Here is a 50,996-nt window from a genome sequence, read left to right as displayed (position 1 = left end):
GCGCGCTCGGCGCGCCCCGGGGGGGGGGGGCGGCGGGGGGGGGCGCGCCCCCCGCCCCCCCCCCCCCCCCCCCCCCCCCCCCCCCCCCCCCCCCCCCCCCCCCCCCCCCCCCCCCCCGCCGTGCGTTACGTATCCTGTGGCCTCGAACTGCTTCACGGGGGAAGGGGGTTCGGGCCGTGCCGTTGCACAGGGACGATCCGAGGTCGCTCGGCGGGTACAAGCTGGTCGACCGGCTGGGAGCCGGGGGCATGGGAGTCGTCTACCGGGCCAGATCGCGGTCGGGACGGGACGTCGCCGTCAAGGTGGTGCACGCCCAGTACGCGGAGGACGCCGTCTTCCGCACCCGGTTCCGGCAGGAGATCGAAGCCGTCCGCAAGGTGAGCGGCGCCTTCACCGCGCCGGTGATCGACGCCGACCCGGAGGCCGCGCGGCCCTGGATGGCCACGCAGTACGTGCCCGGGCGCTCCCTCGCCCAGCAGCTGCGCGACCGCGGCCCGCTGAAGGGCCCCGAACTGCGCCGCCTCGCGCTGGGCCTGGTGGAGGCGCTGCGGGACATCCACCGGGCCGGGGTGGTGCACCGGGACCTGAAACCGGCGAACGTCCTGATGGCCGAGGACGGCCCCCGCGTCATCGACTTCGGCATCTCCCGCGCGGCGGAGAACAACACCCTGACCGAGACCGGCCAGATGATCGGCACCCCGCCCTTCATGTCCCCGGAGCAGTTCACCGACGCCCGCTCCGTCGGCCCCGCCTCGGACGTCTTCTCGCTCGGCGCGCTACTGGTGTTCGCCACGACGGGCCGAGGCCCCTTCGACGCCGACAGCCCCTATCTGACGGCCTACCGGGTGGTCCACGACGAACCCGTGCTGGACGGTGTGGGGCAGCCGCTGCGGGAGATCCTGGAGCGCTGCCTGGCGAAGGAGGCCGCTGAGCGGCCCGGACTCGACGAGCTGGCACAGGACTTCGCGGCCGCTCTGCCCGAACCGGCCGCGGGCGAACTGCCGACCGTGACGCTGCGCCCGGACGCGTCGGACGAGCCGGATGCGACCGCCTCCCGCCTCGGGGCCGTGGCCGACCCGCCACCCGCCACTCGCCCCGGCCGTACCCGCCGCTCCCTGCTGGCCACGACCGGCACGGTCGGCGCGCTCGTCCTCGGCCTGACGGCCTACCTGCTCCTCGGACCGGGACTGTCGGACAGCCGGAGCGCGTCGACGTCCGAGTCCGCCCGGTGGGGCACGCTGCCCGAGGGCTGGCAACCCTGGCGGACGACGGTGTACGGGACCGCCGCGAGCGGTGTGAAGAAGGCGCTGGGCGGCGGACCCGGCGGGGCGTCCTACGGTGGGCTGTCCTGCGCCATGGGCGAGGGCTCCCTCTACTGCGGGGGAGGCGGCACCCTCCCGGTCCGCGTGGAAGGCCGGACGGGCAGGATCGCCTGGCGTTCGGACCCGCAGCTCTCGGGGGTGGAGCTGGAGACCTACGGCAGCCGGATTCTCGGCGTGCTCGACGGTGTGCTGCTGTACAGCCAAGCGGTCACGGACGACGAGCGTGGCGACGACACGGCCGGTGTCGTCGCCCTCGACGCCGACAACGGCAAGCGGCTGTGGTCGCGCACGGAGGAGTCGGACACCTTGGATGCGGCCGTGGTCGGCGATCTGCTCCTGACCCCGGACGGCAACCGAGTCACCGCCCGGTCGCCGCGCGACGGCACGGCACGCTGGAGTGCGACCCTCCCGTCCGGCTACGGCTGCGAGTTCCACGAGGTCGAGGGCCGCCCCTACGCCGCATGCACCGACACGGGGGAGAAGTCCACCGACAACGTGCTCGTCGCCATCGACCCGGCCGACGGCTCGACGCGGCGTGTGGGAATCCCGGACGTCGACGGTCACATCCTCGGCACCTTCGACGGCGACCTGGTCTTCGTGGAGTACGCCGACCGGGAATCCATGAGCGCCGCGGAGACGGAGTACACCACCGTCCTGCTGATCGACCCGGACACCGGGACCGTGCGGAAGAAGAAGCTTTCGGGCAGCCCGCGCGGTGAGGCGGCCCTGGTCCACGGCGTGCTGCTGTTCGCCTCCTCCAGCGGTCGGCTGGCCGCTGTCTCGCCCGAGACGGGCAAGCTGCTGTGGCGGACCTCGACGACCCTGCAGCAGCCCGGCGCTCCGGTCGCCGACGGACAGGGGCGCACGGTGTACGTGTCCAGCCCGAGCGGGCGCGCCGCCGCCCTCGACGCCCGCGAGGGCACCCTGCTGTGGGAGTCCTCCCCGCGGGCCGACCAGGTCGTAGGCGTCCCCTTCGCGTCGAAGGTCTTCCTCGACGAGGGCGCCCTGGTGGTGCTGGCCCCCGACGGCACGGTCTTCAGCCTCGACCCCGCTCACCCCGAGCGCAGGACAGTCTCGGGGTGAGGGAGGGGGAAAGCCGGGGCTACGGCAGCGCCAGCATCCGCTCCAGCGCCAGCTTCGCGAACGCCTCGGTCTCCTGGTCGACCTGGATGCGGTTGACGAGGTTGCCCTCGGCCAGGGACTCCAGGGTCCAGACCAGGTGGGGCAGGTCGATGCGGTTCATCGTGGAGCAGAAGCAGACGGTCTTGTCGAGGAAGACGATCTCCTTGCCCTCGGGAGCGAAACGGTTCGCCAGGCGGCGGACCAGGTTCAGCTCCGTGCCGATGGCCCACTTGGAGCCGGCCGGGGCCGCCTCCAGCGCCTTGATGATGTACTCCGTCGAACCGACGTAGTCCGCGGCGGCGACCACCTCGTGCTTGCACTCCGGGTGGACCAGGACGTTCACGCCCGGGATGCGCTCGCGCACGTCCCGCACGGAGTCCAGGCTGAAGCGGCCGTGCACCGAGCAGTGACCCCGCCACAGGATCATCTTCGCGTTGCGCAGCTCGTCCGCCGTGAGTCCGCCGTTCGGCTTGTGCGGGTTGTAGAGGACACAGTCCTCCAGGGACATGCCCATGTCCCGCACGGCGGTGTTGCGGCCGAGGTGCTGGTCGGGCAGGAACAGGACCTTCTCGCCCTGCTCGAAGGCCCACTCCAGGGCCCGCTTGGCGTTCGACGACGTGCAGATCGTGCCGCCGTGCTTGCCCGTGAACGCCTTGATGTCCGCGGACGAGTTCATGTACGACACGGGCACGACCTGCTCGGCTGTGCCGGCCTCGGTCAGCACGTCCCAGCACTCGGCGACCTGCTCGGCCGTCGCCATGTCGGCCATGGAGCAGCCGGCGGCCAGGTCGGGCAGGACGACCTTCTGGTCGTCGCCGGTCAGGATGTCGGCGGACTCCGCCATGAAGTGCACACCGCAGAAGACGATGTACTCGGCCTCCGGCCGTGCGGCCGCGTCCCGGGCCAGCTTGAAGGAGTCACCCGTCACGTCGGCGAACTGGATGACCTCGTCGCGCTGGTAGTGGTGGCCGAGCACGAAGACCTTGTCCCCGAGCTTCTCCTTGGCCGCGCGGGCGCGCTCGACCAGGTCCGGGTCGGACGGGGAGGGGAGGTCGCCGGGGCACTCCACACCCCGCTCGCTCTTCGGGTCGGCCTCACGGCCGAGAAGCAGCAGGGCGAGGGGCGTCGGCTGTACGTCGAGCTCCTGGGTGGGGGCGGTGGTCACGACACGCACCCTTTCTACTTTTCGTCGAATTGACGTTATCTATCATAACCGCTTCACGTCACGTTGACGATGCCCATAGCGTCGATGTGACATGAATCCCGACGGCACTTTTGACTCCCCCGCGCGTGTGCGAGCATGAAAGGGCAAAAAGGGGAAGACAAGTCCTCGGCCCGGAATGAATCCGCGGCCCCGACGGTTGCAACCGTCGGCAAGCAGTCCGTACAACCCGGGAGAGATGTAGATGTCCGTATCGGACGAGACCAGCACCGTCACCGACGACGGCATCATCCTGTCCGACGCCGCAGCGGCGAAGGTCAAGGCCCTGCTCGACCAGGAAGGCCGTGAGGATCTGGCGCTGCGCGTCGCCGTTCAGCCCGGCGGTTGCTCCGGCCTGCGTTACCAGCTCTTCTTCGACGAGCGTTCCCTCGACGGCGACGTGGTCAAGGACTTCGGTGGCGTCAAGGTCGTCACCGACCGGATGAGCGCCCCGTACCTGGGCGGCGCCTCCATCGACTTCGTGGACACCATCGAGAAGCAGGGCTTCACGATCGACAACCCGAACGCGACGGGCTCCTGCGCCTGCGGCGACTCCTTCAACTGAGCCCGACCGCTCCGGCCGGCCCCACGCGAAGGCGGCGGCCCCTTTCGAGGGGCCGCCGCCTTCGGTCGTGTTTCAGGGACTACCGCGCCGACGTCTCCGGCAGCCGCGCCCCGGGCTTCTCCAGCGGGACCGCCTTGCCGTCCGTCCCGACCACCTTCCGGTCGCCGAGCGGCGCGTCCAGCTGCACGGTCTGGTGGAAGACCTTGGCGATCATGATGCAGACCTTGTCCCGGTGCGGCGTCTCGGTCACGGTGACGGTCACCTCGTCCCCGCTCTCCTTCGCCGTCGTCTTGTAGTCCGAGCACACCCCGCCGGTGAAGCTCACGGTCAGCTCCCTGCCCTCGGCCGTGTAACCGTCCACCTGGACGTCACGCGGCGCCGCCGTCGCGTCGTCGCCGGGGCCGCTCGGCCGCGGGCTGGGCTGCCCGGACGGCTCACTCGTGATGGTCGAGGTCAGGTACTTCGGGTCGACCGCCGGATACGTCATCGTGGAGACGTCGTCCGTCCCCGGCGTGCGTACCTCGAACAGCCACGACGGCACCAGCGTCTGCTGCCCTCGCGCGGTGTGCGACGCCAGCCCGAACACCGCGTCCGTGACCGTGGCCGACTCCGATCCCGACTCCGTCGCCGGAGCGTCGGCCGACGACCCGCACGGGGCCTCCAGCCGGTCCTTCAGCGGTACGGGGCTGGCGCAGCCGCCGATGCCCATGCGGTGGTCGCCCCCCGGCGCCGTGTTCAGCAGGTCGAGCGTCTGCTGCGCGCCCAGCACCGGATACGTGTCCCCCTTCACCGGCGCGTCCAGCTGGCCGCTGCCGCCGACGACCTCACCCTGTACGCCGACGGTCAGCCCGGTCGTCCAGCCGTAGGTGGGCAGTTCGTCGACCAGGGGATCGGCGTTGACGACCCGCTGGGCGCCCATGACCTGGCTCGCGTCCACCTTCGCGTCGTCCTGGCCCAGCGCCTTGAGGATCGGCGCGGCCGCCTTCTTCGCGGCCTCCACGCTCACCGGGTCGGCGGCCGGGGACACGGGATCGTGCGTGCAGACGGCGGCGCCGCCCTTGCAGTTGTCCGTGCCCGGCGCGTACCGCGTGAACGTCCAGGCGCCCGGCGCCTGCCGGTCCACCTGCAGACTCGGTCCCTCGCCGGCCTTCCCCGGACCGACCTTCCAGACCTCACCCTCGGCCACCGGCGTCCCGTCGACACCGAGCGCCTCGGCGAGATCCGCCACCTGGTCCTTGGTGACCTCGCCCTTCGCCCAGTACACGGGCGCGGAGTCAGGGCCGTCCGGGAGCTTGCCGTCCGCCTTGTACGTCTGGCCGTACGGGTTGGGCTCACCCGGCGCGATGCCGTTGCTGCCACCGCTCGGGCTCGTCTCCGAGTAGCCGTCCAGCGCGAGCGTCGGCGGAGTGCCGTCCCCGCCGGGCGCCCCCGACTCCGTACGGCCTCCGGACCCACTGGACGCGTTCGCCGCGAGATACGCCCCACCGCCCCCGACGAGCAGCACAGCGGCGGCGACGGAGGCGATGATCGCGGGGGAGCGACGACGGGCGTGCAGGTCTGCGGGGTGTTCGCCGTGGGTGACGGAGGGCGCGTCGGACTCGCTCGGACCGACGGCGGGCTCGTCACCGGGCGCGGCGGCAGCGGCGGCGGCAACAGCTTTCTCGGCGCCGGGCGCGGCGGCGGTGGCCTCGGCAGCGGCGGCAGCGGCGACGTCTTCTTCGGCGCCGGGTGCGTCCTTGGCCTCTGCGGCGGCGGCCGCGTCCCCGACCTCTTCGGTGCCGGGTGCGTCCTCGGCCTCTGCGGCGGCGGGTGCGGCAGCCGCTTCCTCGGCTTCGGAGGCGTCCTGGGCCTCTTCGGCCTCGGGGGCGGCACCGGTCTGCTCAGGGGGGTCCTCGGCCGTGGGGGCGGCGTCGGATTCCTCTGCCCCGGAGGCGTCCTCGGTCTCGGCGGCCGCGTCGGTCTTCTCAGCCCCGGAAACCGCCTCGGCGCCTGCCTCGGTCTCCGCCCCGGCCTCGACCTTGCCCTCTCCCGAGCCGACAGCCCCCTTCTCCTCCCGGGCATCCTCCGGAACCAGGCCGGAGGCGCCCGTGGAGTCGTCGTTCTCGGGTCGCTCGGTGTTCACCGCATCGCTCCTTCGGCTGCACTGCTGTCGTATCCCGCATCCTCTTTACGGGGGACAGCGATGGGACGCAGCGGGGGAGCGCACGGTTCCCTCACCAAGCGCCCGTGCCCTCGAAGGGGTCGGTTCAGTCCCCGTAGTCCGCCATCGCGTCCAGCAGCCGTGCCGACGACGGCGGCACGGTCACACCATGGATGAGTGAGGGGGAGACCGGAGCGGACACGATCCGGTCGGGAGCCGTCCAGTGCGGCACCATCCGGGCGCAGTCACCGAGCAGCGACGCCAGGTCGACCTCGATGTCGGCCGGGGCGGGGGCATGGACCGTAAGGTTCATCATGACGGCACCGTATGCACACGGAAGCGTGCGAAGAAAGATCTACTATCGGGTAGTTTTGCCTGCTTCAGAGCCTGGCGCGGACCCGGTAGCGTGAACTGTCAATCCGTCTCCCCGCAGGAGAGTCCACGCCGTGCGCATCGCAGTCACCGGCTCCATCGCCACCGACCACCTCATGACCTTCCCCGGCCGCTTCGCCGACCAGTTCGTCGCGGACCAGCTGCACACGGTCTCGCTGTCGTTCCTGGTCGACCAGCTCGACGTACGCCGGGGTGGAGTGGGCGCGAACATCGCCTTCGGCATGGGCCAACTGGGCACACGGCCGATCCTGGTGGGAGCCGCGGGCTCCGACTTCGACGAGTACCGCGCCTGGCTGGACCGGCACGGCGTCGACACCGAGTCGGTCCGCATCTCCGAGACGCTGCACACCGCCCGCTTCGTCTGCACCACCGACTCCGACCACAACCAGATCGGCTCGTTCTACACGGGCGCGATGAGCGAGGCCCGCCTCATCGAGCTGAAGACCGTCGCGGACCGCGTCGGCGGTCTCGACCTGGTCCTCATCGGCGCGGACGACCCGGAGGCCATGCTCCGCCACACCGAGGAGTGCCGCTCCCGCTCCATCGCGTTCGCCGCCGACTTCTCCCAGCAGATCGCCCGGATGAACGGCGAGGAGATCCGCATACTGCTGGACGGGGCGACGTATCTCTTCTCCAACGAGTACGAGAAGGGCCTCATCGAGTCCAAGACGGGCTGGACGGACGAGGAGATCCTCGCCCGCGTCGGTCATCGGGTGACCACCCTCGGCTCGCGCGGCGTCCGCATCGAGCAGGTCGGCGAGGACCCGATCGAGGTCGGCGTCCCCGACGAGGAGCGCAAGGCCGACCCCACCGGCGTCGGCGACGCCTTCCGCGCCGGCTTCCTCTCCGGTCTGGCCTGGGGCGTCTCCCTGGAGCGCGCCGCCCAGGTCGGCTGCATGCTGGCCACTCTCGTCATCGAGACGGTCGGCACCCAGGAGTACCAGCTGCGCCGCGGCCACTTCATGGACCGCTTCACCAAGGCCTACGGCGACGACGCCGCCTCCGAGGTCCGCACGCACCTGGCCTAGTCGGTCAGGAGACCCGGCGGACCACGTAGGCCGAGCCCTGGTCCGCCGGTTCCTCACCCACGTACTCCTGTCCCCGCATCTCGCACCACGCGGGGATGTCGAGCCGGGCCGCCTCGTCGTCGGACAGGACCCGTACCGTGGCCCCCACCGGCACATCGCCGATGACCTTCGCCAGCTCGATCACCGGGATCGGGCAGCGCTTGCCCAGCGCGTCCACGACGAGCAAGTCCTCCCGCACGACCGTGGCCGACGTCGGCGCGCCGAGCTTCTCCCGCACCGTCGTCACCGTCTCCGGGAGGACCGAGAGGAACCGCTCGACGTCCTCCGCGGGCGTTCCCGGCGGCAGCGACACCCGTACGTTCCCCTCGCTCAGCACCCCCATCGCCCGCAGCACATGGCTCGGCGTCAGAGTGCTGCTCGTGCAGGACGACCCGGACGAGACGGAGAAGCCCGCCCGGTCCAACTCGTGCAGCAGGGTCTCCCCGTCGACGTAGAGACAGGAGAAAGTCACGACGCCGGGCAGTCGGCGCACCGGGTCGCCGACCACCTCGACGTCCGGGACGAGCTCCGGCACCCGTGCCCGGATCCGGTCCGTCAGCTCACGCAGCCGTACCGCCTCGGCGGCGGCCTCCGCACGCAGGGCCCGCAGCGAGGCCGCCGCGGCCACGATCGCCGGGATGTTCTCGAACCCGGCGGCCCGCCCCGACTCCCGCTCGTCCACCGGCCCTTGGGCCGCGAACCGGACACCCTTGCGCACGACGAGCAGCCCCACACCCGACGGACCGCCCCATTTGTGGGCGCTCCCCGTCAACACCGACCACTCACCCGCCACCGGCCCCCACCCCAGCGACTGCGCCGCGTCCACCAGCAACGGCACCCCCGCCTCCCGGCACACGGCGGCCACCTCCGCCACCGGCTGCTCCGTCCCCACCTCGTGGTTGGCCGACTGAAGGCACGCCAGAGCCGTGTCCGGCGCAAGCGCCTCCCGGTACGCCTCCACGGTCGCCGCCCCCGTCCGCAGCACCGGCACCCGCGTCACCGCTCCGCCGTCCGCCTCGAACACCTCCGCCGAATGCAGCACCGAAGAGTGTTCGACCGCTGACACGATCAGGTGGCGTCCCACGCGCCGCCGCCCCGCCAACACCCCAGCGATCCCGGAGTGCACAGCCCGCGTCCCCGAGGACGTGAACACCAGCTCGTCCGCCCGGCACCCCACCGCCTCGGCAGCGGCCTCCCGCGCGGCGTCAAGCAGCATCCGCGCCCGCCGCCCCTCCCGGTACAACCGCGCCGGATCGGCCCACCCCTCGTCGAGCGAAGCCTGAAGAGCCTGCCGGGCAACGGGATGAAGAGGAGCAGAAGAAGCAGCATCGAAGTAGGACACACAGCAACGCTAAGCGCCCTCAAGGGGCGCGGGGAACCGCGCGAGCAACCATGAACCACTGCAACTCGCCACACAGTCCGCACCTCCGAGCTATTGGGCGCCGCACCTCCGGGCTATTGGGCGCCCCTTCTCACCCCGTCAGAGTGACCGGCCACGCGTATGCCCCCCTCCCCGCGAACCCCCGGAGGGCGTCGGCTAGGGTTTGGTCCGCATAAACATCCAAACCCCTGCCCGACGCAGGGCGGCGACCGACCAGCGAGAAGGCAGGCCGCAGCCAATACGCGCGGGCGAGACTCTCGGGAAGGCGCTACGTGAGTCCCAACGGCTCCGACCGCTCGCCGCGGCGCCCGATGCGGCGGAAGCTGCTGCAGGCACTGACCGCGGGCCTGGTCCTGGCGACCGCTACCGGTTGCACATACGAGGACTTCCCCCGCCTTGGTATGCCCACCCCCACCACGGAAGAGGCTCCGCGGATCCTCTCCCTGTGGCAAGGATCCTGGGCTGCCGCGCTCGCCGTCGGCGTGCTGGTGTGGGGCTTGATCCTGTGGAGTGCGATCTTCCACCGGCGAAGCCGCACCAAGGTCGAGGTTCCTCCGCAGACTCGGTACAACATGCCGATCGAGGCCCTCTACACGGTCGTTCCGATCATCATCGTCTCGGTGCTGTTCTACTTCACGGCCCGCGACGAGTCGAAGCTCCTGAGCCTCGAAAAGAAGCCCGACGTCACGGTCAACGTGGTCGGCTTCCAGTGGAGCTGGTGCTTCAACTACATCGAGAACGTCGACGGTTCCACCGGTGACGCGAAGACCGACAAGAACCTGGCCGCGATTCCGGACCGGTACAAGAAGGACTTCCCGGCCGACGCGGGCGGTGTCTACACCTGCGGCACCCCCGGTGAGCGGAACCCGCAGACCCACAACCCCGGCCCGACCCTCTGGCTCCCCGAGGGCAAGACGGTCCGCTTCGTCCTCACCTCGCGTGACGTCATCCACTCCTTCTGGGTGGTGCCGTTCCTGATGAAGATGGACGTCATCCCGGGCCACACCAATGCCTTCCAGGTGACCCCGAACAAGCAGGGCACCTTCCTGGGCAAGTGCGCCGAGCTCTGCGGCGTCGACCACTCCCGGATGCTGTTCAACGTGAAGGTCGTCTCCCCCGAGCGCTACGAGCAGCACCTCAAGGACCTCGCCAAGAAGGGGCAGACCGGTTACGTTCCCGCGGGCATCGAGCAGACGAGCCACGAGAAGAACCGGGAGACGAACAACCTGTGAGCATCCTCAACGAACCCCAGGGTGCCGCGGCAGCAGGGTCCCACTACCAGGACGAGCTGCCGGTCCGGCGCCAACGCCGCGGTGAAGTCGTCGTCAAGTGGCTGACGACCACGGACCACAAGACGATCGGCACGCTCTACCTCGTCACGTCGTTCGCGTTCTTCGTGATCGGCGGCGTGATGGCGCTCTTCATGCGCGCCGAGCTGGCCCGTCCGGGTCTGCAGATCATGTCGAACGAGCAGTTCAACCAGGCGTTCACGATGCACGGCACGATCATGCTGCTGATGTTCGCGACGCCGCTGTTCGCCGGCTTCACCAACTGGATCATGCCGCTGCAGATCGGCGCGCCCGACGTCGCCTTCCCGCGGCTGAACATGTTCGCCTACTGGCTCTACCTGTTCGGCTCGCTCATCGCCGTCGGTGGCTTCCTCACCCCGCAGGGCGCTGCCGACTTCGGCTGGTTCGCCTACTCCCCGCTGTCGGACGCGGTCCGCTCGCCGGGCATCGGCGCCGACCTGTGGATCATGGGTCTGGCCTTCTCCGGCTTCGGCACCATCCTCGGCTCGGTCAACTTCATCACCACGATCATCTGCATGCGCGCACCGGGCATGACCATGTTCCGCATGCCGATCTTCGTGTGGAACGTGCTGCTGACCGCCGTCCTGGTGCTGCTGGCCTTCCCGGTCCTCGCGGCCGCGCTGTTCGCCCTGGAGGCGGACCGCAAGTTCGGTGCCCACATCTTCGACGCGGCCAACGGCGGAGCCTTGCTATGGCAACACCTCTTCTGGTTCTTCGGCCATCCAGAGGTGTACATCATCGCGCTACCGTTCTTCGGCATCATCAGTGAGATCATTCCGGTCTTCTCCCGCAAGCCGATGTTCGGCTACATGGGCCTGATCGCCGCGACGATCTCGATCGCCGGCCTGTCCGTGACGGTGTGGGCGCACCACATGTACGTCACCGGCGGTGTGCTGCTGCCGTTCTTCTCCTTCATGACGTTCCTCATCGCCGTACCGACCGGCGTGAAGTTCTTCAACTGGATCGGCACGATGTGGAAGGGCTCGCTGTCCTTCGAGACACCGATGCTCTGGGCCACCGGCTTCCTGATCACCTTCACCTTCGGTGGTCTGACCGGCGTCATCCTCGCCTCGCCGCCGATGGACTTCCACGTCTCCGACTCGTACTTCGTGGTGGCGCACTTCCACTACGTCGTCTTCGGAACCGTCGTCTTCGCGATGTTCGCCGGCTTCCACTTCTGGTGGCCGAAGATGACCGGCAAGATGCTCGACGAGCGCCTCGGCAAGATCACCTTCTGGACGCTGTTCATCGGCTTCCACGGGACCTTCCTGGTCCAGCACTGGCTGGGTGCCGAGGGCATGCCGCGTCGTTACGCCGACTACCTGGCGCAGGACGGCTTCACCGCCCTGAACACGATCTCGACGATCAGCTCGTTCGTCCTCGGTCTGTCGATCCTGCCGTTCTTCTACAACGTGTGGAAGACGGCCAAGTACGGCAAGCCGGTCGGCGTCGACGACCCGTGGGGCTACGGCCGTTCGCTCGAGTGGGCGACCGCCTGCCCGCCGCCGCGGCACAACTTCCTCACCCTGCCGAGGATCCGCAGCGAATCCCCGGCGTTCGACCTGCACCACCCTGAGATCGCCGCGCTCGAGCAGCTGGAGCACAGCGGTCACGGTGCGAGCGCCATCGCGGGCGGCAAGGAGGCCGGCAAGTGAAGATCCAGGGCAAGATGTTCATCTGGCTCGCCGTCTTCATCCTCGTCATGGCGATCGTCTATGGCGTCTGGTCGAAGGAGCCTGCCGGTACGACGGCCCTCTTCCTGGCCTTCGGTCTGTCCATCATGATCGGCTTCTACCTGGGCTTCACGGCCCGGCGGGTCGACACGGGTGCGCAGGACAACAAGGAGGCGGACGTCGCGGACGACGCCGGCGAGCTGGGCTTCTTCAGCCCGCACAGCTGGCAGCCGCTGTCGCTGGGCATCGGCGGCGCGGCCGCCTTCCTCGGTGTCGCGGTCGGCTGGTGGCTGCTGTACTTCGCCGCCCCGATCATCCTGATCGGCATCTGGGGCTGGGTCTTCGAGTACTACCGCGGTGAGAGCCGCACCCAGTAGCACGCGCCGAGCGCTTCGGGAGCCCGGACACTCCGTGAGGAGGGTCCGGGCTCCTGCGTTTGCCGCAATAGTGATCCCTCGTATGGGTTACCCGGCGCGCCGCCGTTGACGAACGTTCCTAGCGTCGAACCATGAGCCACACACCTCGCTCCCGCACCGCCGTCGGCTGCACCCTCCTGGCGGTCGCCCTCACCACGGCGGTCCCCGGATGCAGCAGTGACGGCAACCCGCTGTCGGCCACGCCGTACGACGCGTCGGACCAGATCGCCTTCAACGCGCCCTCAGGCGAAGGGAAGAAGGCGGACCCGGACAAACCCCTGGAGGTCACCTCCGAGGGCTCCGACGGGCGCATCACGGACGTCACAGCCATAGATGCCACGGGCCGCTACGTGGCGGGCGAACTCTCCGCCGACGGCGCCCGTTGGCACAGCACCGAGCCGCTCGCCGCCGACGCCCACTACACGGTGCGCGTGAGCACGGAGGACGAGGACGGCGCCCCCGGCCGCCGCGTCCTCACCTTCCACACCGGCAAGCCCACCACCAAGAAGACCCTGGACGTCACCTTCGGCCCCAAGACCGGCACGTACGGCGTCGGCCAGCCCATCACGGCCGAGCTGAACAAGCCCGTCAAGGACGCCGCCCAGCGCGCCGTCGTCGAACGCGCCCTGAAGGTCACCTCGAAGCCCGCGGCACAGGGCGCCTGGCACTGGGTGGACGACAAGAAGCTCCACTACCGCCCCAAGGAGTACTGGCCCGCCAACGCCACGATCCAGGTGCGCAGCAACCTGGAGAACATAAAGATCGGCGACCGGCTGTGGGGCGGCAAGGCCAAGTCACTGAAGATCACCACCGGCGACAGCGTCATCGCCGTCACGGACGCCGCGGCGCACTCCATGACCGTCTACAAGGACGGCGAGGAGATCAAGCAGATCCCGGTCACCACCGGCAAACCCGGCTTCGACACCCGTAACGGTGTCAAGGTCGTCCTCGGCAAGGAGTACTTCGTACGTATGCGCAGCGCCACCGTCGGCATCTCCGAGGGCTCCTCGGACTCGTACGACCTGCCCGTCTACTACGCGACCCGGGTCACCTGGAGCGGTGAGTACGTCCACGCCGCCCCCTGGTCCGTGGGCTCCCAGGGCTCCGCCAACGTCAGCCACGGCTGCACCGGCATGAGCACCGACAACGCCCAGTGGTTCTTCGAGAACATCCGCGAGGGCGACCTCGTCCAGGTGGTCAACAGCGCGGGTCAGTCGATGGAGCCGTTCGGCAACGGCTTCGGCGACTGGAACCTGGCCTGGGAGAACTGGCGCACCGGAAGCGCCCTGGTGGCCGGCAAGCCGGACGCCTCGGACCCGGCGGACCGGGCCCGGCTGCGGCCCCAGAGCGTCTGAGGGCCCCGGGGACGAGCCGAAGCCCCCAGAGCCCGCCTCAGGCGCTCGCCAGCCTCTTCCGGCGCAGCAGGGAGGCCAGGGCGGCCGCGAACTCCACCGGGTCCACCGGAAGCGTCACAGCGGCGTCCGCACGGCTCCAGGTGGCCAGCCACGCGTCCTGCGGGCGCGCGATCAGCAGCAGCACCGGCGGGCAGTTGAAGACCTCGTCCTTGATCTGGCGGCAGACGCCCATGCCCCCCATGGGCACGGCCTCGCCGTCCAGCACACAGACGTCGATCCCGCCCCTGTCCAGCTCCCGGACCACGGCTGCGGGCGTGGCGCACTCCAGGAACTCCACCACGGGTACGTCCGGAGCGGGCCTGCGCCCCGTCGCCAGCCGCACCTGTTCGCGGGTGTTGGAGTTGTCGCTGTAGACCAGCACCGTGGCGGTCGGCTGCATTGTTCCTCCGAGACGTCAGCGTCGTACGGACGGGACCGATGCGGCGGATGCTACCCCCTTGAACACCGCGTCAACACCTGTCGGCGCAGTGCTTCGATGGGCCATACGGGCAGTACACACGGTACGGACACTCCGAACGGGACCCCCCGGGGTGAGGGCTAGATAAGCGACCGACATAATGTCGGTCGTGGCGACAGCAACGACAGTAGAAACCGGGCACGCGCACCCGTCGGTCAACCGGCCGAACCTCACCAGCGTCGGAACCATCATCTGGTTGAGTTCCGAGCTGATGTTCTTCGCGGCCCTCTTCGCGATGTACTTCACCCTGCGATCGGTGACGGGACCCGATCACTGGAAGGAAATGGCCGGGGCCCTGAACTTCCCGTTCTCGGCCACGAACACCACGATCCTGGTGCTTTCCTCCCTCACCTGCCAGCTCGGCGTCTTCGCCGCGGAGCGCGGTGATGTGAAGAAGCTCCGGGGCTGGTTCATCGTCACCTTCATCATGGGCGCGATCTTCGTCGGCGGTCAGATCTACGAGTACACCGAGCTGGTGAAGAAGGACGGGCTCTCGCTCTCCTCCGATCCGTACGGCTCGGCCTTCTACCTGACCACCGGCTTCCACGGCCTGCACGTGACGGGCGGTCTCATCGCCTTCCTGCTGGTCCTCGGGCGTACGTACGCGGCCAAGAGGTTCACCCACGAGCAGGCGACCGCTGCGATCGTCGTGTCCTACTACTGGCACTTCGTCGATGTCGTCTGGATCGGCCTCTTCGCCACGATCTACATGATCAAGTAACAGGGCCCGTTCCCAAGCGCGGTCACGCGCACATTCCCGAAGCATCGACGCAGAAGATCCTGACACCGGGGTAATCCGTGAAAAAGCTCTCCGCACGACGACGCCATCCGCTGGCGGCGCTCGTCGTCCTACTCCTGGCGCTGGTATGCACTGGGTGGCTGTACACCGCGTTCGCGCCCGCGAGCAAGGCGACGGCCGATGACACAGCCCAGTCCCTAGCCATCGACGAGGGCAAGAAGCTCTATGCCGTCGGCTGCGCCAGTTGCCACGGCACCGGCGGTCAGGGCTCGTCCGACGGTCCGAGCCTGGTCGGCGTCGGCGCCGCGGCGGTCGACTTCCAGGTCGGCACCGGTCGAATGCCGGCGGCGACCTCCCAGGGCGCCCAGGTCCCGAAGAAGAAGGTCGTCTACTCGCAGGCCGAGATCGACCAGCTCGCGGCGTACATCTCGTCGCTGGGCGCGGGCCCCTCCGTCCCGACCAAGACCGAGTACGGCCCGGAGGGCGCGGACATCGCCAAGGGCGGCGAGCTCTTCCGCACCAACTGCGCGCAGTGCCACAACTTCACCGGCAAGGGCGGCGCCCTGACCAAGGGCAAGTTCGCGCCGACGATCGAGGGCGTGGATCCGAAGCACATCTACGAGGCCATGCAGACCGGCCCGCAGAACATGCCCTCGTTCCCCGACACCACGCTGTCGGAGCAGAACAAGAAGGACATCATCGCGTACCTGAACGCGGTCAACGGCGAAGAGACGGAGAGCCCCGGCGGTCTCGAGCTGGGCGGCCTCGGGCCGGTCAGTGAGGGTCTGTTCGGCTGGATCTTCGGTCTCGGCGGGCTGATCGCCGTCGCCGTGTGGGTTGCCGCCCGGACCGCAAAGGCCAAGAAGTCATGAGTAGCCAAGACATTCCAGAAGAGAACCTGCCCACTGAGCAGGACAACGCCCAGGGCGGCGTAGGGGTCGTGGACGAGAAGCACCCGTTCGCCGACCCGGGCCTGCCGCCCCACGAGCACCGCATCCAGGACATCGACGAGCGTGCCGCGAAGCGGTCCGAGCGTGCCGTCGCCTTCCTGTTCACGGTGTCGATGCTGGCCACGATCGGCTTCATCGCCTCGTACGTCGCGATCCCGGCCGACAAGTCGATCTTCGTCTTCCCGATCGGGCACATCAGCGCGCTGAACTTCGCGCTGGGCCTGACGCTCGGCGCGGCGCTGTTCTGCATCGGCGCGGGCGCGGTCCACTGGGCCCGCACCCTGATGTCCGACGTGGAGGTCGCCGACGACCGTCACGCGATCCAGGCGTCCCCCGAGGTCCGCGAGAAGGTCTTCGCGGACTTCCGGGAGGGTGCCAAGGAGTCGGCGATCGGCCGTCGCAAGCTGATTCGCACCACCCTGCTCGGCGCGCTCACGCTGGTGCCGCTCTCCGGCGTCGTCCTGCTGCGCGACCTGGGGCCGCTGCCCGAGGACAAGCTGCGCCACACGCTGTGGGCCAAGGGCAAGCTGCTCGTCAACATGAACACGAACGAGCCGCTGCGTCCCTCGGACGTGGCCGTCGGTTCGCTCACCTTCGTCAAGCCCGAGGGCCTGGAGGAGCACGACGAGGATTTCCAGAACGAGATCGCCAAGTCGGCCCTGATGATCGTCCGCATCCAGCCGGACAACATCAAGGACAAGCGCGAGCTCGAGTGGTCGCACGAGGGCATCGTCGCGTACTCGAAGATCTGCACCCACGTCGGTTGCCCGATCTCCCTGTACGAGCAGCAGACGCACCACGTGCTGTGCCCCTGCCACCAGTCCACCTTCGACCTCTCCGACGGTGCCCGAGTGATCTTCGGCCCCGCCGGGCACGCCCTGCCGCAGCTGCGCATCGGCGTGAACGACGAGGGCTACCTCGAGGCGCTCGGCGACTTCGAAGAGCCCGTCGGTCCTGCTTTCTGGGAGCGCGGATGAGTACGAACGAGAACACTGCACCCCGCTCGCGCGGGAAGGCACCGGCCGGCGAGCGCGTCGCCGACTGGGCGGACGGCCGGCTCGGGATCTACTCCCTGGCCAAGGCCAACATGCGCAAGATCTTCCCGGACCACTGGTCCTTCATGCTGGGTGAGATCTGCCTCTACAGCTTCATCATCATCATCCTCACGGGTGTGTACCTGACGCTGTTCTTCCACCCGTCGATGAACGAGGTGGAGTACCACGGCAGCTACGTCCCGCTGCAGGGTCAGCTGATGTCGGAGGCGTTCAGCTCCACGCTGCACATCTCCTTCGACGTCCGCGGTGGTCTGCTCATCCGGCAGATCCACCACTGGGCGGCGGTCATCTTCCTGGCCGGCATGTTCGTGCACATGATGCGCGTCTTCTTCACCGGCGCGTTCCGCAAGCCGCGTGAGGTCAACTGGCTGTTCGGCTTCCTGCTGTTCGTCCTCGGCATGTTCACCGGTTTCACCGGCTACTCGCTCCCGGACGACCTGCTCTCCGGCACCGGTGTCCGCTTCACCCAGGGCGCGATCCTGTCCGTGCCGATCGTCGGCACGTACATCTCGATGTTCCTGTTCGGCGGCGAGTTCCCCGGCCACGACTTCGTGGCCCGGTTCTACTCGATCCACATCCTGCTGCTGCCGGGCATCATGCTCGGTCTCGTGGTCGGCCACCTGATCCTGGTCTTCTACCACAAGCACACGCAGTTCGCGGGTGCCGGACGCACCAACAAGAACGTCGTCGGCATGCCGCTGCTGCCGGTCTACATGGCCAAGGCCGGAGGCTTCTTCTTCCTGGTCTTCGGCGGCATCGCGGCCCTCGCCGGCATCGCGTCCATCAACCCGATCTGGGCGATGGGTCCCTACCGTCCGGACCAGGTGTCCACGGGCGCCCAGCCCGACTGGTACATGGGCTTCGCCGAGGGTCTGATCCGCGCCATGCCGGGCTGGGAGATCAACCTCTGGGGTCACACGCTCGTCCTGGGCGTGTTCATCCCGCTGGTGCTCTTCGGCCTGTTCCTCGGCGTGATCGCGCTCTACCCGTTCATCGAGTCCTGGATCACCGGGGACAAGCGCGAGCACCACATCCTGGACCGGCCGCGCAACGCCCCGACCCGGACGGCCTTCGGCGTCGCCTGGGTCACCGGCTACATGATCATGCTGGTCGGTGGTGGCAACGACATCATCGCCACCCACTTCCATCTGTCGATCAACGCGGTCACCTGGTTCGTCCGGATCGGCTTCTTCGCCGGACCGGTCCTGGCCTTCATCGTCACCAAGCGGATCTGCATGGGCCTCCAGCGCCGCGACAAGGACAAGATCCTGCACGGTCGCGAGACCGGCACCATCAAGCGCCTGCCGCACGGTGAGTACATCGAGGTCCACGAGCCGCTCAGCCAGGAGGCCCTGCACACCCTCACGGCGCACGAGCAGTACAAGCCGGTCGAGATCGGCCCCACGGTCGACGAGAACGGCGTCGAGCGCAAGGTGAAGGGCTCCGAGAAGCTGCGCGCCAAGCTCAGCGAGGCGTACTTCGGCGAGGAGTCCCAGATCCCCAAGCCGACCGCCGAGGAGTACAGGGAGATCACGAGCGGCCACGGCCACCACTGATCGCTGCGGCGTCGCCACGCCACCCGCAAAGGGCCCCGTCCGGTCTTCGGACGGGGCCCTTCGCCATGCCTTCCGGCTGGATAGGGTGGGATCACACTCTTCTACGACACCCCGGAGCGGCCCCATGAGCGCTGTGACCCCCGCTGGAGGCGACACCGCGGCGGGCCGTTCCTGGCCCAGGCTGCTGAACGGCCTGCTGGACGGCCACGACCTCACCGCGGACGACACCGCCTGGGCGATGGACCTGATCATGCGCGGCGAGGCGACCGACGCGCAGATCGCCGGGTTCGCGGTGGCGCTGCGCGCCAAGGGCGAGACCGTCGAGGAGATCACCGGTCTGGTACGGACGATGTACGCGCACGCGAACGTGATCGAGGTGCCGGGCCGGACGGTCGACATCGTCGGTACGGGCGGCGACGGCGCGAAGACGGTGAACATCTCCACCATGTCGTCGATCGTCATCGCCGGCACGGGCGCGAAGGTCGTCAAGCACGGCAACCGGGCCGCGTCCTCCGCGTCCGGCGCCTCGGACGTCCTGGAGAAGCTCGGCGTCAACCTCGAACTGACCCCACAGCGGGTGGCCGAGGTGGCCGAGGTGGCCGGGATCACCTTCTGCTTCGCGATCAAGTTCCACCCGGCGCTGCGTCATGTGGCCGCGGCGCGCGGGCAGTTGGGCATCCGGACGACCTTCAACGCCCTGGGTCCGCTGACCAACCCGGCGAAGGTGAAGGCACAGGCGGTGGGCGTCGCCGACCCGCGCATGGCCCCGCTCATCGCCGGCGTCTTCGCCGAGCGCGGCAACTCCTCCCTCGTGTTCCGGGGCGACGACGGATTCGACGAACTGACGACCACGTCCACCTCCCGTGTGTGGGTCGTCCGTGACGGCAAGGTGACCGAGGAGACCTTCGACCCGCGGGACGTCGGCATCGAATTCGTCACCGTGGAGGCGCTGCGCGGCGGCGACCCGTCGTACAACGCGGAGGTCGCCAGACGGCTGCTGGAGGGCGAGACGGGCCCGGTCCGGGACGCCGTCCTGCTGAACTCGGCCGCGGCGCTCGTGGCCCTCGACCCGGGCGCCGGGACGCTGGCCGAGCAGATCGGCGCCGGAATGGCGAAGGCCGCGGAGTCGATCGACTCGGGATCGGCGAAGCGGGCGCTGGAGCGCTGGGTGGCCGCGAGCAACGCGTAGGGATCCGAGGTGCGGTCCCGCGATCCGGACACGAGTTGCGGGACCGCGATCACTTCACGTACGTTCCTGTTCAGGTCATGAGTGACAGTCATGAGGCCCCGGCCGACTGTCCGGCAACCCTCCGTCCGTGGCGGGGTGCCCCGGGTGAGGACCAGGTCGTAGGCAGCGAGGTCTACGGCAAGCGCGGACCCCTCGTACCACCAGGGGTCCTGGTCGTCGAGGAGCCTTCCGTGAGCAAGCGAATGCGATAGGGCCGCAGAGCCCCGCCTCCGCATCCCTCTTTTCACCCTTCCTGTGCCGTCGACGCGCTGTCCGGCACGGAGATTCCGCCTGCCTTCACGGGAGTTCCGCCATGTCCGTCTCCACCGCTGCCATCGACCAGACCATTTGCACCCCGCTGCCCGTTCTCGGCCGGGATGTCACCGTCCCGCTCGTCACGGGCGGCGAGGTCACCTACGCCGCGCTCGACTACGCGGCCAGCGCCCCCGCCCTGCAGCGCGTCTGGGACGACGTGGCGGCCTACGCCCCGTACTACGGCAGCGTCCACCGCGGCGCCGGCTACCTCTCCCAGCTGTCCACGGACCTCTTCGAGAACGCCCGCAGGACGGTCACGGAGTTCCTGGACTGCCGCGCCGACGACCAGCTGGTCTTCACCCGCTCCACCACCGACTCCCTCAACCTCCTCGCCGCCGCCCTGCCCGCCGACTGCCAGGTCTTCGTCTTCGAGACCGAGCACCACGCCTCCCTGCTGCCGTGGCAGGACGCCCGGGTCACGTACCTCGACGCCCCGCGCACCCCGCGGCAGGCGGTGGCGACCCTGGAGCGCGCCCTCGCCGACCGCGCTGTGTCCATTGAAGGGGGCCACGGCCCGGCCCTGGTCTGCGTCACCGGCGCCTCCAACGTCACCGGCGAGCTGTGGCCCGTACGGGAGCTCGCGGCGGCCGCCCACGCGCATGGCGCCCGCATCGTCCTGGACGCCGCCCAGCTGGCCCCCCACCACCCGGTGTCCATCAGGGACCTCGACGTCGACTGGGTCGCCTTCTCCGGCCACAAGCTGTACGCCCCGTTCGGCTCCGGCGTCCTGGCCGGCCGCGCCGACTGGCTGCGCGAGGCCGCCCCGTACCTCGCGGGCGGCGGCGCCAGCCGCAAGGTCACCCGGCGCGAGGACGGGGGAGTGGACGTGGAGTGGCACGACAGCGCCGCCCGCCACGAGGCCGGCTCGCCCAACGTCATCGGCGCCTACTCCATCGCCTCCGCCTGCAAGGCCCTCACCGAGGCCGGCTTCGACACCCTGGTCGCCCGCGAGCAGCACCTGATCGAGAAGGTCCGCACGGGCCTCGCAGAGGTCCCCGAGGTCAGGATCCTGTCCCTCTTCGGCGACGACGCGCCCCGCGTCGGCGTGATCTCCTTCGTCGTCGAGGGCTGGAACAGCTCCCACTTCGCCGCCGCCCTCTCCGCCGAGTACGGCATCGGCGTCCGCGACGGCCTCTTCTGCGCCCACCCCCTCGTCCGCACCCTCCTGGGCAGCGACCCCCAGACCCAGGGCGAGTGCGGCGCCCCGGAGGCGGCGCCGGGCGAGAAGTCCCTGAACGCCATCCGCGTCAGCTTCGGCGCCGGCACCCCGGACGAGCACGTCGACCGTTTCGTGAGCGCAGTCCGGGAACTGGTGGCCAACGGCGCGCAGTGGACGTACAGGACGGAAGAGGGCCGCTGCGTTCCGGCGGTGTGATCAGCGCCCTGAAGGAGCGCGGGGCTGTATCGATACGCGGCTCCGCCGCGTGGGCGCGACAAGCCACGAACAACCGGCACTCGCGCACCCACAGCGCTCCGCAGGCGTCTAGGCGAACAACCTCAGGAGTCCAGCCCGATCGCAAACGCAGCCTCAAGATCATGCTGCGAGTACGTCCGAAACGCCACGTGCGTATCCGTAGCCTCCACCCCGGGAATCTTGCTGATCCGCCCCGGGATGATCTCCGCCAGATCCTCGTGCTGCCCGACCCGCACCATCGCGATCAGGTCATACGTACCCGTGACGGAAAAGACCTCACTCACGCTGTCCAGCGAAGCGATCGACTCGGCGATCTCGGGGATCCGGTCCACGCTGGTCTTGATGAGGACGATCGCGGTGATCACGGCTGGTTCTCTCCCTCGGGGGCCGGAGCTGGGGCGGCCCTCACTCTAGTCGCCCACCCGAAACGGGCCCACGCGTAGAGGAAGCCCAGCCCGAACCCCACCAGATGCGCCAGGTACGCCACCCCGGGCCCCTGGCCGGCCCGCCCCGCCGCCAGCCATTGCAGGGCCACCCAGAAGGGCAGCACGACCCACGCCGGGAAGCGCAGGGGCAGGAAGAACAGGAACGGCAGGAGACTGGTCACCCGCGCCCGGGGAAAGAGGTACAGGAACGCACCGAGGACGGCGGAGACCGCCCCGGACGCGCCGACCAGCGACTGTTCGGACCCGGCGTTGGCGACCGCGTACCCCAGCAGGGCCAGGGAGCCGCAGCCGACGTGGAACAGGGCGAAGTGGACGCGGCCCATCCGTTCCTCGGTCATCGCCCCGAAGACGTAGAGGAAGAGCATGTTGCCCAGCAGGTGCACCCAGCTGCCGTGGACGAAGAGGGCCGTGGCGGGGGTCAGGGCGGCTCGGGGGGAACCGTCGAACAGTTCTGCGGGGATCACGCCCCAGCGCCGGAAATAGGCCTGCTGTGCCAGGAGCAGTTCCTCGCCGGAGCCGTACGCCGGGTTGAGCCCCGAGGCCGGGCCGGCCAGGAAGACCAGGCAGCACAGGACGATCAGGGCGTATGTCACCGGCGCCGATGTCCGGCGAACCGCCCTGACCGCCTCGACCATGCTGCCGAGCGTGACGCTCCAGTTGCTGATCATGACCACAGAGCATGGCGTAACGGGACGCACACGCACAGATCGCCTCGCCGCCGTGGACGCCCGAGCGGCGAGTACCCGCCAGGCCGTAGGGTTACGAGCCACGCACACCGGGGAGCCTTGGGCGCGACCCGACACTGGAAGAACGACGACACTAGAAGGAAGCGGACAGTCACGATGACGGTTCCCCTGCCGACCGCCACCACGCGGTGGCGCTGCACCCTCTGCGGCAACCTCACCCGGTTCGACGTGACGCGCTCGTCGAAGGTCGTCGAGTACGTCCACCTCGATCTCGCGGGCGAGCCGAAGGTCGAGGAGCGCGATGTGGTCAGTGAGACCATCGAGTCGGTGCGGTGCCGCTGGTGCAACGCGGTGGACCAGGTGGAACTCGTGGACAGGCCGGGCGCCGGCTCCTGACAGGGAGCGGCCCCGCACAGGCATTGGGGTGTGACGGATGGCGGAGACCACGGGCGGGGGGCCGGGCGACGGCGCCGCCGAGGTGCTCGACCGTCCGCTGCCCGACGGCGTGCGGCGCAGGGTCGTACAGATCGTCTCGGACGGTTTCGGCGGGCTGACGGTCGCCGAACTGCCCGCGCAGCTGCGGCAGTACGCCCGGTTCGCGCCGAACCGGCGGGCCAAGTTCGCGGGCAACGCGATGGCGTCCGCGCTGGAGACCGACCCGCTGTTCCGGCAGCGCATCGGGGAGAAGCTCAGAGAGGCCCAGCCGGAGCTCGCCGGCGCCCTGGACTCCGGCTCGCCGCCCCCGGCCGCGGACCCGCTCGATGTGGCGGCCGCGGCCTACGTACTGCGGCCGACCGGCTGGGTGAAGCTGGTGGCCGCGGCCGGTGAGGAGGCGCAGCGGGCGGACGCCGAGCGCGCCGACGAGGAGAGCCGGGCCGAGCTGGAGCGGCTGCGCGAGCAGCTCGCCCAGGCCCGTGAGCAGACCCGCACGGAGACCGAGGGCCTGCGCGTCGAGCTGGAGGCGGTCAAGAAGGAAGCGGAATCGCTTCACCGCAAGCTGCGCGCGGCCCTCAGCGACGTCAAGCGCGGCGAGGCGGCGCTGCGCAAGGCCCACGGCGAGATCGAGGCCGTACGCGCCGAGGCGCATGCCCAGGTGTCCGTTGCCGAGAGCGAGAGCCGGCGGCTCAAGGCGCGGCTCGGGGAGGCCGAGGCCGCCCTGGAGGCCACGCGCAGGGCGGCGCGTGAGGGGCGCAGCGTCGAGGACATGCGGGTACGGCTGCTGCTCGACACCGTGCTGGACGCGGCCCAGGGGCTGCGCAGGGAGCTGGCGCTGCCGCCGGTCTCCGTCCGGCCCGCGGAGACCGTGGACGCGGTCGAACCGGGACGTATGACCCCGAAGGACATCGCCGCCCGGGCTTTGTCCGAAAATGATCCCGCGATCCTCGACCAACTGCTCGCGCTGCCGCAGGCGCATCTCGTCGTCGACGGCTACAACGTCACCAAGACCGGCTATCCGCAGATGCCGCTGGAGAAGCAGCGGCTGCGGCTGCTCGGGCAGCTCTCGCAGCTCGCCGCGCAGACCGGCGCCGAGGTCACCTGTGTCTTCGACGGCGCCGAACTGGTCGCTCCGGTGCTGCTCGCGCCGCCGCGCGGGGTGCGGGTGCTGTTCTCCAAGCCGGGGGTCACCGCGGACGAGTTGATCCGGCAGCTGGTGCGCGCCGAGCCGCCGGGCCGGCCGGTCATCGTCGCCTCGACCGACCGCGAGGTGGCCGACGGAGTGGCCCGGGCGGGGGCGCGGCCGGTGGCGTCGGCGGTGCTCCTGAAGCGGCTGTCCTGAGCGGCTGCTTTGAGCGGCTGTCCCGAAGGTCAACCTACAGATGCATTGCCCGAATTGAGAGAACTGTGACGCAACGTAGCGTCAACCGCGCATTACGGCAGGTGAGTTCCGGGCAAAGAATGCGGTGCGTCACGTATATTTTCGACGCGAGCATTTGAACTGATCACGAGTAGGTCACTAGGGTCTCCCATCGAACCTCAGAGCGGGTGATCACTCACAAGAAGGAGTTCACCTCCGTGGCGTCCCACCGTCGACCCAAGCAGCCGAGCCGAGCGCGCGTGACCGTGCTCACCACCGCGGCCGCTGCCGCCGTAGCCCTGAGCTCGCAGGCCGCCAACGCCGCGCCGAGCGAGAAGCCGAGCAAGGACGAGGTCAAGGCGAAGGTCGACAAGCTCTACGAGGAGGCCGAGCAGGCCACCGAGAAGTACAACGGGGCCAAGGAGAAGCAGGAGAAGCTCCAGAAGGAGATCTCCACCATCCAGGACAACGTCGCCCGCGGCCAGGACGAGCTCAACGGGCTGCGCGACAGCATCGGCCTGGCGGCCGCCGCCCAGTACCGCACCGGCACCATCGACTCCTCGGTCCAGCTCTTCCTGTCGTCGAACCCGGACGACTACCTGGACAAGGCGTCCACCATGGACCAGCTCAGCGCCCAGCAGGTCGAGGCGCTGAAGAAGATCCAGGACAAGCAGCGCGAGCTCGCCCAGGACCGCTCCGAGGCCTCCGCCAAGCTCAAGGACCTCGCCTCCACGCGTACCGAGCTGGGCAAGAAGAAGAAGGAAGTCCAGGGCAAGCTCGCCGAGGCGCAGAAGCTGCTCAACTCCCTGACGGCCAAGGAGAAGGCGGCGCTCGCCGCCGAGCAGGCCCGCTCCAGCCGCGACAGCGAGCGCGACGTCCTCGGCTCCTCCACCGCTGCCTCCGGCCGGGCGGGCGCGGCCTATGCCTGGGCCCAGAGCCAGCTCGGCAAGCCGTACGTCTACGGCGCCACCGGTCTCAGCTCCTACGACTGCTCCGGCCTCACCTCCCGGGCCTACGCCGCGGCCGGCGTGCAGATCCCGCGCACCTCCGAGGCGCAGTCCCAGATCGGCACCCGCATCTCCTCGGTGAGCCAGCTCCAGGTCGGCGACCTCGTCTTCTTCTTCAACGACCTGCACCACGTGGGCCTCTACGCCGGCAACGGCCAGATCATCCACGCCCCGCGCACCGGCACGGTCGTGCGCTACGAGTCGATGGACACCATCGGCGGCCCGTTCATGTTCGGCGTCCGGGTCTGACCGACCCCCGGAGAACCGGGACGCCTCAAGATCAAGTCGGCGTACCGCCCGAACGGGCGAATTGCGATGACTCCGAATGACCCCACGCCCCGCCGGTGACCTGCGTCAGCGGCGGGGCGTTACGTTGCGTATCCACGGAGGTCGTTGGTCGGCGCCCCGTCGCGCGGCTACTGTCTGGCGCGTTTCCTCGTCCGCAAGTGGAAGGAGCGCGGCTTTCGTGGGGTCCCATCGCCGACTTGTACCGTCCGGGTTCGACCGGGGGGCCGCCGCCCTGTGTGTGCTGTCCGCAGCGGCCGCGGCCCTGGGCACCGTACCGGCGGTGGCCGCACCGCACGACGACACCCGCTCCCGGGTGGACCGCCTCTACGAGGAGGCCGAGAAGGCCACCGAGGCCTACAACAAGGCCGACGAGCGCGCCGACGTCCTGCGGGGACAGGTCGGTGACGCCCAGGACCGGATCGCCCGGCAGCAGGAACGCGTCAACTCCATGCGGGGGCAGCTGGGTTCGCTGGCCGGCGCGCAGTACCGCTCGGGCGGGCTCGATCCGACGCTCGCCCTGCTGTTCTCCGACGACCCGGACGACTATCTCGCCAAGGCCTCCGTCCTCGACCGGATCAGCAGCCACCAGGCCGGTGAGCTCAAGGACCTCCAGGACGTGATGCGCGAACTCGCCCAGGAGCGCGCGGAGGCGGCGAAGAAGCTGGGCGAACTGGAGAAGAGCCGCAAGACGGTCGCCTCCCACAAGCGGACGGTGGAGAAGAAGCTCGCCAAGGCGCGGCAGCTGCTCAACTCACTGCCGGACGAGGAGCGCGCGGCCTACGACCGGGCCTCCCGCTCGGGCCGCGACGGCATGCCCGATTTCGGGGGCGCCGTCCCGGCCTCCGGTCGCGCCGCCGCCGCGGTCGCCGCCGCCCGCTCCGCGCTCGGCAAGCCGTACGTGTGGGGCGCCAACGGGCCCTCCGGCTTCGACTGTTCGGGCCTGATGCAGTGGTCGTACGCGCAGGCCGGCGCCTCCCTGCCCCGCACCTCCCAGGCCCAGCGGTACGCCGGCCGACAGGTCCCGCTCTCCCAGGCGCAGCCCGGCGACCTGGTCACCTACCGCTCCGACGCCAGCCACGTCGGCATGTACGCCGGCAACGGACAGGTCATCCACGCCCCCTACCCGGGCGCCCCCGTCCGCTACGACCCGGTGGGCATGATGCCGGGCGCGACGGTCACGAGGGTCTGACCAAGGAACCGTCGCCCCCGTACGATCGGCCGGGTGGCTGGTCGAAGGCGGGTGTCGGGTTCCTCGGTGGTGGTGCTCTGTCTGCTGCTCGTCTCACTGGTGGCGTGCGGCGGCCGGCCGGCCGGCGACGGTGTTCGGGCCGATGTGCAGCGGGTGCTGGACCGGCGGGCCGCGGCGGTCCTCGACCACGACGAGAGCGCCTACCGCGCCACCGGCACCGCCACGCAGTACGCCCGGCTGCGCGCGGTGCCGTTCGCGGACTGGTCGTACCGGGTCACCGCCGTGCACGACGACGGCGACACCGCGACCGCCGACGCCGAACTGCGCTACCGCGTCCGGGGCTACGACAAGGCCCCGGTCACCGTGGGTCGCACGCTGCGCCTGACCCGTGACGGGAGCGGGCCGTGGCGGGTGGCGTCCGACCGGCCCGCCCAGAAGGCCGGCGACCAGCTGTGGGACCAGGGCGCGGTGGCGGTCGTCCGGGGCGAACACAGCATCGTGATGGGCGTCGGGCAGTCCACCGAGCGGCTGCGCTCCTTCGCCGGCCTCGCGGACCGCGCCGTACCCGCGGTGTCCCAGGCCTGGGGCACGGACTGGGCGCGGCACGTCGTGGTGCTCGTACCGAAGTCGCTGGACGGGATGGCGGAGCTGCTCGGCTCGCCCGCCTCCTCCTACCGGGGCATCGCCGCGGTCACCACCGGCGAGACCGGCGCCCCGGCGAAGGCACCCGCGGACCGGGTCATCGTCAACCCCGACGCGTACAGCATGCTCGGCCCGCTCGGGAAGCAGGTCGTGCTCACCCACGAGACCACCCACGTCGCCACCCGCGCCCATACCAACGCCGCCACCCCGCTGTGGCTGTCCGAGGGGTACGCCGACTGGATCGGCTACCTGGGCAGCGGCCGCACCCCGGCCCAGGCCGCGCCGGAGCTGGGGCGCGCCGTGGCCCAGGGGGATCCGCCGGCCGCGCTGCCGACCGACCGGGACTTCGGCTTCGGCGGCGACGCGACCCGGCTCGCCAAGGCGTACGAGGGCGGCTGGATGGCCTGCCGGATGATCGCCGACCGCTGGGGCGAGGTCCGACTCCGCGAGTTCTACCGGGCCGTGGGCGCGCACAAGGAGCGGGCCGGGGCGGTCGAGGGCGCCCTGAAGGACGTCCTCCAGACGACGCCGGCGGACTTCACCGCGCAGTGGCGGGCGTACGTGCGGGCTCAGCTCGGCTGATCCAACCGTGTGACGGCCTCCTTGAGCCACTCCCGCTCCGCCGCGCCCGTCGCCCGCGCGACCCGCAGCATGCCCTGCCGGAACAGGTCGTCCGTCTCCTCCGCCCGTACGGGCTCGCCGTCCCGGTAGAAGAAGCTCGCCGGGGTCTGAAGGAACTCCAGGCGGCGCCGCAGCACCGCGGCCTGCTCGTGCCGGTCCGGCAGGTGCCGCAGGAAGGCCAGGACGGTGTTGAAGCGCACCTGGTCGGTGATCTCGGCCTGCTTGGGGTGGCGCAGCCGCTCCAGGAGGTCCTCGCGGCCCCGGTCGGTGAGGGACAGCATGCGGCGCGGGGCGGCGCCCGAGCCGGGCTCGGTGTGCTGGTCGAGGCTCCCGGCTGTCACGAGACGGGTGATCGCCGGGTAGAGGGCGCCGTCGCTGACCGGGCGGACATGGCCGCTCAGCGCTTTGATGCGTTCCTTCAACTCGTAGCCGTGCAGCGGTTGTTCGGCGAGGAAACCGAGGATCGACAGCTCCAGCACCAGGCCCTGTCCCTTCTTGCGGTCGTCGTATCCGAATGATACCTCTTATCGAGTTATCTCGAATCGAGGTAGCTCGACGAAGGGGGACCCAGTGAACGTCCATCGGAAACAGCTCGTCTCGCTCGCCCACCCCGTCTACTTCTCGCTGCTCGCCTCCGTGGCCGCCGGGATCATCAACACGGTCTGGGTGTCACGGCTCGGCGGACCCGCCGTGGCCGCCGTGGCGGTGGCGACCAACACCGAGAACGTGCTGCTCGGGGTCGCCCTGGTCTTCGCCTCCGGGACCACGGTGCTGGTCGCGCACGCCAGGGGCGCGCGGGATCCGGCGGCGGTGCGGGCGGCCGTGCGCGGCGGCTGGGCGCTGTGTGCGGTGATCACGCCCGTGGTCGTGGTGGGCGGGTTCCTGCTGCGCGAACCGCTGGCCCGGCTGGTCCTCGGCACCGCCGAGGGCCCCGCGCTGCCGCTCGCGGTGGGCTACTTCGCGATCTCGATGCCGGGCCTGGCCGTCTTCTTCGCGCAGAACCTCGTCGACGGCATCCTCAAGGGCACGGGCGACACCAGAACCCCGATGCGCCTCGCCCTCCTCGCCAACGGCCTGATCCTCGTCGGCGACCCGTTCTTCATCCACCTCTACGGTGTGCGGGGCGCCGCCGCCTCGACCGCGCTGTGCCGGTGCGTGGCCCTCGCGACGGGCCTGCTCGCCCTGCGCCGCAACGCGCTGCTCAGGGCCGCCTCGGGGGCCCGTCCGGCGTGCGGGACCGGGTCCGCGCTGCGCCGGACGCTGGCGACCGGGCTGCCGATGTCCGCCGACTTCACCGTGCGGCAGGCCGGGGCGCTGGCACTGGTCGCGATCGTGGCGCGGCTCGGGGTGACGGCGGTGGCGGCGTACTCCATCGCCTACAAGGTCATGTACATCGCGACGATGGCCTTCTACGCGGTGCGCCAGGCCGCCTCCATCCACACCGCGCACACACGCGGGGCGGGCGAGGACGCGCGGCGGGCGATCGGGCGGCAGGCCGTGCTCGTCTCCGGGACCGTCGGCCTCGCGGCGAGTGTCCTGCTGACCGCCACGGCCCCCTGGATCATGGCCGCCTTCGGCGCGGGTCCTGACGTGGCCCGCGAGGGCGTGCTGTTCCTGCGCTGTGTCGGGCCCTACCTGTTGCTGATGGCCTGCTTCATCGCGCTCGGCGGGGTTTTCGAGGGCAGCGGCGGGGCGCCGGCGCTGCTGCGCGTGACCCTGCTCGGCACGGCCGTCCAGCTGCCGCTCGCCCTCGCGCTGTCCGGGCTCGGCCTGCCGGGCGTGTGCCTGGCGCTGGCGCTGGCCATGGTCGTGCAGTGCGCCGCGGTGGGGGTGCTCCTCCATCGGGCCCGGCGTCAGGAGGAGACCGGGGTCTCCTGGGCGGGGGCGGTCTGAGGCGGCAGGGGCGGCACGCTCGCGATCGGCGGCACCGTCGCCCGCCAGAGCCGTACGGCGCCCGTCACCGCGGCGACGACCAGCAGCCCGTTGCGGATGAAGAGCAGGGTGATGCCGAGTCCGTCACTCGCGACGACGTTCGCGAAGTAGACCGGGAACTCCAGCACCGTCGCGAAGCAGGCCGCCAGGACCAGGAGGGCGGGCAGCCCCATCCGGCTCGTGCGGAAGCACAGGCACACGGCGGCGAGACCCACCAGCCACACCAGGTACTGCGGGCTGATCACCCGGCTGGTCACCGTGAACATCAGCACCGCCACGAGGGCCGCGTCCGCCAGGGTGTGCGTCATGAACCGTTTCGCCAGCAGCCGCCACAGCACCAGCCAGCCGAGGGCGGTGCCGGTGAGGAACAGCGCCCCCGTGCTCACCCAGTCCACGTACGGGCCGAGGAACTCCACCGAGCCGTAGTTCAGCAGCACCTTGCCGTCCCAGCCGAACTGCCGGGCCACGTGGAAGACGAGCGAGCCCAGCGACTCCACCTCGGTGCCGCGGTCGCGCTGGAAGGTGAGGAACGCGAACGCGCCGGGCATGGCGAGCGCGAACAGCCCCGCGATCACACCGGCGGACACCACCGCGGCGCCCCACGCCCGCCGCCGTACCGCGCCCAGCAGCAGCATCGCCGGCCACACCTTCAACATGGCCCCGAAGCCCACCAGCGCGCCCATCACCCGCGGATGCCGGGCGCCCGCGAGCAGCGCGGCCACCGCGACGGCGGTCACCATCACGTCGTAGCGCGCGTACACCGTCGGGCCGAGCAGGGGCACGCCCACCACCCACACCCAGGCGCCGCGCAGCGACTTCGACGGGCGCAGACCCGCGTACAGCAGCAGGCACAGCGCGACGAGGTCGGCGACGAAGGCCAGGACGAAGAACGCCGACGCGTAGTCCAGGAAGGGCAGCAGGCCGGGGGAGAGGATCGCGAGCGCAGCGGCGGGCGGGTACTGCCAGGTGACGTCCTTCTGAGGGAACGTTCCGCTGCTCAGAACGTCGTACCAGCCGTGATAGATGACGGAGACGTCGCTGGTGACGTCCGGGCCCGGGAAGACGTACACCTTGAAGACGAAGAGCAGCAGCAGCAACCTGGTCACGCCCCAGGTCCCCAGCAGCCACGGCAGTGACCGCCTCGCGCCCGTCGTCTTCACGTGATCCCCTGCCATCCGCTGTTCGTGTTGAGGGGAACATGATGTCCTGCCCTGCTGTGAGCGTGCCATAAAGCCGCTGGGCAGGTTCGATAAGGTCTGCGGCGATGCATAAGACCCTGATCGTGACCAACGACTTTCCGCCACGGCCCGGCGGTATCCAGGCGTTCCTGCACAACATGGCGCTGCGCCTCGACCCCGAGCGGCTCGTCGTCTACGCGTCGACGTGGAAGCGGAGCCGGGAGGGCGTCGAGGCGACGGCCGCCTTCGACGCCGAGCAGCCCTTCACCGTCGTCCGCGACCGTAGGCCGATGCTGCTGCCGACGCCGGGCACGACCCGGCGGGCCGTGGGCCTGCTGCGGGAGCACGGGTGTACGTCGGTGTGGTTCGGGGCGGCGGCGCCGCTCGCGCTGATGGCACCGGCGCTGCGGAAGGCGGGCGCGACCCGGCTGGTGGCGACGACCCACGGGCACGAGGCCGGATGGGCCCAGCTGCCCGCCGCGCGGCACCTGCTGCGCCGGATCGGGGAGTCCACGGACACGATCACCTACCTCGGCGACTACACGCGCTCGCGGATCGCGGGCTCCCTGACGCCTCAGGCCGCGCGCCGGATGGTGCAGCTGCCGCCGGGCGTGGACGAGAAGACCTTCCACCCGGGCTCCGGCGGCGACCAGGTGCGGGCGCGGCTCGGCCTCACCGACCGGCCGGTGGTCGTGTGCGTCTCCCGGCTGGTCCCGCGCAAGGGGCAGGACACGCTGATCCAGGCCATGCCCAGGATCCTGGCCGCCGAGCCGGACACGGTCCTGCTGATCGTCGGGGGCGGCCCCTACGAGGGCGACCTGCGACGGCTCGCGCACGAGAGGGGCGTCGCCGACTCCGTCCGCTTCACCGGCCCGGTGCCCTGGGCGGAGCTGCCCGCGCACTACGGCGCCGGCGACGTGTTCGCCATGCCGTGCCGCACCCGGCGCGGCGGCCTCGACGTGGAGGGGCTCGGCATCGTCTACCTGGAGGCGTCCGCGACCGGCCTGCCCGTCGTCGCCGGCGACTCCGGCGGCGCCCCCGACGCCGTACTCGACGGCGAGACCGGCTGGGTCGTGCGCGGGGGCTCGCCGGAGGACGCCGCCGACCGCATCGTCACCCTCCTCGGGGACCCCGAACTGTGCCGGAGGATGGGGGAGCGAGGGCGGCAGTGGGTCGAGGAGAAGTGGCGCTGGGACCTGCTGGCGGAACACTTGAAGGCACTGCTGTAGAGCAGCACCGCCACCGGGGCTGTATCGATATGCGGCTCCGCCGCGTGGACGCGACAAGCCACACACAACCCGCAGCCGCCCGCGACGAGCACCCGGCACTTGGGAAGGCGCCCACCCCCTAGCCGGAACCGAAAAATCCGCCCATGCTGCGAAAATGACAGCAAACCTGATGCAGCATCAGCTGACACGACGTCAGATCCTCGGTATGGCCGCCCTCCAGACCGCGGCCACCCTCGGCTTCACCCGCATCGGCCTCCAGTCCGCCCACGCGGCCGAGCCCGCCGCCGTCGAACAGGCACCGGCCATCGTCATCGGCTCGGGCTACGGCGGCGCCGTCGCCGCCCTCCGCCTCGGCCAGGCCGGCATCCGCACCCTCGTCCTGGAGATGGGCCGCCTGTGGAACACCCCCGGCGCCGACGGCAAGGTCTTCTGCTCCACCAACGCCCCCGACGAACGGTCCATGTGGTTCCGCACCCGCACCGAGGCCCCGCTCGCCACCTTCCTCTGGCTGGACGTCGTCAACCGGGACATCGGCTCCTACCCCGGCGTCCTCGACCGCGTCCATTTCGACCACATGTCCGTCTTCGTCGGTCGCGGGGTCGGCGGCGGCTCCCTGGTCAACGGCGGCATGGCCGTCACCCCGCTCCGGTCCTACTTCGCCGAGCAGTTCCCCACCGTCGACGCAGACGAGATGTACGGCACGTACTTCCCGCGCGCCCGTTCCATGCTCGGCGTCAACACCGTCGACCCGGCCTGGTTCGAGTCCACGGACTGGTACCGCTTCGCCCGGACCTCCCGCAAGCACGCAGAGAAGGCCGGCCTGAAGACCACCTTCGTGCCCAGCGTCTACGACTTCGGGTACATGCAGCGCGAAGCCGCCGGTACGGCCACGAAGTCCGCGCTCGCCGGCGAGGTCATCTACGGCAACAACCAGGGCAAGCGCAGCCTCGACAAGACGTACCTCGCCTCCGCCCTCGGCACCGGCAACGTCACCATCCACACCCTGGAGCGGGTCAGGGCGATCAGCCGGGCCGCCGACGGCACGTACGTGCTGACCGCCGACCGGATCGACGCCACCGGCAAGGTCGTCGAGACCCGGCAGTACGGCTGCACCTACCTCTTCCTCGGCGGCGGCAGCCTCGGCACCACCGAACTCCTCGTCCGCGCCCGGGAGACCGGCACCCTGCCCGCCCTGGACGCGAACGTCGGCGCCGGCTGGGGGACCAACGGCAACGTGATGCTCGGGCGGGCCAACCACCTGTGGGACACCGTCGGGGCCAACCAGTCGACCATGCCGGTCATGGGCATCGACGACTGGGCCAATACCGCCAACCCCGTCTTCGCCGAGATCGCCCCGCTGCCGACGGGGCTCGAGCACTGGGTCAGCCTCTATCTGGCGATCACCAAGAACCCGGAACGTGCGGCCTTCTCGTACGCGGGCGGCTCCTTGGCGCTCGGCTGGACCGCTGCCCAGAGCGCCGTCTCCGTGAGCATGGCGAAGAAGCTGTTCGACCGGATCAACGCCGCCAACTCCACCATCTACCGGTACGACCTCTTCGGCTCGTCCAACAAGGTCTTCGCGGACGACTTCACGTACCACCCGCTGGGCGGCTGCGTGCTGGGGAGGGCGACCGACGACTACGGCCGGGTGAAGGGCTACCCACGGCTGTACGTCACCGACGGCTCGCTCGTGCCGGGGTCGATCGGCGTGAACCCGTTCGTGACGATCACCGCGCTCGCCGAACGGACGATGGCGCGGGTCCTCGCCGAGGACACCGCGCCATGAGCCGTCGTGGGACCGACCGGTCCCCTACTTCTGGTAGATCGCCTCGATGTCGGCCGCGTAGTCCTTCGCCACCACGTTGCGCTTGAGCTTCAGCGACGGCGTGAGATAGCCCGTCTCCTCCGTGAACTGGGAGTCCAGAATGCGGAACTTCCGCACCGATTCCGCCTTCGACACCGCGGCGTTGCCGTCGTCGATCGCCGTCTGGATCGCGGCCAGCAGGTCCGCGTCCTCGCGCAGCGACGCCGCGGTGGAGCCCGCCGGCTTGCCGTGGTCTGCGGCCCAGCGGCCCAGGAACTCCTCGTCGATGGTGACCAGCGCGCCCACGAACGGCCGCCCGTCGCCCACCACCATGCACTCCGCGACCAGCGCGTGCGCCCGGATGCGGTCCTCGATCACGGCCGGGGCGACGTTCTTGCCGCCCGCGGTGACGATGATCTCCTTCTTGCGGCCGGTGATCTTCAGGTAGCCGTCCTCGTCGAGGGTGCCGATGTCACCGGTGTGGAACCAGCCGTCGGCCAGCGCCTCCGCGGTCGCGGCCTCGTTGTTCCAGTAGCCCTTGAACAGGTGCTCGCCGTGCAGCAGCACCTCGCCGTCGTCGGCGATGCGGACCACCGAGCCGGGCAGCGGCTGGCCGACCGTGCCGATCTTCTGCCGGTCCCAGGGGTTGAACGCGGTCGCGGCGCAGGACTCGGTCAGGCCGTAGCCCTCCAGGACCGTGAAGCCGATGCCGCGGAAGAAGTGACCCAGCCGCTCGCCCAGCGGGGCGCCGCCGGAGATGGCCGCCTCGCCGCGGCCGCCCAGGACCGTGCGCAGCTTGCTGTAGACGAGCCTGTCGAAGACCTTGTACTTGACCTTGAGGCCGATGGACGGGCCCGACGGGGTGTCCAGCGCCTTGCTGTACGCGATCGCCGTGTCCGCGGCCTTGTCGAAGATCGCGCCCTTGCCGTCCGCCTGCGCCTTGGCACGCGCCGAGTTGTAGACCTTCTCGAAGACCCGCGGCACGCCCAGGATCAGCGTCGGGCGGAACGCGGCCAGCTCGTCGGTGAGGTTCTTGATGTCCGGGACGTTGCCCAGCTTGATCGGCGCCAGCATCGGCGCGACCTGCACGAGCCGCCCGAAGACGTGCGCCAGCGGCAGGAAGAGCAGCACCGAGCAGTCGCCCGTGCGGAACAGGGGCCGCAGTCGCTCCACGACGTTCCCGCACTCGGCGAAGAAGTTGCGGTGCGTGAGCACACAGCCCTTGGGCCGGCCGGTCGTACCGGAGGTGTAGACGATGGTCGCCGGGTCGTCGGCCTTGGCGATCGAGCTTCGCTCCTCGACGGTCGCGTCGGACACGTCTTTGCCGAGCCGCCCGAGCTCCTCCACGCCCCCGGCCTCGATCTGCCAGACGTGCTTGAGGGCGGGCAGCGTCTCGCGCACCGACTCGACGGCGGCCGCGTGGTTGTCGAGCTCGACGACGGCGGCCGTGGCGCCCGAGTCGGACAGGATCCACTGCACCTGCTCCGCCGAACTGGTCTCGTACACCGGCACGGTGACCGCGCCCGCGCACCAGATCGCGAAGTCGAGGAGCGTCCACTCGTAGCGGGTACGGGACATCAGGGCGACCCGGTCGCCGGGCTGGACGCCGGAGGCGATGAGGCCCTTGGCGGCGGCGTGCACCTCGGTCAGGAAGGCGGCGGCCGACACGTCCTGCCAGGCACCGTCCGCCTTGCGCGCGATCACGGCGACGTCGGGATGCTGCGCGGCGTTTCTGCGGACGATGTCGGTCAGGTTGCCGTCCGCAGGGACCTCGTACAAAGCCGGAAGGCTGAACTCGCGCAAGACTGCTGCTCCTCATAGGGCGCCGGCGCCACGACGTTGTGTGATGCGACGGTGGTCGGTCCAAGGCTCGGGCAGGTGCTCGGGGGGTTCCCCAGGGGCCGTTGGGCCGCTGGTTGAAATCCTGAGCACGACTGGACTGCCCGGACGTTACCCGCCGGTATGGCTTCTTCGACAGGGGGCCCGGCGAGATGTTCGCTGCGTCACACAGATTGGTGTTTCTTTACCGCACAGTAGTCGACGCACTTACTGACGAGCCAGTAACCGCAGGTCCCGCCGCCACTGTTCACGTATGCCGCACACCTCTACTCTTGATCACCATGGCAGTGAGACCGCCCGGTAACCGCAGAACACGCGTCCACGTGGTCAGTGACGTGCACGGGAACGCCCGTGACCTGGCCAAAGCCGGCGATGGCGCCGACGCGCTGATCTGTCTCGGCGACCTGGTGCTGTTCCTGGACTACGCCGACCACTCCCGCGGGATCTTCCCCGACCTGTTCGGAGTCGAGAATGCCGATCGCATTGTGGAACTGCGAACGGCCCGCCGTTTCGAGGAGGCGCGGGAACTCGGAGCGCGGCTGTGGGCCGGAGTCGGCAGCGACCGGGCGGCGGTGATCGAGCGGGCGGTGCGCAAGCAGTACGCCGAAATGTTCGCCGCGTTCCCGACGCCGACGTACGCGACCTACGGCAATGTCGACATGCCGCCACTGTGGCGTGAGTACGCCGGGCCGGGCACGACGGTGCTGGACGGAGAGCGGGTGGAGATCGGCGGCCGGGTCTTCGGCTTCGTGGGCGGGGGCCTGCGGACCCCCATGCGCACGCCCTACGAGATCAGCGACGAGGAGTACGCGGCGAAGATCGAGGCGGTCGGCGAGGTGGACGTGCTGTGCACACACATCCCGCCGGAGGTGCCGGAGCTCGTCTACGACACGGTGGCGCGCCGCTTCGAACGGGGCAGCCGGGCGCTGCTGGACGCGATCCGCCGTACCCGGCCCCGGTACGCGCTGTTCGGTCACGTCCACCAGCCGTTCGCGCGGCGGATGCGGATCGGGGCGACCGAATGCGTGAACGTGGGGCACTTCGCGGGGACGGGGCGGCCGTGGGCGCTGGAGTGGTGAGAGCGGGCGGTGCGACCCGCGCGCCGGTACGACGCAGGTAGCGGTGACGTCGGGCCGAGCTGTGCGCGGTAGCCTTCACGCTGCACACACGTGCGCACGAGGATCAACTGGCGGCCCGCATCTGGAGGAGCCACAGCGATGGCGGAATACACCAGCTCGAGCATCACGATCGAGGCGGCACCGGCCGACGTGATGGGAGTGATCTCCGACTTCGCCCGCTACCCGGACTGGACGGGCGAGGTGAAGGAGGCGGAGGTCCTCAAGAGCGACGACCAGGGGCGCGCCGAGCAGGTCCGGCTCGTCATGGACGCGGGGGCGATCAAGGACGACCAGACGCTGGCGTACACGTGGACCGGGGAGAACGAGGTCTCCTGGACGCTGGTGAAGTCGCAGATGCTGCGGTCGCTCGACGGCTCGTACATCTTGAAGTCGGCGGGCGTGGGGGCCACGGAGGTCACGTACCAGCTGACCGTCGACGTCAAGATCCCCATGCTCGGCATGATCAAGCGCAAGGCGGAGAAGGTCATCATCGACCGGGCGCTGGCGGGCCTGAAGAAGCGGGTCGAGTCGGACCGGTAGCTGTTCGGCTGCGGGTGGGTGGGGGCGCGCGCCCCCACCCACCCACGGGCATGCGTGCCGCCTGGGGCGATGGGGGTCCCCCCGCTCGAGCGAAGTCGAGAGTGGGGGAGGGTGGGCGCGGGCGGCAACCCGTCAGCGCCGGGCTGCGCGACCAACCTCCGTCCGCTCCAGCGCCGGAGCACCAGGCAACCCGCGTTCACCGCAACCTCCGTTACCGTTCACCCCCATGCGCACCATCCTGATCACGGGCCCGGGCGGCAGTGGTCGTACGACTGTTGCCGCGGCGACTGCTCTGCGGGCCGCCCGTGAGGGCACTCGCACGCTTGTTCTTAGCGCCGACCGCACCGACACCCTGGGCGCGGCGCTCGGTGCCGGGACAGGGGCCACCCCGACCCGAGTCACCGATCACCTCACCGCCTGGCGCCCCGACGCCGCCGCCGCGTTCCGCGAGGACCTCACCGCGTTCCAGGAGCGCGCGACCTCCGTCCTCGACCTGCTCGGTGCCTCCCGCCTCGACCCGGAGGAGGTCACGCCCCTCCCCGGCGCCGAGGAACTCGCCCTGCTGCGGGCCATCAGGGACGCCGCGCTGTCGGACACCCACGATCTCCTCGTCGTCGACCTGCCGCCCACCCCCCACGCCCTCACCCTCCTCTCCCTCCCCGAGGAACTCCGCCGCTACCTGCGCCGCCTGCTCCCGGCCGAGCGACAGGCGGCCCGCGCCCTGCGCCCGGTCCTGGGACGCCTCGCCGGTGTCCCCATGCCCTCGGAGTGGCTGTACGAGACCGCGGCCCGCTGGGACCTGGAACTGGCCGCCGTGGAAGCCGTCGTCGCCGACCGGAACACCGTCGTACGGCTGGTCGCCGAACCCGGCCCGGCGGGCGCCGACGCCGTACGCACCGCAGCCCTCGGCCTCGCCCTGCGCGGCCTGCGCACCGAGGCCCTCGTCGCCAACCGCGTCCTGCCCGAGGACGAGACCGGGACCTGGCTCGCCGGACTCGTCGCCCAGCAGCGCAAGGCCCTGGCGGAGTGGCAGGAGGAGTACGACGACGTCCGTACCGTCGCCCACCTCGGCCGCGACCCCCGAGGCGCCGACGACCTCGCCGCGCTCACCGTCCCCGGCGTCAACCCGGACGCCTCCCCGGTCGAGTGGCCGATCACCGACCGGATCGCCCAGGACGGCGTGCTCGTCTGGCACGTCCCGCTGCCCGGCGCCCGACGCGACGAACTGGACCTCGTCCGGCGCGGCGACGAGCTCGTCGTCACCACCGGCCAGTTCCGCCGCATCGTCGCGCTGCCGTCCGCCCTGCGCCGCTGCACCGTCGACGGCGCCGCCCTGCGCGAAGGCGAGCTGCGCGTCCGGTTCGCACCGGACCCCGACCTGTGGCCGCGAGCCCGGTGAACCACGTACCCCCGTTCGGGTAACGTCGTAGAGACGAACCGTAGTCAGGAGTGCGTCATGAGCGAAGAGAGCCCCGAGCAGGACGCGGTCGACGAGGGAACTCGCGCCACCGACGCCGACGCCTGGGCCACCGCGTGTGCCGAGGACCTGGCGGAGGAGAAGGCCCGTCGCCGCGCCCAGTACGGCCCGCCCCCCGGCTCGGCCGCCGAGGAGTTGCGCAAGCTCGTCGACTCGGTCGCCGACAAGCTGTCCGGCCTGCAGTCCCCGCTCCTCGGGGCGGTCGCGGGACCGGCCGCACAGCAGGTGGTCCGCCAGGTCGTGGAGCAGGCCAAGGCCGCCGTCGAGCCCGTCATGGAACGCAACCCCGACGTCTTCGACCACCTCGCGGCGGCCGGCAACGAACTCCTCGCCGCCTACCGCTCCGCCGTCCAGGCCCAGGAACAACGCTGGACGACCGGGGCGAGCGACCTGCACCGACCCGACAAGGACGCCGACGACCCCCGGGACGACCGGGACAATGGCGAGGGCACCGGCCCGGGCCAGCGCATCGACTTGGACTGACGGTCCCTCTCCCGGGCCCGTCCGCCGGGCGGACGACGGGTCTTTGACGGCAGGGCCTCGGGTACGGTTGGCCGTAGCGGGGCTCGACCGAAACTGAGGGATTCATGGGACTCACCATCGGCGTCGACATCGGCGGCACGAAGATCGCGGCCGGCGTGGTCGATGAGGAAGGCAACATCCTCTCGACCTTCAAGGTGCCGACCCCGGGCACGCCCGAGGGCATCGTGGACGCCATCGCCTCCGCGGTGGAGGGCGCGCGCGCCGGGCACGAGATCGTCGGCGTGGGCATCGGCGCAGCCGGCTACGTCAACCGTCAGCGCTCCACGGTCTACTTCGCCCCCAACATCGACTGGCGCCAGGAGCCGCTGAAGGAGAAGGTCGAGGCCCGCGTGGGTCTCCCCGTGGTCGTGGAGAACGACGCCAACGCGGCCGCCTGGGGCGAGTACAAGTTCGGCGCGGGCAAGGGCCACCGCAACGTCATCTGCATCACGCTCGGCACCGGTCTCGGCGGCGGCATCATCATCGGCAACAAGCTGCGCCGCGGACACTTCGGCGTCGCCGCCGAGTTCGGTCACATCCGCATGGTCCCCGACGGCCTGCTCTGCGGCTGCGGCTCGCAGGGCTGCTGGGAGCAGTACGCCTCCGGCCGCGCCCTCGTCCGCTACGCCAAGCAGCGCGCCAACGCCACCCCCGAGCGCGCCGAGGTGCTGCTCGGCCTCGGTGACGGCACCCCCGACGGCATCGAGGGCAAGCACATCTCCATGGCCGCCCGCCAGGGCGACCCGGTCGCCGTCGACTCCTACCGCGAGCTCGCCCGCTGGGCCGGCGCCGGCCTCGCCGATCTCGCCTCCCTCTTCGACCCCTCCGCCTTCATCGTCGGCGGCGGCCTCTCCGACGAGGGCGACCTGGTCCTCGACCCGATCCGCACGTCGTACAAGCGCTGGCTGGTGGGCGGCAACTGGCGCCCGGTGGCGGACGTGATCGCCGCCCAGCTGGGCAACGAGGCGGGCCTGGTGGGCGCGGCGGACCTGGCCAGAGAGCCCGACCCGATCATGTGAGTGCCACCTCTTGAAGCAGGTTCCCCGCGCCCCCAAAGGGCGCGGGGAACTGCGCTCACCACTTATCGTGACGGTATGGTGACGCCCCCGCTTCCCACGTCCCACACGGAACCCGACGGCTCCGCCGTCCTCCGCGTCCTCAGCTACAACATCCGCTCCATGCGCGACGACACCACCGCCCTCGCCCGCGTGATCGCCGCCTGCACTCCCGACCTGGTCCTCGTCCAGGAAGCCCCCCGCTTCTTCCGCTGGCGCAAGAAACTCGCCCGCCTCGCCGCCGCCTCCGGCCAGGTGATCCTCTCCGGCGGCGCCCCGGCGGCCGGACCGGCGATCCTCTCCTCACTGCGCGCCACCGTCGAACGCACCGAGGACGTGCTGCTGCCCCTCACCCCCGGCCTGCACCGCCGCGGCTTCGCCACCGCCGTCGTCCGGTTCGGCGGCGCCCGGCTCGGCGTCCTGAGCTGTCACCTCAGCCTGGACACGCACGAGCGGTACGACCAGGGCGGCCTCCTCCTCGACCGGCTCGCCCACATGGGCGTGGAGCACGCGATCGCGGGCGGCGACCTCAACGAAGGCCCCGGCGGCCGCACCTTCCGACGGGTCGCCACCGGCCTCCAGGACGGCTGGGCCACCGCCCCCTGGGGCGGCGAACACACCTGGACGCGCAGCGCCCCCCACAACCGCATCGACGCGATCTTCGCGACGAAGGGCGTGGAGGTCCTGGGCTGCGGGGTGCCGCTGGACCAACCCGGTGTGACCAGGGCCGATCTTCAGGCGGCCACGGACCACCTTCCGGTCCTGGCCGCCCTCAAAATCCCCGCCTCGTAACGGGTCTCAGACCACCGCGCCCCGGCCCGGTTCGTCGCCGTCCTCGTCGTCCGTCCTCATCCGCACCACCAGCGTGGCGAAGCCGCCGAGGAAGCCGCCGATGCCGAGGGTCGCCAGCCACCACGTCATGTCCCAGCGGAGCAGCACCGCCAGCAGGAGCAGGAGCGGACCGCCGACCACACCGAGCCAGGCGAACTTGGCGGTGGTGTCGGCGGCGGGCAGCGGCGGCGGCTCGGGCGGTACGAAGTGGCCCTCGTCGTCCTCGTCGAAGTCGTCCTCGGTCGACTCCGGCGTGGTGTAGTCGCGGGGGCCGACCCCGGGCGCGAAGGCCACAGAGCTGCCCAGCGGCTTGGCGGGCTTGTCCTTCGGGTCCTTCGACTCCGTCGGCTCCTTCGGGGCCTCGTCGTTCGGCTCGACCTCCAGCAGCGCCAGGTCCTCCACGGACTTGAACGGCTTGGCGCCCGGCGGGTCCACCGGCTCCTCGCCGTACCCCGCGACGATCGCCGCCCAGGCGGCCTCCTCGTCGAAGGGCACGTGCTGCTCCTCCGGCTCGCCGTCGTCCCGGTGCTCGTCCTCGCGGTCCTCGCGGTCGGCGTCGTGCTCAGCCACCTGCCGTCGTCCCTTCTTTGCCGACACTGGGTGCGAGCCGGGCGATGAACGCGTAGCTCTCCTCGAAGATCCGGTCCGCGTCGTGGTCCAACGTCGCCACGTGGTAACTCTGTTCCAGCACGACCTCCCGTACGTCCGTCGACGACACCCGGCTCAGGACCCGGGCCGAGTCGGCCGCCGGCACGACATGGTCCCGCGCGCTGCGCAGGAGCAGCAGCGGCTGTGTGACCTGCGGCAACTCGCCGTCGACCTGACGGAAGAAGACACGCAGGGAGTGCGCCGCGTGCAGCGGCACCCGGTCGTACCCGATCTCCACACCGCCCTCCTTCGCGATGTCACTGGTGATGCCCTTCGCCGTCCGCACGACGTGGCGGGCCACCGGAAGGGCATACGCGGACAGGCCGTGCACCTTGTTCGCCGGGTTGACGACCATGACGCCGGCGACGGCACCCTGGTGCTTGGCCGCCAGCCGCAGCGCCAGCGCGCCGCCCATCGACAGCCCGGCCACGAACACCTGGGCGCAGGTCCGGCGCAGGGCGCGCAGTTCGCGGTCGACCTCCGCGTACCAGTCCTGCCAGCCGGTGAGCTGCATGTCCTCCCAGCGGGTCCCGTGCCCCGGCAGCAGCGGCAGCGAGACGGTCAGTTCGCGCGCCGCGAGATGCTCCGCCCAGGGGCGCAGCGACTGCGGGGAACTGGTGAAGCCATGACAGAGGAGGACCCCCACCTCCCCGCCGTCATGGCGGTACGGCTCGGCTCCAGGAATGACCGGCACCATCGGTCTCCTGTTCGTGAGAGTGGCATGAGAGGGACATGAACGAGTCCAGGTTGCTTCACCGTACGCGACCGCACGGACACCGACCAGGGCCGTCGGGCTCTTTGACAGTGCTCCGGGTTAAGGTCTGAACGACACACACAGGAGGCACTCGGTTGTTGTACGGCGCGATGAAGGTTTCCGTCGGGGGGACGCTGAAGGTCGTCTTCAGACCCTGGGTGGAAGGCCTGGAGAACGTTCCCGCCGAGGGCCCCGCGATCCTGGCGAGCAATCACCTCTCCTTCTCGGACTCGTTCTTCCTGCCCGCGGTCCTCGACCGCAAGGTCACCTTCATCGCGAAGGCCGAGTACTTCACCACGCCCGGGGTGAAGGGACGGCTGACGGCCGCCTTCTTCAAGGGCGTCGGACAGCTCCCGGTGGACCGCTCCGGCGCGCGCGGCGCGGGTGAGGCGGCCATCAAGAGCGGCATAGATGTTCTGGAACGCGGTGAGCTGTTCGGCATCTACCCGGAGGGCACGCGCTCGCCCGACGGCCGCCTCTACCGCGGCAAGCCCGGCGGCCTCGCACGCGTGGCGCTCGCCACCGGCGCGCCCGTGATCCCGGTCGCCATGATCGACACGGAGAAGATCCAGCCGCCGGGGAAGGTCGTCCCGAAGGTCATGCGGCCCGGCATCCGCATCGGCAGGCCGCTGGACTTCAGCCGCTACGAGGGCATGGACCACGACCGCTTCGTGCTCCGCGCGGTGACCGACGAGGTCATGTACGAGATCATGAAGCTCTCCGGCCAGGAGTACGTCGACATCTACGCGACCGCCGCCAAGCGGCAGATCGCGGATGCGGCGAAGGCCGAGAAGGAAGCGGAGAAGGCGGCGAAGGCCGCCCTCGCGCAGGCGGAGAAGGACCAGAAGGAGAAGGCCGAACAGGCCGAGAAGGACCAGTAGTCCGAGCGTTCGGGGCGGCGGGGAAAAGGGGGGCGGGGGACATGGCCAGGCGTGAGCGCGTGATGCGGATGTCGGTCGAGCAGCCGCTGTGGCGTGCGCTCGCCGGGTATCGGGTGCTCACGATGCTGTACGCGGTCGGCTTCTTCGCCACCGCCTACGACGGGTTCGTCCGCCCCTGGGTCGCCGTCGCCTACTACTGCGTCCTGTTCGTCTGGACCCTGGCCACCCTGCCCAAGGTCGCGAACGCGGCCGCCTGCACCAAGCGCTTCCTCACCGCCGACCTCACCATCGCGCTCGCCGGCATCCTGCTCACGCCCGTCGCCGACGCTCACGAACGCGTCCAGTCGGGCGGTCCGACGCTGCCGTCGATATGGACCGCGGGTTCCGTCCTGGCCTTCGCCATCAAGGGCGGCTGGCGCTGGGCGGCCGTCGCCTCCTCCGCGGTCGCCGCGGTCAACCTGGTCGAGCGCGGTACCCCCGCCCGCGACACCGTCCACAACGTGATCCTCGTCTGGGTCGCCTCCATCGCCATCGGCTACGTCGTCGAGGTCGCCCGCGCCTCCGAGCGCACCCTCGCCCGCGCCCTGGAGATCGAGGCCGCGACCCGGGAGCGGGAGCGTCTCGCCCGGGACATCCACGACAGCGTCCTGCAGGTGCTGGCCATGGTGCAGCGGCGCGGCGCGGTCATGGGAGGCGAGGCCGCCGAGCTGGGGCGTCTGGCCGGCGAGCAGGAGGTGGCGCTGCGCACCCTGGTCTCCGGCGGACTCGTGCCGGTCTCCCGGGTGTCGGAGGACGCGGCCCATGGGGCGCTCGTCCGAGCGGTGGAGGAAGCGGAGGAGGCGGACGACTCCGACGGGCCGGTCGATCTCCGCGCGCTGCTCGCGCCCCATGCCGCCGCCCGGGTCAACCTCGCCGAACCCGGCGCCCCGGTCCTGCTGCCCCCGGCCGCCGCGAAGGAGCTGGCCGCGGCCGTCGGCGCCGCGCTGGACAACGTGCGCGAGCACGCGGGGGAGGACGCCCGGGCGTGGATCCTGGTCGAGGACGAGCCCGACGCCGTCATCGTCTCCGTGCGGGACGACGGCCCCGGCATCCCGGAGGGGCGGCTCGCACAGGCCGAGGGCGAGGGACGGCTCGGCGTGGCCCTGTCGATCCGGGGGCGGCTGCGCGAGCTCGGCGGCAGCGCCGAGTTGATCTCGACTCCGGGGCAGGGCACGGAAGTCGAGCTGACGGTACCGAAGGTCTCGCGGGACAAGGCGGACAAGCGATGAGTGAACAGCAGGGCACGATCAAGGTCATGGTGGTCGACGACCACCCCATGTGGCGCGACGCCGTCGCCCGTGACCTGGGCGAGTCCGGCTTCGAGGTGGTCGCCACCGCCGGCGACGGCGAGCAGGCGGTGCGCCGCGCCAAGGCCGCCGCGCCCGACGTCCTCGTCCTCGACCTGAACCTGCCCGCGAAGCCGGGCGTCCAGGTCTGCAAGGAGGTCGTCGCCGCGAACCCCGCGCTGCGCGTGCTGGTGCTGTCGGCGAGCGGTGAGCACGCCGACGTCCTGGAGGCGGTGAAGTCCGGCGCGACCGGCTATCTGCTCAAGTCGGCCTCGACGGAGGAGCTGTTGGACGCGGTGCGCCGCACGGCCGTCGGCGACCCGGTCTTCACGCCCGGGCTGGCCGGTCTGGTCCTCGGCGAGTACCGCCGCCTCGCCTCCGAGCCCGCGCCCGCGCAGGACACCGACGAGCCGAAGGCGCCGCGCCTGACCGAGCGCGAGACGGAGGTGCTGCGGCTGGTCGCCAAGGGCCTGAGCTACAAGCAGATCGCCGAGCGCCTGGTCATCTCCCACCGCACGGTCCAGAACCACGTCCAGAACACCCTCGGCAAGCTCCAGTTGCACAACAGGGTCGAGCTCGTCCGGTACGCGATAGAGCGCGGCCTCGACGACGAGTAGGACCACCGTCCGGCACGCGAGCGAGCCAACTGCCCGATAGTTCACCGGAATAGCCCTTCGCGCCCATCCCTGTGTGACCTGGATCACCATTAGCGTGGCCTTCACCAGTAACCGCGGCGAAGGGACATTTCCATGCGGGTCGGAGTACTGACCGGAGGCGGCGACTGCCCCGGGCTCAACGCCGTCATCCGGGGCGTCGTCCGCAAGGGCGTGCAGGAGTACGGCCATGACTTCGTCGGCTTCCGGGACGGCTGGCGGGGACCCCTCGAAGGCGACACCGTGCGCCTCGACATCCCGGCGGTGCGTGGCATCCTGCCCCGCGGCGGCACCATCCTCGGCTCCTCGCGGACCAATCCGCTGAAGCTGGAGAACGGCATCCGCCGGATCAAGGAGAACCTCGCCAAACAGGAGGTCGAGGCACTCATCGCGATCGGCGGCGAGGACACCCTGGGCGTCGCCGCCCGCCTCACCGACGAGTACGGCGTCCCCGTCGTCGGCGTGCCGAAGACCATCGACAACGACCTGTCCGCCACCGACTACACCTTCGGCTTCGACACGGCCGTCAACATCGCGACGGAGGCGATCGACCGGCTGCACACCACCGCCGAGTCCCATATGCGCGTCCTGGTCGTCGAGGTGATGGGCCGTCACGCCGGCTGGATCGCCATCCACTCCGGCCTGGCCGGCGGCGCCAACGTCATCCTCATCCCCGAACAGCGCTTCGACGTGGACCAGGTCTGCGCCTGGGTCACCTCCCGCTTCAAGGCGTCGTACGCCCCGATCGTCGTCGTGGCGGAAGGGGCCATGCCCAAGGACGGCCAGATGGTGCTCAAGGACGAGTCGCAGGACTCCTTCGGGCACGTCCGGCTGTCCGGCGTGGGCGAGTGGCTGGCCAAGGAGATCGAGAGGCGCACGGGGAAGGAGGCGCGGACGACCGTCCTCGGACACGTCCAGCGCGGCGGTACCCCGAGCGCCTTCGACCGCTGGCTCGCCACCCGCTTCGGCCTGCACGCCATCGACGCCGTCCACGAGCGCGACTTCGGCAAGATGGTCGCGCTGCGCGGAACGGACATCGTCCGCGTCCCGATCGCGGACGCCACGGCCAAGCTGAAGACGGTCGACCCGAAGCTGTACGAGGAGGTCGGCGTCTTCTTCGGCTGAGCTACACCACGGGCCGCCGCTCGGACGTGCCGGCGCGCAGAGCGCCGACCAGCTCACGGACGACGGCGGCCCCGTTCAACGTCAGCACGGACTCCGGGTGGAACTGCACCCCCGCGACTGCGTTCGTGGGCGCGCCTCCGGCACGACCAGACCCGCGCAACGCGTGGACCTCGCCCGTCCCGCTCCGGCTCACCTCCACGCCGTGCGCGGCCAGTTCGGCGGCCGCCTCGTCGTCGCAGCGCGCCACGAAGCTGTTGTAGAAGCCGACGGTCTCGCTCCGTCCGAACAGATCGATCTCGGTCTGCGCCCCCTGGTAGGGCACGTCCTTCCGTACGATCTCCAGCCCCAGCTCGGCCGCGATCAGCTCGTGCCCGAGGCAGACGCCGAGGACGCCGTGCCGGTGTCCCCGGATCACCTCGGCGGTCAGGGCGCGCAGAAACCGCATCTTCGGGTCGGCCGTGTCCGACGGGTCGCCCGGTCCCGGACCCAGCACCACCGGCCCCTCGTGCGCGAGCACCGCCTCCCGCAGCCCCGGCTCGTCGTACCGCCGGACGGTCACCTCGAGGCCGCTCGACCGGAGCACGTGCGCGAGCATCGCCGTGAAGGTGTCCTCGCCGTCGACGACCAGGGCATGGCCGGACAACTCCGGCGAGGGCTCCTGCATCCGCAGCCAGAAGGGGGCCAGGGACGACCGCCGCCCGTCCAGCGCCTCCCGCACCCGGGGGTCGTCGGCGAGCCTGGGGCGTACCGACTCCTCGCGCGGCCTTCCGGGTCGTACACCGAGCGCCGACAAGACCCCCGCCGCCTTCGCGTGCGTCTCCGCGACCTCGCCGGCCGGGTCCGAACCGCGTACCAGCGTCGCGCCGACCGGCACCCGCAGCCGCCCGGCCGCGTCGATGTCGGCGGTGCGGATGAGGATGGGGGAGTCGAGGGTCTGCGCGCCGCCGGCGTCCCGGCCGAGCAGCGCGAGCGCGCCCGCGTAGTAGCCGCGGCCGACACCGTCCCGCCCGAGGGGCTCATACCGTTCGATGACCCGGCAGGCGTTCTGCACGGGCGAGCCGGTGACGGTGGCGGCGAACATGGTCTCCTTCAGCACCTCGCGCGCGTCCAGCGACGACCTCCCCCGCAGCTCGTACTCGGTGTGCGCGAGGTGCGCCATCTCCTTCAGCCGGGGCCCGACGACCACTCCGCCCATGTCGCCGACGGTGCACATCATCTTGAGCTCCTCGTCGACGACCATCGACAGCTCCTCGATCTCCTTGCCGTCGGCGAGGAACGCGAGCAGGTGCTCCGGAGTCGGCCCCTCGGCCGGATATCGGTACGTCCCGCTGATCGGGTTCATCACGACCGTGCCGCCGGACATCCGCACATGCACCTCGGGACTGGCCCCGACCAGGGTGCGCTCCCCGGTGTGCACGACGAACGTCCAGTAGGCGCCCCGCTCGCCCTCCAGCAGCCGCCGGAACAGCGCCAGCGCGTCGGCCCGTCCGAAGCCGGGGATCTCACCCTCGTACGTCCGCCGGATGACGAAGTTCGCGCCCTCGCCCCGCCCGATCTCGTCGCGCAGCACCCGCCCGACGATCTCCGCGTACTCGTCGTCGCCGACGTCGAAGCCGCCCGAGCGGACGCCGACGTCGTGGGCGGGAAGCTGGGCGAGGGCCTCTTCCAGCGTCAGCGTGTGGGTCTCCTCGGGCGTGAGCACCGCGAGCGGGGTCCCGTCGTCGCGGACGTCGAAGCCGCGCTCCCGGATCTGGCGGAAGGGGACGAGCGCGAGGCCCTCGTCGGGGAGGTCGGCGAGGCGCTCGCAGGTTCCGACCGGGCCGAGGAACACCTCCACGAGGTTCTCGTCGTGGCCCGGGGTTCGGCGGCGCAGCAGGGCGAACGGGCGGGGATCGTCGAGCAGGTCGAGCAGCTGCATGGGTCCGTTTTCCTTCTCGCTGGGAGGAACGGACCCCGGGAACGCCGAAGGCCGCCCTCGGGCGGCCTTCGCGAAGTCTTGCGTACGCGCAGTCAGTGGGCCGCCGGAGAAGCGGTCCACCACCAGTTCTGGGTCTGCTGGGTCGAAAGCGCGAACATGCGGTGCACCCTACCCCACCGCCGGATGTAATCCGGTGTCTCATTTAGTGGGCATGGCACGGAAGGCCCGACACGACCCCGTAATGTTGAGGTCGTGACAGCGAACGCTAAGACCAGCCCGAGTGCTGGCAACACCTGGCGAGACCTGCCCGCGGCGCAGCAGCCCGAGTACCCCGACCAAGAGGCTCTGCGCGCGGTGATCGCGGACCTCGAGTCGTATCCGCCGCTCGTCTTCGCGGGCGAGTGTGACCAGCTGCGCGCCCGGATGGCGGCCGTCGCCAAGGGAGAGGCGTTCCTTCTCCAGGGCGGCGACTGCGCCGAGGCCTTCGACGGAGTGTCGGCCGACCACATTCGCAACAAGCTGAAGACACTCCTCCAGATGGGCGCCGTGCTGACGTACGCCGCGTCCGTGCCGGTGGTGAAGGTCGGCCGTATCGCCGGCCAGTACTCCAAGCCGCGCTCCAAGCCGACCGAGACCCGCGACGGCGTGACGCTCCCGACCTACCGGGGCGACTCCGTCAACGGCTTCGACTTCACCGAGGCCGCCCGGATCCCGGACCCCGAGCGGCTGAAGCGGATGTACCACGCCTCCGCCTCGACGCTGAACCTGGTGCGCGCCTTCACCACCGGCGGCTACGCCGACCTGCGCCAGGTGCACGCCTGGAACCAGGACTTCGTGAGGTCGTCCCCGTCCGGCCAGCGCTACGAGCAGCTCGCCCGCGAGATCGACAACGCGCTGAACTTCATGCACGCCTGCGGGACCGACCCGGAGGAGTTCAAGACCGTCGAGTTCTTCTCCTCGCACGAGGCGCTGCTGCTGGACTACGAGTCGGCGCTCACCCGGGTCGACTCCCGCACCGGCCGGCTGTACGACGTCTCCGGGCACATGGTGTGGATCGGTGAGCGCACCCGGCAGCTGGACCACGCGCACATCGAGTTCGCGTCGAAGATCAGCAACCCGATCGGCATCAAGCTGGGCCCGACGACGACGGCCGAGGACGCGCTGCAGTACATCGAGCGCCTCGACCCCGACCGTGAGCCGGGCCGGCTGACCTTCATCGTCCGCATGGGCGCCGACAAGGTCCGCGACAAGCTCCCCGAGCTGGTCGAGAAGGTCACCGCCTCGGGCGCCACCGTGGCCTGGGTGACCGACCCGATGCACGGCAACACCTTCGAGGCGGCCTCCGGCCACAAGACGCGCCGCTTCGACGACGTGCTCGACGAGGTCAAGGGCTTCTTCGAGGTCCACAAGTCGCTGGGCACCCACCCGGGCGGCATCCACGTGGAGCTCACCGGTGACGATGTGACCGAGTGCGTGGGCGGCGGCGACGAGATCTTCGTCGACGACCTGCACCAGCGCTACGAGACGGCGTGCGACCCGCGGCTCAACCGCAGCCAGTCGCTCGACCTGGCGTTCCTCGTGGCGGAGATGTACAGGGACCAGTGACGGGACTGCCCGTTACAGGCACCTGAAGTGGGGGGGGGGGGGGGGGGGGGGGGGGGGGCGCCCCCCCCCCGGGGGGGGGGGGGGGGGGGGGGGGGGCCGCGGGGGCCGGGTTTTTTTGGCCCCCAACCCCAGGTAAAACCGGGCCCCGCCGCGGCGGTTTCGTAATGGG

46 protein-coding genes and 1 riboswitch are annotated in these 50,996 nt (G+C 70.5%); of the genes, 32 read left to right on the top strand and 14 right to left on the bottom strand.

What is annotated here, in order from left to right:
* Positions 1-176: 176 nt before the first annotated feature.
* Positions 177-2,405: a PQQ-binding-like beta-propeller repeat protein gene (locus ACFYWX_RS45990; protein ID WP_389431493.1), complete on the top strand. Its 2,229-nt coding sequence runs from the start codon at positions 177-179 to the stop codon at positions 2,403-2,405.
* Positions 2,406-2,424: 19 nt separating this feature from the next.
* On the opposite strand, the gene nadA is transcribed toward ACFYWX_RS45990, so the two are convergent.
* A complete protein-coding gene (nadA, locus tag ACFYWX_RS45985; RefSeq protein WP_389431492.1) occupies positions 2,425-3,609 on the bottom strand; it encodes a quinolinate synthase NadA in 1,185 nt (394 codons plus the stop codon).
* Between the two features lie 241 nt (positions 3,610-3,850).
* On the opposite strand from nadA, the gene ACFYWX_RS45980 reads away from it, so the two are divergent.
* Positions 3,851-4,210 (top strand): iron-sulfur cluster assembly accessory protein, encoded by a 360-nt coding sequence (locus ACFYWX_RS45980; protein WP_389431491.1) that lies wholly within the window; start codon positions 3,851-3,853, stop codon positions 4,208-4,210.
* 79 nt (positions 4,211-4,289) lie between these two features.
* Here ACFYWX_RS45980 and ACFYWX_RS45975 read toward each other — a convergent pair whose 3' ends face one another.
* Both ACFYWX_RS45975 and ACFYWX_RS45970 read right to left on the bottom strand, forming a co-directional pair.
* Complete coding sequence (locus tag ACFYWX_RS45975) at positions 4,290-6,332, bottom strand: hypothetical protein (RefSeq protein ID WP_389431490.1); 2,043 nt, start codon at positions 6,330-6,332, stop codon at positions 4,290-4,292.
* A gap of 124 nt (positions 6,333-6,456) precedes the next feature.
* A complete protein-coding gene (locus tag ACFYWX_RS45970; protein ID WP_389431488.1) occupies positions 6,457-6,666 on the bottom strand; it encodes a hypothetical protein in 210 nt (69 codons plus the stop codon).
* A 130-nt stretch (positions 6,667-6,796) separates the two neighbouring features.
* Between ACFYWX_RS45970 and ACFYWX_RS45965 the strand changes: the two genes are divergently transcribed.
* The gene (locus ACFYWX_RS45965; protein ID WP_389431487.1) at positions 6,797-7,771 is read left to right on the top strand and encodes a carbohydrate kinase family protein; all 975 of its coding nucleotides are present in this window, start codon (positions 6,797-6,799) and stop codon (positions 7,769-7,771) included.
* A 4-nt stretch (positions 7,772-7,775) separates the two neighbouring features.
* Here ACFYWX_RS45965 and ACFYWX_RS45960 read toward each other — a convergent pair whose 3' ends face one another.
* Positions 7,776-9,152: a cysteine desulfurase/sulfurtransferase TusA family protein gene (locus ACFYWX_RS45960; protein ID WP_389431485.1), complete on the bottom strand. Its 1,377-nt coding sequence runs from the start codon at positions 9,150-9,152 to the stop codon at positions 7,776-7,778.
* Positions 9,153-9,463: 311 nt separating this feature from the next.
* Between ACFYWX_RS45960 and coxB the strand changes: the two genes are divergently transcribed.
* The 4 genes from coxB to ACFYWX_RS45940 all read left to right on the top strand — a co-directional run bounded on the left by coxB (position 9,464) and on the right by ACFYWX_RS45940 (position 13,945).
* Entirely contained in the window at positions 9,464-10,423 is a 960-nt protein-coding gene (gene coxB, locus ACFYWX_RS45955) for a cytochrome c oxidase subunit II (RefSeq protein WP_389431483.1), read from the top strand.
* Positions 10,420-12,156: a cytochrome c oxidase subunit I gene (gene ctaD, locus ACFYWX_RS45950; RefSeq protein WP_389431481.1), complete on the top strand. Its 1,737-nt coding sequence runs from the start codon at positions 10,420-10,422 to the stop codon at positions 12,154-12,156. The genes coxB and ctaD overlap by 4 nt, the downstream gene beginning before the upstream one ends.
* A complete protein-coding gene (locus ACFYWX_RS45945; RefSeq protein WP_389431479.1) occupies positions 12,153-12,551 on the top strand; it encodes a cytochrome c oxidase subunit 4 in 399 nt (132 codons plus the stop codon). The genes ctaD and ACFYWX_RS45945 overlap by 4 nt, the downstream gene beginning before the upstream one ends.
* Before the next feature lie 131 nt (positions 12,552-12,682).
* Positions 12,683-13,945, top strand: coding sequence for an Ig-like domain-containing protein (locus ACFYWX_RS45940; protein ID WP_389431477.1), 1,263 nt, complete (start codon positions 12,683-12,685; stop codon positions 13,943-13,945).
* A gap of 37 nt (positions 13,946-13,982) precedes the next feature.
* Here the strand turns inward: ACFYWX_RS45940 and ACFYWX_RS45935 are convergent, their stop codons facing one another.
* Positions 13,983-14,384: a hypothetical protein gene (locus tag ACFYWX_RS45935; RefSeq protein ID WP_389431475.1), complete on the bottom strand. Its 402-nt coding sequence runs from the start codon at positions 14,382-14,384 to the stop codon at positions 13,983-13,985.
* A 178-nt stretch (positions 14,385-14,562) separates the two neighbouring features.
* On the opposite strand from ACFYWX_RS45935, the gene ACFYWX_RS45930 reads away from it, so the two are divergent.
* The 6 genes from ACFYWX_RS45930 (at position 14,563) to ACFYWX_RS45905 (ending at position 21,680) form a co-directional block, all read left to right on the top strand.
* On the top strand, positions 14,563-15,183 hold the full coding sequence (locus tag ACFYWX_RS45930) for a heme-copper oxidase subunit III (protein WP_389431473.1): 621 nt from the start codon (positions 14,563-14,565) through the stop codon (positions 15,181-15,183).
* Positions 15,184-15,260: 77 nt separating this feature from the next.
* The gene (locus ACFYWX_RS45925) at positions 15,261-16,073 is read left to right on the top strand and encodes a c-type cytochrome (RefSeq protein ID WP_389431471.1); all 813 of its coding nucleotides are present in this window, start codon (positions 15,261-15,263) and stop codon (positions 16,071-16,073) included.
* A complete protein-coding gene (locus ACFYWX_RS45920; RefSeq protein WP_389431469.1) occupies positions 16,070-17,128 on the top strand; it encodes a Rieske 2Fe-2S domain-containing protein in 1,059 nt (352 codons plus the stop codon). The genes ACFYWX_RS45925 and ACFYWX_RS45920 overlap by 4 nt, the downstream gene beginning before the upstream one ends.
* Positions 17,125-18,762: a cytochrome bc complex cytochrome b subunit gene (locus ACFYWX_RS45915; RefSeq protein ID WP_389431467.1), complete on the top strand. Its 1,638-nt coding sequence runs from the start codon at positions 17,125-17,127 to the stop codon at positions 18,760-18,762. Before ACFYWX_RS45920 ends, ACFYWX_RS45915 begins: the two co-directional genes overlap by 4 nt.
* A gap of 124 nt (positions 18,763-18,886) precedes the next feature.
* Entirely contained in the window at positions 18,887-19,951 is a 1,065-nt protein-coding gene (gene trpD, locus ACFYWX_RS45910) for an anthranilate phosphoribosyltransferase (protein WP_389431465.1), read from the top strand.
* Positions 19,952-20,024: 73 nt separating this feature from the next.
* Positions 20,025-20,141, top strand: a riboswitch (SAM riboswitch).
* 162 nt (positions 20,142-20,303) lie between these two features.
* Positions 20,304-21,680: an aminotransferase class V-fold PLP-dependent enzyme gene (locus ACFYWX_RS45905; RefSeq protein WP_389431463.1), complete on the top strand. Its 1,377-nt coding sequence runs from the start codon at positions 20,304-20,306 to the stop codon at positions 21,678-21,680.
* A gap of 122 nt (positions 21,681-21,802) precedes the next feature.
* On the opposite strand, the gene ACFYWX_RS45900 is transcribed toward ACFYWX_RS45905, so the two are convergent.
* Positions 21,803-22,084, bottom strand: a complete 282-nt coding sequence (locus tag ACFYWX_RS45900) for an Lrp/AsnC family transcriptional regulator (protein WP_389431461.1) — start codon at positions 22,082-22,084, stop codon at positions 21,803-21,805.
* A complete protein-coding gene (locus tag ACFYWX_RS45895) occupies positions 22,081-22,833 on the bottom strand; it encodes a rhomboid family intramembrane serine protease (RefSeq protein WP_389431459.1) in 753 nt (250 codons plus the stop codon). Before ACFYWX_RS45895 ends, ACFYWX_RS45900 begins: the two co-directional genes overlap by 4 nt.
* Positions 22,834-23,007: 174 nt before the next feature.
* On the opposite strand from ACFYWX_RS45895, the gene ACFYWX_RS45890 reads away from it, so the two are divergent.
* The 5 genes from ACFYWX_RS45890 (at position 23,008) to ACFYWX_RS45870 (ending at position 28,354) form a co-directional block, all read left to right on the top strand.
* Positions 23,008-23,247, top strand: a complete 240-nt coding sequence (locus ACFYWX_RS45890; protein ID WP_095756136.1) for a hypothetical protein — start codon at positions 23,008-23,010, stop codon at positions 23,245-23,247.
* 37 nt (positions 23,248-23,284) lie between these two features.
* Positions 23,285-24,628, top strand: a complete 1,344-nt coding sequence (locus ACFYWX_RS45885; protein ID WP_389431457.1) for an NYN domain-containing protein — start codon at positions 23,285-23,287, stop codon at positions 24,626-24,628.
* 236 nt (positions 24,629-24,864) lie between these two features.
* Positions 24,865-25,902: an NlpC/P60 family protein gene (locus ACFYWX_RS45880; protein ID WP_389431498.1), complete on the top strand. Its 1,038-nt coding sequence runs from the start codon at positions 24,865-24,867 to the stop codon at positions 25,900-25,902.
* A gap of 217 nt (positions 25,903-26,119) precedes the next feature.
* The gene (locus tag ACFYWX_RS45875; RefSeq protein ID WP_389431455.1) at positions 26,120-27,130 is read left to right on the top strand and encodes an NlpC/P60 family protein; all 1,011 of its coding nucleotides are present in this window, start codon (positions 26,120-26,122) and stop codon (positions 27,128-27,130) included.
* 33 nt (positions 27,131-27,163) lie between these two features.
* Positions 27,164-28,354, top strand: a complete 1,191-nt coding sequence (locus ACFYWX_RS45870; protein WP_389431453.1) for a hypothetical protein — start codon at positions 27,164-27,166, stop codon at positions 28,352-28,354.
* Here the strand turns inward: ACFYWX_RS45870 and ACFYWX_RS45865 are convergent.
* Complete coding sequence (locus tag ACFYWX_RS45865; RefSeq protein ID WP_389431451.1) at positions 28,342-28,872, bottom strand: PadR family transcriptional regulator; 531 nt, start codon at positions 28,870-28,872, stop codon at positions 28,342-28,344. The genes ACFYWX_RS45870 and ACFYWX_RS45865 overlap by 13 nt on opposite strands.
* A gap of 91 nt (positions 28,873-28,963) precedes the next feature.
* Between ACFYWX_RS45865 and ACFYWX_RS45860 the strand changes: the two genes are divergently transcribed.
* Positions 28,964-30,286, top strand: a complete 1,323-nt coding sequence (locus ACFYWX_RS45860; protein ID WP_389431450.1) for an MATE family efflux transporter — start codon at positions 28,964-28,966, stop codon at positions 30,284-30,286.
* Here ACFYWX_RS45860 and ACFYWX_RS45855 read toward each other — a convergent pair.
* Positions 30,247-31,485, bottom strand: coding sequence for a glycosyltransferase 87 family protein (locus ACFYWX_RS45855; RefSeq protein ID WP_389431497.1), 1,239 nt, complete (start codon positions 31,483-31,485; stop codon positions 30,247-30,249). The two genes, ACFYWX_RS45860 and ACFYWX_RS45855, sit on opposite strands and share 40 nt — an antisense overlap.
* A gap of 104 nt (positions 31,486-31,589) precedes the next feature.
* On the opposite strand from ACFYWX_RS45855, the gene ACFYWX_RS45850 reads away from it, so the two are divergent.
* Both ACFYWX_RS45850 and ACFYWX_RS45845 read left to right on the top strand, forming a co-directional pair.
* Positions 31,590-32,732, top strand: a complete 1,143-nt coding sequence (locus ACFYWX_RS45850) for a glycosyltransferase family 4 protein (protein WP_389431449.1) — start codon at positions 31,590-31,592, stop codon at positions 32,730-32,732.
* Positions 32,733-32,937: 205 nt separating this feature from the next.
* Positions 32,938-34,518 (top strand): GMC oxidoreductase, encoded by a 1,581-nt coding sequence (locus tag ACFYWX_RS45845; protein WP_389431496.1) that lies wholly within the window; start codon positions 32,938-32,940, stop codon positions 34,516-34,518.
* A 24-nt stretch (positions 34,519-34,542) separates the two neighbouring features.
* On the opposite strand, the gene ACFYWX_RS45840 is transcribed toward ACFYWX_RS45845, so the two are convergent.
* Positions 34,543-36,339, bottom strand: coding sequence for an AMP-dependent synthetase/ligase (locus ACFYWX_RS45840; RefSeq protein ID WP_389431447.1), 1,797 nt, complete (start codon positions 36,337-36,339; stop codon positions 34,543-34,545).
* A 359-nt stretch (positions 36,340-36,698) separates the two neighbouring features.
* On the opposite strand from ACFYWX_RS45840, the gene ACFYWX_RS45835 reads away from it, so the two are divergent.
* The 6 genes from ACFYWX_RS45835 to ACFYWX_RS45810 all read left to right on the top strand — a co-directional run bounded on the left by ACFYWX_RS45835 (position 36,699) and on the right by ACFYWX_RS45810 (position 41,879).
* Positions 36,699-37,454 (top strand): metallophosphoesterase, encoded by a 756-nt coding sequence (locus ACFYWX_RS45835; RefSeq protein WP_389431495.1) that lies wholly within the window; start codon positions 36,699-36,701, stop codon positions 37,452-37,454.
* 138 nt (positions 37,455-37,592) lie between these two features.
* Complete coding sequence (locus ACFYWX_RS45830; protein ID WP_389431446.1) at positions 37,593-38,033, top strand: SRPBCC family protein; 441 nt, start codon at positions 37,593-37,595, stop codon at positions 38,031-38,033.
* A gap of 226 nt (positions 38,034-38,259) precedes the next feature.
* A complete protein-coding gene (locus tag ACFYWX_RS45825) occupies positions 38,260-39,432 on the top strand; it encodes an ArsA family ATPase (RefSeq protein ID WP_389431445.1) in 1,173 nt (390 codons plus the stop codon).
* A 57-nt stretch (positions 39,433-39,489) separates the two neighbouring features.
* Positions 39,490-39,993 carry a DUF5304 domain-containing protein gene (locus ACFYWX_RS45820; RefSeq protein WP_389431443.1) on the top strand — a complete coding sequence of 168 codons (504 nt, stop codon included), beginning with the start codon at positions 39,490-39,492 and terminating at the stop codon, positions 39,991-39,993.
* A 104-nt stretch (positions 39,994-40,097) separates the two neighbouring features.
* Positions 40,098-41,051, top strand: coding sequence for an ROK family glucokinase (locus ACFYWX_RS45815; RefSeq protein WP_389431442.1), 954 nt, complete (start codon positions 40,098-40,100; stop codon positions 41,049-41,051).
* A gap of 75 nt (positions 41,052-41,126) precedes the next feature.
* Entirely contained in the window at positions 41,127-41,879 is a 753-nt protein-coding gene (locus ACFYWX_RS45810) for an endonuclease/exonuclease/phosphatase family protein (protein ID WP_389431441.1), read from the top strand.
* A 6-nt stretch (positions 41,880-41,885) separates the two neighbouring features.
* Here ACFYWX_RS45810 and ACFYWX_RS45805 read toward each other — a convergent pair whose 3' ends face one another.
* Positions 41,886-42,488, bottom strand: coding sequence for a hypothetical protein (locus tag ACFYWX_RS45805; protein ID WP_389431439.1), 603 nt, complete (start codon positions 42,486-42,488; stop codon positions 41,886-41,888).
* Positions 42,481-43,260 (bottom strand): alpha/beta hydrolase, encoded by a 780-nt coding sequence (locus ACFYWX_RS45800; RefSeq protein ID WP_389431438.1) that lies wholly within the window; start codon positions 43,258-43,260, stop codon positions 42,481-42,483. The genes ACFYWX_RS45805 and ACFYWX_RS45800 overlap by 8 nt, the downstream gene beginning before the upstream one ends.
* A 170-nt stretch (positions 43,261-43,430) precedes the next feature.
* On the opposite strand from ACFYWX_RS45800, the gene ACFYWX_RS45795 reads away from it, so the two are divergent.
* The 4 genes from ACFYWX_RS45795 to ACFYWX_RS45780 all read left to right on the top strand — a co-directional run bounded on the left by ACFYWX_RS45795 (position 43,431) and on the right by ACFYWX_RS45780 (position 47,304).
* Entirely contained in the window at positions 43,431-44,201 is a 771-nt protein-coding gene (locus ACFYWX_RS45795; protein ID WP_389431437.1) for a lysophospholipid acyltransferase family protein, read from the top strand.
* Between the two features lie 41 nt (positions 44,202-44,242).
* Positions 44,243-45,469: a MacS family sensor histidine kinase gene (macS, locus tag ACFYWX_RS45790; RefSeq protein ID WP_389431436.1), complete on the top strand. Its 1,227-nt coding sequence runs from the start codon at positions 44,243-44,245 to the stop codon at positions 45,467-45,469.
* Entirely contained in the window at positions 45,466-46,143 is a 678-nt protein-coding gene (locus ACFYWX_RS45785; protein ID WP_133926887.1) for a response regulator transcription factor, read from the top strand. The genes macS and ACFYWX_RS45785 overlap by 4 nt, the downstream gene beginning before the upstream one ends.
* 132 nt (positions 46,144-46,275) lie before the next feature.
* Positions 46,276-47,304: a 6-phosphofructokinase gene (locus ACFYWX_RS45780; RefSeq protein WP_389431434.1), complete on the top strand. Its 1,029-nt coding sequence runs from the start codon at positions 46,276-46,278 to the stop codon at positions 47,302-47,304.
* Position 47,305: 1 nt separating this feature from the next.
* Here the strand turns inward: ACFYWX_RS45780 and ACFYWX_RS45775 are convergent, their stop codons facing one another.
* Both ACFYWX_RS45775 and ACFYWX_RS45770 read right to left on the bottom strand, forming a co-directional pair.
* Positions 47,306-49,222, bottom strand: coding sequence for an anthranilate synthase family protein (locus ACFYWX_RS45775; protein ID WP_389431433.1), 1,917 nt, complete (start codon positions 49,220-49,222; stop codon positions 47,306-47,308).
* Positions 49,223-49,314: 92 nt separating this feature from the next.
* Positions 49,315-49,380, bottom strand: coding sequence for a trp operon leader peptide (locus ACFYWX_RS45770; protein ID WP_389431494.1), 66 nt, complete (start codon positions 49,378-49,380; stop codon positions 49,315-49,317).
* A 94-nt stretch (positions 49,381-49,474) separates the two neighbouring features.
* Between ACFYWX_RS45770 and ACFYWX_RS45765 the strand changes: the two genes are divergently transcribed.
* A complete protein-coding gene (locus tag ACFYWX_RS45765) occupies positions 49,475-50,827 on the top strand; it encodes a class II 3-deoxy-7-phosphoheptulonate synthase (protein ID WP_389431431.1) in 1,353 nt (450 codons plus the stop codon).
* Positions 50,828-50,996: the final 169 nt, after the last annotated feature.

The sequence above is a fragment of the Streptomyces sp. NPDC002888 genome (assembly GCF_042888465.1).
In the GTDB taxonomy this organism is placed as follows: Bacteria; Actinomycetota; Actinomycetes; order Streptomycetales; family Streptomycetaceae; genus Streptomyces.
Note: the sequence above shows the minus strand (reverse complement) of the source record. Positions and strands in the feature narration are given on the sequence as shown.

What these genes read in the sequence shown, in the direction of transcription:
- ACFYWX_RS45825 (WP_389431445.1), top strand. Translation starts at nt 38,260, where the DNA reads ATGCGCACCATCCTGATCACGGGCCCGGGCGGCAGTGGTCGTACGACT.
- ACFYWX_RS45885 (WP_389431457.1), top strand. Translation starts at nt 23,285, where the DNA reads ATGGCGGAGACCACGGGCGGGGGGCCGGGCGACGGCGCCGCCGAGGTG.
- ACFYWX_RS45940 (WP_389431477.1), top strand. Translation starts at nt 12,683, where the DNA reads ATGAGCCACACACCTCGCTCCCGCACCGCCGTCGGCTGCACCCTCCTG.
- ACFYWX_RS45845 (WP_389431496.1), top strand. Translation starts at nt 32,938, where the DNA reads ATGGCCGCCCTCCAGACCGCGGCCACCCTCGGCTTCACCCGCATCGGC.
- ACFYWX_RS45970 (WP_389431488.1), bottom strand. Translation starts at nt 6,666, where the DNA reads ATGATGAACCTTACGGTCCATGCCCCCGCCCCGGCCGACATCGAGGTC.
- ACFYWX_RS45815 (WP_389431442.1), top strand. Translation starts at nt 40,098, where the DNA reads ATGGGACTCACCATCGGCGTCGACATCGGCGGCACGAAGATCGCGGCC.
- ACFYWX_RS45850 (WP_389431449.1), top strand. Translation starts at nt 31,590, where the DNA reads ATGCATAAGACCCTGATCGTGACCAACGACTTTCCGCCACGGCCCGGC.
- ACFYWX_RS45810 (WP_389431441.1), top strand. Translation starts at nt 41,127, where the DNA reads ATGGTGACGCCCCCGCTTCCCACGTCCCACACGGAACCCGACGGCTCC.
- ACFYWX_RS45920 (WP_389431469.1), top strand. Translation starts at nt 16,070, where the DNA reads ATGAGTAGCCAAGACATTCCAGAAGAGAACCTGCCCACTGAGCAGGAC.
- ACFYWX_RS45980 (WP_389431491.1), top strand. Translation starts at nt 3,851, where the DNA reads ATGTCCGTATCGGACGAGACCAGCACCGTCACCGACGACGGCATCATC.
- trpD (WP_389431465.1), top strand. Translation starts at nt 18,887, where the DNA reads ATGAGCGCTGTGACCCCCGCTGGAGGCGACACCGCGGCGGGCCGTTCC.
- ACFYWX_RS45930 (WP_389431473.1), top strand. Translation starts at nt 14,563, where the DNA reads ATGTCGGTCGTGGCGACAGCAACGACAGTAGAAACCGGGCACGCGCAC.
- ACFYWX_RS45795 (WP_389431437.1), top strand. Translation starts at nt 43,431, where the DNA reads ATGAAGGTTTCCGTCGGGGGGACGCTGAAGGTCGTCTTCAGACCCTGG.
- ACFYWX_RS45935 (WP_389431475.1), bottom strand. Translation starts at nt 14,384, where the DNA reads ATGCAGCCGACCGCCACGGTGCTGGTCTACAGCGACAACTCCAACACC.
- ACFYWX_RS45820 (WP_389431443.1), top strand. Translation starts at nt 39,490, where the DNA reads ATGAGCGAAGAGAGCCCCGAGCAGGACGCGGTCGACGAGGGAACTCGC.
- ACFYWX_RS45895 (WP_389431459.1), bottom strand. Translation starts at nt 22,833, where the DNA reads ATGATCAGCAACTGGAGCGTCACGCTCGGCAGCATGGTCGAGGCGGTC.
- ACFYWX_RS45905 (WP_389431463.1), top strand. Translation starts at nt 20,304, where the DNA reads ATGTCCGTCTCCACCGCTGCCATCGACCAGACCATTTGCACCCCGCTG.
- ACFYWX_RS45780 (WP_389431434.1), top strand. Translation starts at nt 46,276, where the DNA reads ATGCGGGTCGGAGTACTGACCGGAGGCGGCGACTGCCCCGGGCTCAAC.
- ACFYWX_RS45915 (WP_389431467.1), top strand. Translation starts at nt 17,125, where the DNA reads ATGAGTACGAACGAGAACACTGCACCCCGCTCGCGCGGGAAGGCACCG.
- ACFYWX_RS45775 (WP_389431433.1), bottom strand. Translation starts at nt 49,222, where the DNA reads ATGCAGCTGCTCGACCTGCTCGACGATCCCCGCCCGTTCGCCCTGCTG.
- ACFYWX_RS45830 (WP_389431446.1), top strand. Translation starts at nt 37,593, where the DNA reads ATGGCGGAATACACCAGCTCGAGCATCACGATCGAGGCGGCACCGGCC.
- ACFYWX_RS45890 (WP_095756136.1), top strand. Translation starts at nt 23,008, where the DNA reads ATGACGGTTCCCCTGCCGACCGCCACCACGCGGTGGCGCTGCACCCTC.
- macS (WP_389431436.1), top strand. Translation starts at nt 44,243, where the DNA reads ATGGCCAGGCGTGAGCGCGTGATGCGGATGTCGGTCGAGCAGCCGCTG.
- ACFYWX_RS45785 (WP_133926887.1), top strand. Translation starts at nt 45,466, where the DNA reads ATGAGTGAACAGCAGGGCACGATCAAGGTCATGGTGGTCGACGACCAC.